Origin of the sequence: Synechococcus sp. CS-197 (assembly GCF_025128215.1) — a bacterium.
In the GTDB taxonomy this organism is placed as follows: Bacteria; Cyanobacteriota; Cyanobacteriia; order PCC-6307; family Cyanobiaceae; genus Synechococcus_C.
The window spans coordinates 1-55578 of record NZ_JAHLZC010000015.1 but is presented as its reverse complement, the minus strand read 5'-3'; the positions used below and the strand labels follow the sequence as shown (position 1 = coordinate 55578).

Annotated in this window: 60 protein-coding genes and 2 pseudogenes (1 of these 62 only partly in view); 39 read left to right on the top strand and 23 right to left on the bottom strand. The window is 62.7% G+C overall.

The features are described from left to right. Both KQ296_RS05745 and KQ296_RS05740 read right to left on the bottom strand, forming a co-directional pair. On the bottom strand, window positions 1-242 hold the start of the coding sequence (locus KQ296_RS05745; RefSeq protein ID WP_011933488.1) for a carbohydrate ABC transporter permease. Its footprint begins 616 nt before the window's first position; the window shows 242 of its 858 coding nt (coding positions 1-242); the start codon lies at window positions 240-242; the stop codon falls past the left edge of the window. Between the two features lie 4 nt (window positions 243-246). Then, window positions 247-1869 carry a 2-isopropylmalate synthase gene (locus KQ296_RS05740; RefSeq protein ID WP_011933489.1) on the bottom strand — a complete coding sequence of 541 codons (1623 nt, stop codon included), beginning with the start codon at window positions 1867-1869 and terminating at the stop codon, window positions 247-249. A gap of 124 nt (window positions 1870-1993) precedes the next feature. Between KQ296_RS05740 and KQ296_RS05735 the strand changes: the two genes are divergently transcribed. Then, on the top strand, window positions 1994-3565 hold the full coding sequence (locus tag KQ296_RS05735) for a glycoside hydrolase family 57 protein (protein WP_011933490.1): 1572 nt from the start codon (window positions 1994-1996) through the stop codon (window positions 3563-3565). Here the strand turns inward: KQ296_RS05735 and crtL are convergent. Together crtL and gyrA are read right to left on the bottom strand one after the other, a co-directional pair. After that, on the bottom strand, window positions 3532-4785 hold the full coding sequence (gene crtL, locus KQ296_RS05730; RefSeq protein ID WP_041428573.1) for a lycopene beta cyclase: 1254 nt from the start codon (window positions 4783-4785) through the stop codon (window positions 3532-3534). The genes KQ296_RS05735 and crtL overlap by 34 nt on opposite strands. A 2-nt stretch (window positions 4786-4787) precedes the next feature. Next, the gene (gyrA, locus tag KQ296_RS05725; RefSeq protein WP_041428575.1) at window positions 4788-7436 is read right to left on the bottom strand and encodes a DNA gyrase subunit A; all 2649 of its coding nucleotides are present in this window, start codon (window positions 7434-7436) and stop codon (window positions 4788-4790) included. 136 nt (window positions 7437-7572) lie between these two features. Between gyrA and KQ296_RS05720 the strand changes: the two genes are divergently transcribed. From KQ296_RS05720 to rsmD, 5 genes and pseudogenes are all read left to right on the top strand, one after another. Then, window positions 7573-8127 (top strand): CAAD domain-containing protein, encoded by a 555-nt coding sequence (locus KQ296_RS05720; protein WP_011933493.1) that lies wholly within the window; start codon window positions 7573-7575, stop codon window positions 8125-8127. Between the two features lie 58 nt (window positions 8128-8185). Further along, entirely contained in the window at window positions 8186-9349 is a 1164-nt protein-coding gene (locus KQ296_RS05715) for a GuaB3 family IMP dehydrogenase-related protein (RefSeq protein ID WP_011933494.1), read from the top strand. A gap of 219 nt (window positions 9350-9568) precedes the next feature. Further along, window positions 9569-9892 (top strand): thioredoxin, encoded by a 324-nt coding sequence (gene trxA, locus KQ296_RS05710; RefSeq protein WP_006041767.1) that lies wholly within the window; start codon window positions 9569-9571, stop codon window positions 9890-9892. A 44-nt stretch (window positions 9893-9936) separates the two neighbouring features. Continuing rightward, entirely contained in the window at window positions 9937-10545 is a 609-nt protein-coding gene (hisH, locus tag KQ296_RS05705) for an imidazole glycerol phosphate synthase subunit HisH (protein ID WP_050815887.1), read from the top strand. Between the two features lie 17 nt (window positions 10546-10562). Then, a pseudogene (rsmD, locus tag KQ296_RS05700) lies at window positions 10563-11084 on the top strand (16S rRNA (guanine(966)-N(2))-methyltransferase RsmD); the annotation flags it as partial. A 10-nt stretch (window positions 11085-11094) separates the two neighbouring features. Here the strand turns inward: rsmD and petG are convergent. Continuing rightward, complete coding sequence (petG, locus tag KQ296_RS05695) at window positions 11095-11208, bottom strand: cytochrome b6-f complex subunit V (RefSeq protein ID WP_006041770.1); 114 nt, start codon at window positions 11206-11208, stop codon at window positions 11095-11097. Window positions 11209-11255: 47 nt separating this feature from the next. Here petG and KQ296_RS05690 point away from each other — a divergent pair, with 47 nt between their 5' ends. The 14 genes from KQ296_RS05690 to KQ296_RS05625 all read left to right on the top strand — a co-directional run bounded on the left by KQ296_RS05690 (window position 11256) and on the right by KQ296_RS05625 (window position 22682). Next, on the top strand, window positions 11256-11651 hold the full coding sequence (locus tag KQ296_RS05690; RefSeq protein WP_011933497.1) for a cytochrome c: 396 nt from the start codon (window positions 11256-11258) through the stop codon (window positions 11649-11651). A gap of 5 nt (window positions 11652-11656) precedes the next feature. Beyond that, window positions 11657-12391, top strand: a complete 735-nt coding sequence (locus KQ296_RS05685; protein ID WP_041428577.1) for an RNA methyltransferase — start codon at window positions 11657-11659, stop codon at window positions 12389-12391. Window positions 12392-12415: 24 nt separating this feature from the next. Continuing rightward, window positions 12416-13561 (top strand): serine hydrolase, encoded by a 1146-nt coding sequence (locus tag KQ296_RS05680; protein WP_011933499.1) that lies wholly within the window; start codon window positions 12416-12418, stop codon window positions 13559-13561. Further along, complete coding sequence (locus KQ296_RS05675) at window positions 13558-14949, top strand: DUF3370 domain-containing protein (protein WP_011933500.1); 1392 nt, start codon at window positions 13558-13560, stop codon at window positions 14947-14949. Before KQ296_RS05680 ends, KQ296_RS05675 begins: the two co-directional genes overlap by 4 nt. Next, entirely contained in the window at window positions 14946-16034 is a 1089-nt protein-coding gene (bchI, locus tag KQ296_RS05670; protein ID WP_011933501.1) for a magnesium chelatase ATPase subunit I, read from the top strand. The genes KQ296_RS05675 and bchI overlap by 4 nt, the downstream gene beginning before the upstream one ends. Window positions 16035-16055: 21 nt before the next feature. After that, complete coding sequence (gene ruvC / locus KQ296_RS05665; protein ID WP_011933502.1) at window positions 16056-16520, top strand: crossover junction endodeoxyribonuclease RuvC; 465 nt, start codon at window positions 16056-16058, stop codon at window positions 16518-16520. A 6-nt stretch (window positions 16521-16526) separates the two neighbouring features. Then, complete coding sequence (locus KQ296_RS05660; protein WP_011933503.1) at window positions 16527-17120, top strand: 5-formyltetrahydrofolate cyclo-ligase; 594 nt, start codon at window positions 16527-16529, stop codon at window positions 17118-17120. A 17-nt stretch (window positions 17121-17137) separates the two neighbouring features. Continuing rightward, window positions 17138-17326 carry a hypothetical protein gene (locus tag KQ296_RS05655; RefSeq protein ID WP_255486118.1) on the top strand — a complete coding sequence of 63 codons (189 nt, stop codon included), beginning with the start codon at window positions 17138-17140 and terminating at the stop codon, window positions 17324-17326. A gap of 55 nt (window positions 17327-17381) precedes the next feature. Continuing rightward, window positions 17382-17855, top strand: a complete 474-nt coding sequence (locus KQ296_RS05650; protein ID WP_011933505.1) for a hypothetical protein — start codon at window positions 17382-17384, stop codon at window positions 17853-17855. Window positions 17856-17862: 7 nt separating this feature from the next. Continuing rightward, complete coding sequence (locus tag KQ296_RS05645; RefSeq protein WP_011933506.1) at window positions 17863-18324, top strand: SufE family protein; 462 nt, start codon at window positions 17863-17865, stop codon at window positions 18322-18324. A 35-nt stretch (window positions 18325-18359) separates the two neighbouring features. Continuing rightward, window positions 18360-19676 carry a homoserine dehydrogenase gene (locus tag KQ296_RS05640; protein ID WP_011933507.1) on the top strand — a complete coding sequence of 439 codons (1317 nt, stop codon included), beginning with the start codon at window positions 18360-18362 and terminating at the stop codon, window positions 19674-19676. A 90-nt stretch (window positions 19677-19766) separates the two neighbouring features. After that, entirely contained in the window at window positions 19767-20009 is a 243-nt protein-coding gene (locus tag KQ296_RS05635; protein ID WP_011933508.1) for a hypothetical protein, read from the top strand. Window positions 20010-20049: 40 nt separating this feature from the next. After that, complete coding sequence (locus KQ296_RS05630) at window positions 20050-21666, top strand: ABC transporter substrate-binding protein (protein WP_011933509.1); 1617 nt, start codon at window positions 20050-20052, stop codon at window positions 21664-21666. After that, the gene (locus tag KQ296_RS05625; protein ID WP_011933510.1) at window positions 21663-22682 is read left to right on the top strand and encodes an ABC transporter permease; all 1020 of its coding nucleotides are present in this window, start codon (window positions 21663-21665) and stop codon (window positions 22680-22682) included. The genes KQ296_RS05630 and KQ296_RS05625 overlap by 4 nt, the downstream gene beginning before the upstream one ends. 320 nt (window positions 22683-23002) lie before the next feature. On the opposite strand, the gene KQ296_RS05620 is transcribed toward KQ296_RS05625, so the two are convergent. After that, window positions 23003-24637, bottom strand: a complete 1635-nt coding sequence (locus KQ296_RS05620) for an alpha/beta hydrolase (RefSeq protein WP_083833642.1) — start codon at window positions 24635-24637, stop codon at window positions 23003-23005. A gap of 11 nt (window positions 24638-24648) precedes the next feature. Here KQ296_RS05620 and KQ296_RS05615 point away from each other — a divergent pair, with 11 nt between their 5' ends. Together KQ296_RS05615 and KQ296_RS05610 are read left to right on the top strand one after the other, a co-directional pair. Beyond that, the gene (locus tag KQ296_RS05615; RefSeq protein ID WP_083833675.1) at window positions 24649-25893 is read left to right on the top strand and encodes an MFS transporter; all 1245 of its coding nucleotides are present in this window, start codon (window positions 24649-24651) and stop codon (window positions 25891-25893) included. A 22-nt stretch (window positions 25894-25915) separates the two neighbouring features. Then, complete coding sequence (locus tag KQ296_RS05610) at window positions 25916-26536, top strand: Coq4 family protein (protein ID WP_011933513.1); 621 nt, start codon at window positions 25916-25918, stop codon at window positions 26534-26536. Here the strand turns inward: KQ296_RS05610 and KQ296_RS05605 are convergent. Further along, complete coding sequence (locus KQ296_RS05605) at window positions 26533-26802, bottom strand: SemiSWEET family sugar transporter (RefSeq protein ID WP_011933514.1); 270 nt, start codon at window positions 26800-26802, stop codon at window positions 26533-26535. The two genes, KQ296_RS05610 and KQ296_RS05605, sit on opposite strands and share 4 nt — an antisense overlap. A 51-nt stretch (window positions 26803-26853) precedes the next feature. On the opposite strand from KQ296_RS05605, the gene KQ296_RS05600 reads away from it, so the two are divergent. Continuing rightward, window positions 26854-27228, top strand: a complete 375-nt coding sequence (locus KQ296_RS05600; protein ID WP_041428588.1) for a hypothetical protein — start codon at window positions 26854-26856, stop codon at window positions 27226-27228. An 18-nt stretch (window positions 27229-27246) separates the two neighbouring features. Here KQ296_RS05600 and ychF read toward each other — a convergent pair whose 3' ends face one another. Continuing rightward, on the bottom strand, window positions 27247-28338 hold the full coding sequence (gene ychF, locus KQ296_RS05595) for a redox-regulated ATPase YchF (protein ID WP_011933516.1): 1092 nt from the start codon (window positions 28336-28338) through the stop codon (window positions 27247-27249). 85 nt (window positions 28339-28423) lie between these two features. Here ychF and KQ296_RS05590 point away from each other — a divergent pair, with 85 nt between their 5' ends. From KQ296_RS05590 to cysS, 3 genes are read left to right on the top strand one after another with little or no spacing between them, the layout of a single operon-like run. After that, on the top strand, window positions 28424-29596 hold the full coding sequence (locus KQ296_RS05590; protein WP_011933517.1) for an efflux RND transporter periplasmic adaptor subunit: 1173 nt from the start codon (window positions 28424-28426) through the stop codon (window positions 29594-29596). Window positions 29597-29620: 24 nt separating this feature from the next. Then, window positions 29621-32611, top strand: coding sequence for a DNA polymerase I (gene polA, locus KQ296_RS05585; RefSeq protein WP_011933518.1), 2991 nt, complete (start codon window positions 29621-29623; stop codon window positions 32609-32611). Between the two features lie 58 nt (window positions 32612-32669). Next, window positions 32670-34169 carry a cysteine--tRNA ligase gene (cysS, locus tag KQ296_RS05580; RefSeq protein WP_011933519.1) on the top strand — a complete coding sequence of 500 codons (1500 nt, stop codon included), beginning with the start codon at window positions 32670-32672 and terminating at the stop codon, window positions 34167-34169. A gap of 10 nt (window positions 34170-34179) precedes the next feature. Here cysS and KQ296_RS05575 read toward each other — a convergent pair whose 3' ends face one another. Continuing rightward, a complete protein-coding gene (locus KQ296_RS05575) occupies window positions 34180-34425 on the bottom strand; it encodes a hypothetical protein (RefSeq protein ID WP_011933520.1) in 246 nt (81 codons plus the stop codon). Between the two features lie 87 nt (window positions 34426-34512). On the opposite strand from KQ296_RS05575, the gene KQ296_RS05570 reads away from it, so the two are divergent. After that, on the top strand, window positions 34513-34926 hold the full coding sequence (locus KQ296_RS05570) for a DUF2721 domain-containing protein (protein ID WP_011933521.1): 414 nt from the start codon (window positions 34513-34515) through the stop codon (window positions 34924-34926). Window positions 34927-34946: 20 nt separating this feature from the next. On the opposite strand, the gene KQ296_RS05565 is transcribed toward KQ296_RS05570, so the two are convergent. Next, on the bottom strand, window positions 34947-36293 hold the full coding sequence (locus KQ296_RS05565; RefSeq protein ID WP_011933522.1) for a sodium-dependent transporter: 1347 nt from the start codon (window positions 36291-36293) through the stop codon (window positions 34947-34949). 84 nt (window positions 36294-36377) lie between these two features. Here KQ296_RS05565 and KQ296_RS05560 point away from each other — a divergent pair, with 84 nt between their 5' ends. From KQ296_RS05560 to KQ296_RS05550, 3 genes are all read left to right on the top strand, one after another. Further along, window positions 36378-37631 (top strand): 1-deoxy-D-xylulose-5-phosphate reductoisomerase, encoded by a 1254-nt coding sequence (locus tag KQ296_RS05560; RefSeq protein WP_041428877.1) that lies wholly within the window; start codon window positions 36378-36380, stop codon window positions 37629-37631. Window positions 37632-37642: 11 nt separating this feature from the next. After that, entirely contained in the window at window positions 37643-38020 is a 378-nt protein-coding gene (locus tag KQ296_RS05555) for a ferredoxin (RefSeq protein ID WP_259726405.1), read from the top strand. Between the two features lie 130 nt (window positions 38021-38150). Beyond that, window positions 38151-39323 carry a fatty acid desaturase gene (locus KQ296_RS05550; protein WP_041428593.1) on the top strand — a complete coding sequence of 391 codons (1173 nt, stop codon included), beginning with the start codon at window positions 38151-38153 and terminating at the stop codon, window positions 39321-39323. 46 nt (window positions 39324-39369) lie between these two features. Here KQ296_RS05550 and KQ296_RS05545 read toward each other — a convergent pair whose 3' ends face one another. The 4 genes from KQ296_RS05545 to KQ296_RS05530 are packed head-to-tail and all read right to left on the bottom strand — an operon-like array spanning window position 39370 to window position 43421. Then, the gene (locus KQ296_RS05545) at window positions 39370-40575 is read right to left on the bottom strand and encodes an alpha/beta hydrolase (protein ID WP_259726397.1); all 1206 of its coding nucleotides are present in this window, start codon (window positions 40573-40575) and stop codon (window positions 39370-39372) included. Then, window positions 40559-41977, bottom strand: coding sequence for an NAD(P)(+) transhydrogenase (Re/Si-specific) subunit beta (locus tag KQ296_RS05540; protein ID WP_011933528.1), 1419 nt, complete (start codon window positions 41975-41977; stop codon window positions 40559-40561). Before KQ296_RS05540 ends, KQ296_RS05545 begins: the two co-directional genes overlap by 17 nt. Continuing rightward, window positions 41977-42282: an NAD(P) transhydrogenase subunit alpha gene (locus KQ296_RS05535; protein ID WP_006041802.1), complete on the bottom strand. Its 306-nt coding sequence runs from the start codon at window positions 42280-42282 to the stop codon at window positions 41977-41979. The genes KQ296_RS05540 and KQ296_RS05535 overlap by 1 nt, the downstream gene beginning before the upstream one ends. Beyond that, window positions 42282-43421 (bottom strand): Re/Si-specific NAD(P)(+) transhydrogenase subunit alpha, encoded by a 1140-nt coding sequence (locus tag KQ296_RS05530; protein ID WP_259726396.1) that lies wholly within the window; start codon window positions 43419-43421, stop codon window positions 42282-42284. The genes KQ296_RS05535 and KQ296_RS05530 overlap by 1 nt, the downstream gene beginning before the upstream one ends. Before the next feature lie 122 nt (window positions 43422-43543). On the opposite strand from KQ296_RS05530, the gene KQ296_RS05525 reads away from it, so the two are divergent. Continuing rightward, entirely contained in the window at window positions 43544-44122 is a 579-nt protein-coding gene (locus tag KQ296_RS05525) for a hypothetical protein (RefSeq protein ID WP_011933530.1), read from the top strand. A 54-nt stretch (window positions 44123-44176) separates the two neighbouring features. On the opposite strand, the gene KQ296_RS05520 is transcribed toward KQ296_RS05525, so the two are convergent. Further along, window positions 44177-44353, bottom strand: a complete 177-nt coding sequence (locus tag KQ296_RS05520) for a hypothetical protein (RefSeq protein WP_011933531.1) — start codon at window positions 44351-44353, stop codon at window positions 44177-44179. Between the two features lie 180 nt (window positions 44354-44533). Between KQ296_RS05520 and KQ296_RS05515 the strand changes: the two genes are divergently transcribed. From KQ296_RS05515 to trxB, 3 genes are all read left to right on the top strand, one after another. After that, complete coding sequence (locus tag KQ296_RS05515) at window positions 44534-45892, top strand: DEAD/DEAH box helicase (protein ID WP_041428595.1); 1359 nt, start codon at window positions 44534-44536, stop codon at window positions 45890-45892. Window positions 45893-45988: 96 nt separating this feature from the next. Further along, window positions 45989-46237, top strand: a complete 249-nt coding sequence (locus KQ296_RS05510) for a hypothetical protein (RefSeq protein WP_011933533.1) — start codon at window positions 45989-45991, stop codon at window positions 46235-46237. A 127-nt stretch (window positions 46238-46364) separates the two neighbouring features. Further along, window positions 46365-47726 carry a thioredoxin-disulfide reductase gene (trxB, locus tag KQ296_RS05505; protein WP_011933534.1) on the top strand — a complete coding sequence of 454 codons (1362 nt, stop codon included), beginning with the start codon at window positions 46365-46367 and terminating at the stop codon, window positions 47724-47726. Between the two features lie 3 nt (window positions 47727-47729). On the opposite strand, the gene infA is transcribed toward trxB, so the two are convergent. Next, window positions 47730-47999, bottom strand: coding sequence for a translation initiation factor IF-1 (gene infA / locus KQ296_RS05500; RefSeq protein ID WP_006041809.1), 270 nt, complete (start codon window positions 47997-47999; stop codon window positions 47730-47732). 231 nt (window positions 48000-48230) lie between these two features. Between infA and KQ296_RS05495 the strand changes: the two genes are divergently transcribed. Both KQ296_RS05495 and KQ296_RS05490 read left to right on the top strand, forming a co-directional pair. Continuing rightward, complete coding sequence (locus KQ296_RS05495) at window positions 48231-48479, top strand: Nif11-like leader peptide family natural product precursor (RefSeq protein ID WP_011933535.1); 249 nt, start codon at window positions 48231-48233, stop codon at window positions 48477-48479. Next, entirely contained in the window at window positions 48437-49093 is a 657-nt protein-coding gene (locus tag KQ296_RS05490) for a pseudouridine synthase (protein ID WP_399240546.1), read from the top strand. Before KQ296_RS05495 ends, KQ296_RS05490 begins: the two co-directional genes overlap by 43 nt. On the opposite strand, the gene KQ296_RS05485 is transcribed toward KQ296_RS05490, so the two are convergent. From KQ296_RS05485 to KQ296_RS05465, 5 genes are all read right to left on the bottom strand, one after another. Continuing rightward, window positions 49068-49847, bottom strand: a complete 780-nt coding sequence (locus tag KQ296_RS05485; RefSeq protein ID WP_011933537.1) for a methyltransferase domain-containing protein — start codon at window positions 49845-49847, stop codon at window positions 49068-49070. The two genes, KQ296_RS05490 and KQ296_RS05485, sit on opposite strands and share 26 nt — an antisense overlap. Next, entirely contained in the window at window positions 49847-50062 is a 216-nt protein-coding gene (locus KQ296_RS05480) for a hypothetical protein (RefSeq protein ID WP_011933538.1), read from the bottom strand. The genes KQ296_RS05485 and KQ296_RS05480 overlap by 1 nt, the downstream gene beginning before the upstream one ends. Window positions 50063-50140: 78 nt before the next feature. Continuing rightward, entirely contained in the window at window positions 50141-51103 is a 963-nt protein-coding gene (locus tag KQ296_RS05475) for an NAD(P)H-binding protein (RefSeq protein WP_011933539.1), read from the bottom strand. A gap of 54 nt (window positions 51104-51157) precedes the next feature. Next, complete coding sequence (gene petM, locus KQ296_RS05470) at window positions 51158-51256, bottom strand: cytochrome b6-f complex subunit PetM (protein ID WP_011933540.1); 99 nt, start codon at window positions 51254-51256, stop codon at window positions 51158-51160. Between the two features lie 39 nt (window positions 51257-51295). After that, the gene (locus KQ296_RS05465; RefSeq protein ID WP_259726395.1) at window positions 51296-52474 is read right to left on the bottom strand and encodes a N2,N2-dimethylguanosine tRNA methyltransferase; all 1179 of its coding nucleotides are present in this window, start codon (window positions 52472-52474) and stop codon (window positions 51296-51298) included. On the opposite strand from KQ296_RS05465, the gene KQ296_RS05460 reads away from it, so the two are divergent. Beyond that, window positions 52461-53441, top strand: coding sequence for an alpha/beta fold hydrolase (locus KQ296_RS05460; protein WP_041428597.1), 981 nt, complete (start codon window positions 52461-52463; stop codon window positions 53439-53441). The genes KQ296_RS05465 and KQ296_RS05460 overlap by 14 nt on opposite strands. Then, window positions 53438-53968, top strand: coding sequence for an acetolactate synthase small subunit (gene ilvN / locus KQ296_RS05455; protein WP_011933543.1), 531 nt, complete (start codon window positions 53438-53440; stop codon window positions 53966-53968). Before KQ296_RS05460 ends, ilvN begins: the two co-directional genes overlap by 4 nt. A 17-nt stretch (window positions 53969-53985) precedes the next feature. On the opposite strand, the gene KQ296_RS05450 is transcribed toward ilvN, so the two are convergent. After that, window positions 53986-54675: a peptidylprolyl isomerase gene (locus tag KQ296_RS05450; RefSeq protein WP_011933544.1), complete on the bottom strand. Its 690-nt coding sequence runs from the start codon at window positions 54673-54675 to the stop codon at window positions 53986-53988. Window positions 54676-54682: 7 nt separating this feature from the next. Then, the gene (locus tag KQ296_RS05445; RefSeq protein WP_011933545.1) at window positions 54683-55219 is read right to left on the bottom strand and encodes a photosystem I assembly protein Ycf4; all 537 of its coding nucleotides are present in this window, start codon (window positions 55217-55219) and stop codon (window positions 54683-54685) included. Window positions 55220-55440: 221 nt separating this feature from the next. Between KQ296_RS05445 and KQ296_RS05440 the strand changes: the two are divergent. After that, window positions 55441-55578 (top strand): annotated as a pseudogene (locus KQ296_RS05440) (photosystem II D2 protein (photosystem q(a) protein)); the annotation flags it as partial.

Here is a 55578-nt window from a genome sequence, read left to right as displayed (position 1 = left end):
AGGTAAAGGCCCAGAGGGTTTGCCTGGAACAACCGCACGTAGGCGGCGAGGCTGGGTTGCGCGGGAAGCAACGCCGGGGGGCTTGTGAAGATGTCTTCAGCAGGGCCTTTGAGCGATGTGCTCACAAGCCAAAGCAGCGGCACCAAAACCACCAAAGCCAACAGGATCAGCAAAAGCAGCTGAAGCACTGAGCGCGGGGTGGTGCGGTCCTTCGCCAGGGCGGGGGGCTGGTGACGGGCCATCGAGTCAGAGGGTCGGGCTGGCGTCCAAAGGCGTGGCATCCCGCTGGGGATGAAGGGTTGGGTTCAAAGACCCGGCCACCAGGCGATTGAGGGCATTCACAAAGGCCTGAGCGGCGGCGACCACCACATCGGTGTCGGCAGCATGGCCGGAAAAGAGCTGACCGTCACGCCGCAGCCGGATCGTGACCTCGCCCATGGCATCGATGCCCTCGGTGACGGACTTCACCGAAAACTCCACCAGTTCGTTGGGCTCCCCGGCCAGGGCATTGAGGGCACGGCACACCGCATCCACAGGGCCTGTGCCGATCGCAGCCTCGCTCTGTTCTTGGCCCTCCTCATCGAGCAGGGTCACGGTGGCTGTGGGCTGCAGACTGCTGCCGCAGCTCACCTGCACCAACTTGAGCTGATAACGGGCATCGGGTTGTTGCACCTGCTCGCTCACGATCGCCTCAAGGTCGCGATCGGTGATGTCGCGCTTGCGATCGGCCAACTCCTTGAAGCGGGCGAAGGCATCGTCGAGGTCTTCGCGGCTGAGGTCGTAGCCGAGTTCCTCGAGACGGGCACGCACCGCGCTGCGGCCGCTCAGCTTGCCAAGGGAGATGCGGTTATCGGTGAGACCAACCGTGCGGGCATCGACGATCTCGTAGGTGAGGCGGTTTTTGAGAACGCCGTCCTGGTGAATGCCTGATTCATGGGCAAAGGCATTCGCACCCACAATCGCCTTGTTGGGCTGAACCACCATGCCGGTGAGGTTGGAAACCAGACGCGACGTTTTGGTGATCTCCTCGGTGCGCACACCTGTTAAGGGGGTGGGGGAGTCTTCCGCTCGGCCGAAAAAGGGATTGAAGTAGCGGCGGCGGACGTGCAACGCCATCACCAGCTCTTCGAGCGCTGCGTTACCGGCGCGTTCGCCGATGCCATTGATGGTGCACTCCAACTGGCGGGCCCCGTTCTTCACAGCCTCCAGGAAGTTGGCCACGGCCAGGCCTAGGTCGTTGTGGCCATGCACCGACAGCACCGCCTCACTGATGTTGGGCACGTGCTGGTCGATCCCAGCGATCAAGGCGCCGAACTCGGCCGGTGTGGTGTACCCCACCGTGTCGGGGATGTTGATCGTGCTGGCACCAGCGTTGATGGCCGCTTCGATCACGGCGTAAAGGAACTCGGGATCACTGCGACCGGCGTCCTCGCAGGAGAACTCCACGTCGTCGACCAGAGAGCGGGCGTAGGCCACCATCTCGGGCACGATCGCCAACACCTCCTGGCGGCTTTTGCGCAGTTTGTGCTCGAGGTGAATGTCGCTCGTGGCGATGAAGGTGTGAATGCGGCGGCGCGGTGCAGGGGCCACCGCATCAGCGCAGGCCTTGATATCCCCGCGGGAGGCGCGGGCCAGGCCGCAGATGATCGGCCCCTGCTCTCCACCCACCTGCTGGGCGATGCGCTGAACGGCATTGAAGTCGCCAGGGCTGGCAAAAGGAAAGCCCGCTTCGATCACGTCGACGCCAAGGCGCGCCAGCTGCTGGGCAATGGCCAGCTTTTCTTCAAGGTTGAGGCTGGCGCCCGGCGACTGCTCACCATCCCTGAGGGTGGTGTCGAAGATCAGAACGCGGCCTGGATCATGGGCCATGGCAACAGCCTCGACGCGATTTAGTCGGAATGACTATGAGTTAGTCCAGTTTAGGGGAGAGGACTAGGGCCAACCCAGGGAAATGGACCAGATGCCGGGTACATTCGACCCACTTCGCAGGGGGATGGTGGCCAACGGTGCTCTAGCGCTCGTTCTCCACGCCCACCTGCCCTACGTGCGCGGAGCTGCACCGCAGTCGCTGGAAGAGGACTGGTTCTTTCAGGCCCTGATCGAGTGCTACCTACCGCTTCTGGACACCCTGGAGGCAGCGGCTGCCGATCCTCTCCAGGAGGCCCGGCTCACCATGGGCCTGTCGCCCACCTTGCTCTCGCTCCTGGCCGACCGCACCCTGCAATCGCGGTTTCCCGCCTGGGTTGAGGCCCGGCTGACGCTGCTCAAGCAGGCACCTGACGATCGCGAGGAGGCCGCCAGCGACCTCGGACTCTCGTTTCAAAAGCACCTGCAAGCCTGGAAAGACTGCGACGGCGATCTGATCAGCCGCTTCGCGGCTTTGCAGCGGCAGGGAGTGCTGGATCTCCTCACCTGCGGCGCCACCCACGGCTACCTGCCCCTGCTGCGCGAGCATCCGGAAACCGTGCGCGCCCAACTGCGCACAGCCGTGCGCGAGCACCATCGCCTGATCGGCGAGCGACCGCTGGGGATCTGGCTGCCGGAATGCGCGTATTACGAGGGCCTCGACCGCTGGATGCGGGATGCCGGCCTGCGGTATGCGGTGCTGGATGGCCATGGCCTGCTCCATGCAGAGCCCCGTCCGCGTTACGGCGTCTACGCCCCGATCGTGAGCCAACAGGGTGTGGCCTTTTTCGGGCGCGACAGCGATGCCACCCTGCCGGTGTGGTCCGCAAGGGACGGCTATCCCGGTGATCCCCTGTACCGGGAATTCCACCGAGACCTGGGCTGGGATCTGCCCGCAAAACAAATCGAAGCCCATGGCTTGCCCACGGGGCGTCCGCTCGGCCTCAAACTGCATCGGGTGAGTGATCCAAGCGGGGGGCTTGATGGCAAGTGCCCCTATGAACCGGAGAGAGCCCGCCAGCGCACGCAGGACCATGCCAGACACTTTCTGCAGGGCCGGCGCGAACAGCTCGAGCGCTTGCAGGCGGGCATGGCGATCGAGCCTCTCCTGGTGGCACCGTTCGATGCCGAACTGTTTGGCCACTGGTGGTTTGAGGGTCCGCACTTTCTGCGGGAGCTCTTCCGTCAGGGGCCTGCTGCAGGCGTGCGCTTCACAAGCCTGCGCGGGGTGCTGGCCAGCAGCCCGAACCTGCAGCTGTGCGCTCCCTGCCCGTCCAGCTGGGGACGGGGAGGATTCCACGATTACTGGCTCAATGAAACCAATGCCTGGATCATCCCGGAGTGGAGCCGGGCCGGGCGGGCGATGGTGGAACGCTGCAGCCGCGGCGTGGGTACTGAAGCCGATTTGCGTCTGCTCCATCAGGCGGGCCGAGAGCTGCTGCTGGCCCAGTCATCCGACTGGAGTTTCATCCTGCGGGCCGGCACCACCACCGAACTCGCCAAGGAAAGGATCGAGCGTCACCTCGCGCGCTTCTGGCGGTTGATGGCGGCCATCGACCGGCGCGAAGACCTGCCCGAGCATTGGCTGGAGGACGTGGAAGCCGAAGATGCTCTGTTTCCTCTGATTCAGCCGGCCGACTGGCGGAAGATCGGAGACTGAGCGGAAGAAACGCCCAGCACCAACCCCCGCCGCAACTCCCAGGGGGACAACGCAAACAAGCGCAGCATCACCGCCATCAAGCGCGGCAAAGGAAGCGTGTTGGTGAGGAAGCCAAACCACTCCTCCCGCGGCAGCGAAAAGAAGGTGGCGAAGTGGGTGCGCAACAAGGTTTCGTTGAAACCCATCAAGCGGCCCAGGCCGAACTGATAGAGCTGATGGCGCAGCACCAACTCCATCGGCCAAAGCTCTTGCCAGCCCCGTTGCGCCAAGGCCGCTGAGCCCAGGCTTGGATTGGCAAGGGCTTCCGCTAACGCCTGAGCCAGGTCCGGCCCGCGCCGCAGCAGTGCTCCCACCATGTAGCCAGAGGCCGGATGCACCATGCTCGCGGCACCCCCAAACGCCAACACCGGCTGACGGAGATCCGGCAGCGGCAGGTTCATCGGGAAGAGGCAGAACTCCTCATGGATCACCTCGGTAATCTCCACGCCGCGCAGTTCCAAGCGCTGCTGCAGCCGTTGCTTGAGCACGTCGTAGGGCACACCCGGTGCCAAGGCGAGCGAGGTTTCTTCCACGAAGAACACGCCATCGCCCAGATCCATCGCATACAAAAACGTGGGTGGTTCGCTGCGCTGCTGCTCACTGAGGTGATCGCAGCGGTAGTCCATCAGCACAAACCGGCCTGATTCAATCGGCGGTTTGGAGAACCGACCCACCACGCCGTAGGCCGCCTGGCCCGCCACCGGCCCTTGATCCGGGCGGCGAATGTGGGGCGTGCGCGAACCGGAGGCATCAATCACCAACCGCGCTTGCAATGTGGTTCCCGACACGCAGCTGACGCTGGTGGTTGCACCGTTCAGCTCCACCCGTTCGGCCGTGTCTTGATGCCAAACCACGCCGTCGGCCCGCTCCAGCCAATACCGCTGCAACGCGGCCCGATCGAACAAGCCGTAGTCGATCCCGTGGGCATGGCTCTGATCCTGAACCGTTGAGCCGCCGTCGCCGAAATAACTAACGGTGTCACTCCAGCGGTGCTCCAGCAAGTGCTCGAGACCTACCGCTTTGAGTTCATCGGCCCAGATGCCGTAGGTGTTCGGCCAGGGATCGTTGACCGGGTCGGGAGCGATGCCGGCAACCGCCACGCCGCGTTGGTTCAGTTCCGAGGCGATGCAGAGGGCAGCAGGACCGCCTCCCAGCACCAGCACATCCACCGGCTCAACCAAGGTCAGCTGTCCTGATCAGAGCTGGGCTCAGCAGCATTGGAGTCTGCACCGACAACAGGGGCATCACTGGCCTCAGCGTCAGCCTCCTCCTCGTCGGATTCGGCTTCCGGCGGCACCAACACCACCTCTGAGAGACGATCGCCCTTGTCAAGCCGCTGCAGACGCACCCCTGTGGCCGCCCGTGACTGCTGGGGAATGGAATCGGCACTGGTGCGCACAATCACGCCCTTCTCACTCACCAGCAACACCTCTTCGCCAGCGCCAAGCACGCGCAGACCCACCAAGGCATCGGCTTCAGTACGGAACTTCATCGCCCGTAGGCCCATGCCCGCCCGCTTCTGAAGACGGAACTGGGTGACGGGCACGCGCTTGCCCAAACCGGAGGCCGAAGCCACCAGCACCCAGGGACCATCGCTGACGTCCCCGGTTTCATCCTCACCGGAGTCGTCCTCGCTGCTCTGGGCCACCCGATCAGCCAGCTCCACCGGCAACACATCCATGCTCACCAGAGCATCACCGTCGCGCAGATTCATCGAGCGCACGCCGCGGGCCGTGCGCCCGAGGGGCCGGAGCTCATCGTCGCTGAGGCGGAAGTGAATGGTCATACCGGCCCGTGAGCCGATCAGCACGCTGTCGCCTGGCACCGCCAGGCGCACCCAGGTGAGCGCATCGCCTTCCTCCAGGCCGATGGCGATCAAACCGTTGGAGCGGATGTTGCTGAAGGCGGACAGGCGCGTGCGCTTGATGAAGCCCCCTTGGGTGAGCATCAACAGATCGGTGTCGTCGTTGAACTCCGACACCGCCAGCAGCGAGGTGATCATCTCCTCGCGGGGAATCGGCAGCAGCTGCACCACCGGGGTGCCCTTGGCGGTGCGGCTGCACTGGGGCACCCGATAGGCCGGCAGGGCATAGGACACGCCCCGGTCGCTGAACAACAACAAGGTGTCGTGGTCGTTGCAGCCGATGAACAGCTTCACGGCCTCCTCCCCCTGGCTGCGGGTGCCCGCCTTGCCGCGGGTGCCGCGGCTGGTGGCTTCAAATTCGCTCACCGGCATGCGCTTGAGGTAACCGGTTTCGGTGAGCAGCACCACGGAGCGCTCATTGGCGATCAGGTCGATGTCATCCAGACCACCCCCGAGATCAAGAATTTCAGTGCGCCTGGGAATGGCATGGCGATCGCGCAACTGGCCCAGTTCGTCCTGGATGATTCCGAACACCCGCTCGCGCCGGCCAAGGATGTCCTTGTAGTCGGCAATCTTGACGACCAGATCCTCATGCTCCAGCCGGATCTTGTCGGCCTCCAGAGCCGTTAGCCGGCGCAGTTGCATCTGCAGGATCGCGTCCGCCTGCACGTCAGACAAACCATGACGCTCCTGCAGTTGTTGGCGTGCAGTCGCCGTATCGGGAGCAGCCCGGATCAAGGCAATGATCGGGTCGAGCTGATCGAGGGCCAGCAGCAAGCCCAGCAGGATGTGGTCCCGCTCTTCGGCCTTGCGCAGGAAATAGCGGGTGCGCCGTTCGATGGTCTCGACCCGGAAGTCGAGGAACACCTCGAGCATCTTGCGCAAGGTGAGCAGGATCGGCTCTCCGTTCACCAGCGCCAGCATGTGGGCGCTGAAATTGCTCTGCAGTGGGGTGAGTTTGTAGAGGTTGTTCAGCACCACCTGGGGATAGGCATCCCTTCGCAGCTCCACCACGATGCGCATGCCATCGCGGTCGCTCTCATCGCGGATGTCTGAAATCCCCTCGAGCTTCTTGTCGTTCACCATCTCGGCGATGCGCTCAATCATCGCCGCCTTGTTGGTCTGATAAGGCAGCGCTGTGATGATCACGGCATCACGGTCCGGGCGACCAGGAACCTCAAGGGTCTCGATCGCAGCCACGCCGCGCATGGTCACCGAACCGCGCCCGCTCAGGTAGGTCTCCTTGATGCCTGTGCGGCCAAGAATCTGCCCTCCCGTAGGGAAGTCCGGTCCAGGGATCAGAGCCATCAACTCCTGATCACTGAGTTCGGGGTTCTCGATCAGTGCCAGCAAGCCGGCGATCAACTCACCGAGGTTGTGCGGAGGGATGTTGGTGGCCATCCCCACGGCGATGCCCGCTGAACCATTCAGCAGCAGCTGAGGAATCCTTGACGGCAACACCGTGGGTTCCTGCTGAGAGCCATCGAAGTTGTCGACGTAATCGACCGTCTCCGCTTCGATGTCTTCCAGCAGGCTGTCGGTGGTAAGTGCCTTCAGCCGCGATTCGGTGTAACGCATGGCCGCCGGCGGATCGTTGTCCACCGATCCGAAATTGCCATGGCCGTCGATCAGCGGCATCGACATGGAAAAGTCCTGGGCCATGCGCACCAGGGCGTCGTAAACCGCCGTGTCGCCGTGGGGGTGGTACTTACCGAGCACCTCACCCACCACACGGGCGCACTTCCGGTAAGGCCGGTCGCTGGTCAGACCGAGCTCGTACATCGCGTAAAGAATGCGCCGATGCACGGGTTTGAGGCCATCGCGAGCATCGGGCAACGCCCGGCCCACGATCACGCTCATCGCGTACTCGAGGTACGAGCGCGACATTTCATTGCGCAGATCCGTCTGGATGATCCGATCGTCGGAATCTCCGGGACCACCACTGCCGGGCCCCATTGGATCCGCCATACAAGACCTAAGCGCCGTAGACCACTTTATCGCGCCCTCGGCGAGCCACAACCACGCTGGTTTTCGTTTGCTTGCGCTGGGAAATCAGCGGCCAAGACGCCCTTACCATTTCCCGATCCCATAGATCCCGCAGTCGATGGCGTCTGAGACACCCTCTGAAGCAAAGCCTTCCCAAGCCGACATCACCGTGCTGGGCCAAGAGGAGGTTCAGAACGCCACTCCGGCTCCCGATCCAGCTCCGGCTGACGTTGTCGATCCCGCTGAAGCTCCGGCTCCAGTTCCAGCTCCGGCTCCCGAGCTGACCTCGCCCTCGATCGCCGAACGCGTCAGCGTTCCGGCAACACCACCCAGCGGCGACACCTCTGAAGAAGGCGGTGAATGGGACCTGCTCAGCACCAAGGTTCGCCAGTGGTGGGGTGAGCACGATCTCGCCGATCAGTGGCAGCGGCTGCGCAGACCGCTTCTGATCACGGCAGCGCTGATCGCCTTCATTCTCGTGCTCAGAATTTACGGCGGGGTCCTCGATGCCATTGCCACGATTCCGCTCGCGCCAAGGCTTTTCGAACTGGTGGGCGTGATTTACGCCACCTGGTTTGCCGCCACCCGTCTGGTCCGAAGCGAGGAGCGCCGCAAAATCGGCAGCGGGCTCGGCGATCTCTGGAGCAGCGTTCGCGGCAAGTCATCCAGCTGACGGCGGCGATCCTCCGCGCCACCGATTGGTAGCTTGATCACACTCTGTGACGACTGCGGTGGACATTCAGCTCGGACGCTCCAAGGTTGTACGCCGGGCCTATGGCATCGATGAGATTGCCCTGGTTCCGGGCGGTCGGACCGTGGATCCCGAGGTCACCGACACCCGGTGGACGCTTGGTGGAATCGAGCGGGAAATCCCGATCATCGCCAGCGCCATGGACGGCGTGGTGGACGTTGAGATGGCAGTGAAGCTCTCCAAACTCGGCGCCCTTGGCGTGCTCAACCTCGAAGGTGTTCAAACCCGTTACGACGACCCCAACGATGCCCTCGATCGCATCGCGTCCGTCGGCAAAGACGCTTTCGTGCCGCTCATGCAGGAGCTCTACAGCGAGCCCGTGCAGGAGCGTCTCATCCGCAAGCGCATCCAAGACATCAAGGCCCAGGGAGGAATCGCCGCCGTCAGCGGCACCCCGGTTGCCGCCATGCGCTTCGGCAAAGCCATTGCCGAGGCCGGTGCCGATCTGTTTTTTGTTCAGGCCACGGTCGTGTCCACGGAGCACATCGGTCCGGAAGGACGCGAAAGCCTGAACCTTGAAGCCCTCTGCCGGGACATGGGCGTGCCGGTTGTGATTGGAAACTGCGTCACCTATGACGTGGCCCTCCAGCTGATGCGCGCTGGTGCTGCAGGCGTGATGGTGGGCATTGGCCCAGGTGCAGCCTGCACATCGCGGGGCGTTCTCGGTGTTGGCATTCCCCAGGCCACCGCGGTTGCCGATTGCGCCGCTGCTCGTGCCGACTACGAACAGGAGAGCGGCCGCTACGTGCCGATCGTTGCCGATGGCGGAATCGTCACCGGAGGCGACATCTGCAAATGCATTGCCTGTGGCGCCGATGCCGTGATGATCGGCTCGCCCATCGCCCGGGCGGAGGAAGCCCCAGGGCGCGGATTCCACTGGGGCATGGCCACACCCAGCCCAGTACTGCCGCGGGGCACCCGCATCAATGTGGGGAGCACGGGAAGCCTGGAGCGAATCCTGCGGGGGCCAGCCAAGCTCGATGACGGAACCCACAACCTGCTCGGCGCTCTGAAAACCTCCATGGGGACACTTGGTGCCCGCACCATCAAAGAAATGCAATCGGTGGAGGTGGTTGTAGCCCCGTCCCTGCTCACTGAGGGCAAGGTGTACCAGAAAGCCCAGCAACTGGGCATGGGCAAATAGTCACAAGTCTCACCACGAGACACATGACGCAAAAGCAAGACACGCGGTACTCTCAAGGTGTGCGGGCGTATGCCCACACACTCCTCACACCCCCCGGCCCGACGCGTTCGGGCTTTCTGTCTTCTTCAGTCATCCATCACAGTTCAAACGCTGAGAGATGACAATGAGCGGCAACCAAGAAAACGGTTGCTAAATTTCGCCTATCTCGACTGCCACTGAATGTCCAGCGCTGCCGCTGTTACCGACGCTTCATTCGAACAGGACGTCCTCCAAAGCGACGTTCCCGTGCTCGTTGATTTCTGGGCTCCCTGGTGTGGCCCTTGCCGGATGGTGGCTCCCATCGTTGATGAGATCTCCAAGGAATTCGAGGGCAAGATCAAGGTGTTCAAGCTGAACACCGATGAGAATCCCAACGTGGCCAGTCAGTTCGGGATCCGCAGCATCCCCACCCTGATGGTGTTCAAGGGTGGCCAGAAAGTAGACACGGTTGTGGGAGCTGTTCCCAAGGCGACCCTCTCTGGCACGATTGCCAAATATCTCTGAGTTCACCACTGGCTTCAACCACCGTTGGCCTCATCGATTACGGGATGGGGAACCTCCATTCCGTTACCAAGTGCTTTGAGCGGCTCGGACAGTCACTGACGCCAGTTCGCTGCTCAGGCGACCTTGCCAACTGTGATGCGCTCATTCTTCCAGGCGTCGGATCCTTCGACCCGGCCATGGAGCAACTGCGCAGCACAGGGTTGATTCCTCACCTCCAAGAATGGGGCCAGGCTGACCGCCCGCTCCTAGGTATCTGCCTTGGTCTGCAGCTTCTGTTCGAACGCAGCGAAGAGGGTGAGTCGCCGGGTTTGGGGCTCTTCAAGGGCAGCGTCTGCCGGCTGCCGAGCGGCCAGGGTGAACGCATCCCCCACATGGGCTGGGGGAAATTAGATCACCGCCATCCCTGCCCGCTCCTGCCTGCAGGAGCCGAGAATCCCTGGGTGTATTTCGTGCATTCCTTCGCAGCCCACCCCGCTCTGGAGCAGGATCGGGCCGCTGATGTGGGATTCGGAAACGGCGTTGCCACGGCCATGGTTTGGCATGGGAGGGTCGGCGCCTGTCAGTTCCACCCTGAAAAATCAGGGCGCGCCGGCGCTGAACTGCTGAAACGCTGGCTCCTGTGGCTTCAGGCGGGGGCGCCGTTGTCAGCGTGAGCAGCGCCCAGCTGCGGATGATCGGTGGTCGACGCCTGCGCAGTCCCCAGGGTCAGGGAACACGCCCCACCACAGCGAGGGTGAGGGAAGCCTTGATGAACATGCTCGCTGGTGTGTTGGAGGACGCGCACTGGCTTGATCTCTTCAGCGGCAGCGGCGTGATGGGCTGCGAAGCGATTCAACGGGGGGCCTCCAGAGTTTGGGCCGTTGAAAACAACGCACGCATCGCAGCGATTTGCCGCCAGAACCTGGAACTGGTCGCAGCATCGAGGAAGGAGCCAATCGAGATTCGCGTGATCCGCAAAGATCTGATGCCCTGGCTCGAGGCTGGTCGCCCTGAGAACGTCGAGCCCTTCTCGCTCGTGTATGTCGATCCTCCCTATGCAGCAGGCCAGTATCAAGCCACCCTCGAAGGTCTACGCACGAGGAACTGGCTCAGCAACGATGCCCTTGTGATTTGCGAACATGCCAGTCACGACCGCTTGGATCCACCACCCGACTGGACTGAAGTGGATCGCCGACGCTACGGAACCAGCGCGCTGCTGTTTCTCAGCCCCCGAGAGCACTGCCGCGGCGGTACTGATTCCAAGCAGCCACAAACAGGCCCAGAAGGGTGACCGGGATCAGCCCGAGAACAATGCCGCAGAGAAGGGGTTCGATCATCAGGTCGCGCCCGGTTGATTGATTCAGCACAATTGTTCCATGCACTCATGGCCTCTGTGACGGTTCCGTCATCAACTGCTGCACCAGCAGATCGCAAACGCGGCTTGGTTTCGGCACTCGTTGCCGTAGCCGGGGTCACCGCTCTGGTGATGCTGGTGTGGTTGTTCGGGGTCAACCGTCTCGACCCCTACAGCAAGGCAACCCTGTCCCTGAGTGGTGAGGTATCCCATGGAGGTCAACTCTTCCGCATCAACTGCGCCGGTTGTCACGGCATTGCAGGCCAGGGTCTGGTGGGGCCAAACCTTCAGGGGGTCTCGGCGAAGCGATCGGATCGTTCGATCATTCATCAGATCGTGAGCGGAGAAACGCCACCGATGCCTCGCTTCGAGATCGAACCCCAGGGCATGGCCGATCTGCTCAGCTATCTCAAGACCGTTACCTAGAACTCTTGGGTCTTACCGTTGTTTTGGTAGAGCCAGCGGGCCCTCTCAACGTGGGCAGCGTGGCCAGGTTGTGCGCCAATTTCGGAATCAACGACCTAAGGCTTGTCGCCCCGCGCTGCAACCCCAACGATGCGCAAGCCCTGCGCATGGCCGTGCATGGGCAAACGGTGCTGCACCAGGCCAGCACCTTCACAACGCTCCTTGAGGCCCTCAGCGATTGCCAGCGCGTGGTGGCCAGCTGCGGGCGCATCGACCATGGCGACATCCCCCTGCAAACAACGGATCAGGTGATGCCCTGGGTTGGAGAAGGCCTGAAGAGCGGCGCTCAGGTGGCCCTGGTGTTCGGTCGTGAAGATCGCGGCTTGAGCAATGAGGAGTTACTGCTCAGCCATCGCGTGGTGCGCCTGCACACAGTCGATCACTACCCGTCGCTGAATCTCTCCCATGCTGTGGCGATCGTGCTGCACGACCTCCAGCGCAGCAGGATCGGTGCTGCAGCGGACGATCAACAGGCGCTGCAGGCATCAGAAGCAGCGGCACCACCCCAGCTGGAGGCTTGCCTGAGGGACGCCGAGGCGCTGCTTCTGGACGTGGGGTTTCTGCTGCCTCATACCGCCAAAGCGCGCATGGCGAAGATCAAAGGCCTCCTGCGGCGAGCCAGCATTCAGGCCCAGGAACTCGCCATGCTCCGCGGCATGGTGCGTCAACTGCGCTGGGCGATCCGTTGCCACCGCCCGTAATCTCTGGTTTTCCAGCGCAGCCCCTTGTCCTCCAGTCGATCCAGTCGCCAGTCCTCGGGCTGGGGTCGCCCGCTGCGGTTGCTGCTCAGACTCATCCTGATGGGCGTCGGACTCGGCGTGATCACTGGCTCTCTGCTCAAACTGGCGGGCCCGGCGGTGCAGAGGGGGGAGCTCACCCTGCCGACGTGGATCAGCCTTCCAGGGTCCCCGCGCAGCGCTGAAACGAAAGCCGGATCGCCAACCCCAGCGCCCAAGCAAGCCAAGCGCACCCAATCGCTCGGACGATTTCAGACCAACAATGAGCTCAAGGCCCTGAGTGATCGCTGGAAACAACTGGCGGCAGGCCAGCCGGATCTCACGGTGAGCGCCTTCATGCTGGTGCTCGATGACGGCCGCTATGCCCAGCTGGCTCCTGACACGGCCTTGCCAGCAGCCAGCTCCATCAAGACACCGATCCTGCTGGTGACCCTTGAGGAACTGGATGCCGGAAAGCTCAGCTGGAACGAACCGCTGCAACTCAGCAAAGCCGTGGTGGGCGGCGGTGCGGGATGGATGGCCTCCAAGCCCCTCGGCACCCGCTTCCCAACCCATGAGGTGGCCACGGAAATGATCCGAGTGAGCGACAACACGGCCACCAACCTCCTGATTGAACGGCTTGGGGGCAAAGAGGCCCTCAACGCCCGCTTCAATGCCCTGGGCTTGAGTGCCACTGCAGTGAACAACTGGTTGCCCGACCTCAAGGGAACCAACACCACCAGCGCAAGGGATCTGGCACGCTCCATCGCCCTGGTCGACACCGGCGAAGCCCTGTCGATCCGCAGCCGCGATCTCTTCCGTGAGGTGATGGGCACCTCGGTGACCAACACGCTGCTGCCCAAGGGCCTGCTGCGAGGACTCGGCGGTCAACAGGGTGCACCCGACGACAGCCTGATGATCAAGGGATACCGGGTGCTCAACAAGACCGGCGACATCGGCATCGCCTACGCCGACGCGGGGCTGATTGAACTTCCTGATGGCAGCAGGGCCGTGGCCGCGTTTCTGGTGAAAGGCCCCTTCAATGATCCCCGTTCCACCGAACTGATCCGCAAGCTGGCTGCCGCCATGGCGCCGGTTCTCAAACCCAAACCCGCGGTGACCCGTAACACCGCCGCCGCCAGCATCAACCCATGACCTGTTTTCACTCCCGGCGCGCTCTGACGGCCCTCACCCTGCTGGTGTTGCCCTGGCTCGGCGCACCGGCCGTGGCCGATGCCCCCCAGGCGGTGATCCGCAGCCAGCAGGTGCGGGCCCTGCCTGGCCAGCTGGATGAGGTGCTGGTGGTGAACGACAACAACCCGGAACTGATCACCGGTGAGGGCATCCTCGTGTCCACATTCCGCCAACCACCTGGCCTCGATCTGGCGTTGAACGGTCGCTTCGACCTCTTCAGCCATCACGTGTTTGCAGGCAAAGACGACGAAGAGACGTCCACCCTCTGGCTTGCAGTGCTGGCGCAACCGATCGGTGATGCAGCGGTCACCCTGGAGCTGCTGGGGGGCAGCACCTCCCTGTCGCAGGCCACCCGCAAGGGCCAAACGGCAGCTCCCTTCCTGCCCCTGCCTGCGCTGATGAGCGAAAGCGGAACCCCCATCGCTGCCGGGCCTGGAAGCCGCGTTGCGGGCGACATCCTGCGCGGTGAGAGCGCGCCGGAATTGCCGGAGTCTTGGCGCATCGCCCCTGGGTCGGCCAGTGCCCTCGTGGTGCTGCCGATCCCGGTGGCAGGGCTTGACCCGCTTCTGAACGGCCGCAACCTGCAAATGCGCCTGCAGAGTTCCGGCCCCGTGCATCTGGCCACGGTGGCCGCCTATGGCGAAGGGGAGCGGGCACCAACGCTCAGCCGTTTGCAGAACCTGCTGGCCTCAGGCCAACAGAGCCCGAAGGAGCACAGCCCCACCCCTCGCGGCAGCAAGGGAAACATCATCTACTCACGGGTGAGCGGCGTTCAGATCGGCTCCACCTGGACGGCCACGCTCACCGATCCAGGATCCACGGATCTGGCCTTGAGCGGCAAGCCAGTGTCCTGGCCGATCAGCAGCCTGGAGAAGGGCGACCTGCAAACGGGCCAGGTGCAAACCGCCGAACTCAAGGTGTTTGATGACGGCACCGCTTGGGCCGCCCATGGCAACTACGGAGTGGAATACGACCTCACCCTTCCCCTGAAGAATCGAGGCGCCACACCCCGCACGGTGGCTTTAGCCCTGGAATCACCCGATAAGAACGGAAGCAACAGCAAGCAGCTGCGTTTTGGTGGCGGCAACAGCAGCCCAGTGATGTTCCGCGGACCGATTGAAGTGCGCGGCCTGGACGATGCGCAGGGGCAGGCGCAAGGCAGGCGGCGATTCCACCTGGTGTTGCGCCGCGGTCAGCAGGGCCCGGAACTCGGTCGGGTCACCCTGGCGCCTGGCGAACGACGCCAGGTGCGAATCCGGCTGGTGTACCCAGCGGATGCAACCCCACCACAGGTCTTGACCCTCCTGCCTGTGAAACAATCCTCAACAGCTTTAAACAGTCGTCCGTGAGTTCACCGCGCAAGCGCAGAGTCTTCCCGTTCACCGCCGTGATCGGCCAGGAGGAGATGAAGCTTGCTCTGCTCCTCAATGTGATCGATCCCCGCATCGGCGGCGTGATGATCATGGGCGACCGTGGCACGGGAAAATCCACCACGATCCGAGCCCTGGCCGATCTTTTGCCGGGCATCGAGGTGGTCGCCGGCGACCCTTACAACAGCTCCCCCAGCGATCCCGATCTGCAAAGCAGTGATGTGCGCCAGCGCCTGGAACATGGTGAAGCCCTCAGCACCGAGGAGCGTCAGGTGCCCATGGTGGATCTGCCTTTGGGCGCCACCGAAGACAGGCTCTGCGGCACGATCGACATTGAGAAAGCGCTCAGTGAAGGGGTTCGCGCTTTTGAACCCGGTCTGCTGGCCAAAGCGAACCGAGGCCTGCTGTACGTCGATGAGGTGAATCTCCTCGATGATCATCTGGTGGACGTGCTGCTCGATTCAGCGGCCTCGGGCTGGAACACCGTGGAACGGGAAGGGGTTTCGGTACGTCACCCGGCCCGCTTTGTTCTGATCGGATCCGGCAACCCCGAAGAAGGTGAACTGCGCCCCCAGCTGCTCGACCGCTTCGGCATGAGCGTGGAGGTGCGCACCGTTCGCGATCCTGAGCTGCGTGTTCAGGTGGTCGACCAACGAACGGCATTCGACACGGATCCCGACGGGTTCTCCACCGCCGTCGAGGAAGGACAGCAAGCCCTGCAGCAAAGCGTTGTCGAGGCGCAGCAGCGCCTCGACCAGGTCGAGATCGACGACGACCTGCGGCTGCGGATCTCCGCCGTTTGCGGCGAGCTGGATGTGGATGGCCTGCGCGGCGACATTGTCACCAACCGCGCCGCCCGAGCCCTTGCCGCCTTCGAAGGCCGCACGGAAGTCAGCGAAGACGATGTGGCCCGCGTGGCGTCCTGCTGCCTGCGTCACCGTTTGCGCAAGGACCCCCTCGAGCAGATCGATTCTGGCGATCGGGTGGTGAAGGTGTTCTGCAAGGTGTTCGAGCGCAGCGAAAGCGACGATCGCAACGCGTTCGAGCTGGCTCTGGCAGCCTGAGCCCACCGGAGAGCTGTCCCCGTGCGCATTCTCGGCATCGACCCCGGGCTCGCACGGGTGGGCTACGGCGTGATCGAGACCGCAGGGAGGGAGCAAACCATGCTCGATTGCGGAATCATCCGAACCGATTCAGGGCGTCCGGAGGGTGAGCGCATGGTGGAAATCGCCAGGGATCTGCGCCAGCTCATCCGAGCCTGGAAGCCGGAGCTGGCCGCTGTGGAGAAATTCTTCTTCTATCGCTCCAGCAACACGATTGCCGTTGTTCAGGCCCGCGGCGTGGTGATCATGACCCTCAGCCGATTCGGGCTGCCGATCGTGGAATTTCCGCCGATGCAGATCAAGCAAGCCCTGACGGGCCACGGGCATGCAGACAAAGATGAGGTGCTCGAGGCGGTGATGCGCGAACTGTCGCTGGAGACCCCGCCAAGACCGGATGATGCGGCTGACGCCCTGGCCGTTGCCCTCACGGGTTGGTTTCAACGCTGACCGGTGATGCCGATGAACACCTGCAAGCGGGAGTTGCGCCGCCTGTACCGGCAGCGGCGCTCGCAGGCTCTGCGCGACAACCCCAATCTGCAGGCAGGGGTCGCCCAACAGGTTCTTGGAGCAATCCGCGCCCGGCATGCCCTCAGTTCACTCCAGGGATACATCGGTCTGTACTGGCCTCTGCCGGGGGAGGTGGACTTAACGGTGCTGCGGCCCTGCTTGGTGGAGGAGCTGAGGCTGACCCTGGCCCTGCCGGCTGCCGATGGCCAGGGGCATCTCAGCTACCACCCCTGGGGTACTGAACCCTTGATCGACGACGGATGTGGCATTCCGGCTCCTCTGAATCAGCCTCCTCTGACGGCGGATCAACTGGATCTGCTGCTGGTTCCGGCCCTGGCTGTGGATCGCGATGGTGTTCGTCTCGGCTACGGCGGGGGGTACTACGACCGCCTCAGAGCCCAACCTCTCTGGTGCGAGGTGCCAGCCCTGGTGGTGCTTCCCGACGCCTGCATCAGCCCAGAGCGGTTGCCACGCGATCCCTGGGATCGCCCATTCGATGGATGGGCCAGTGAGCGGGGCGTTTGTAAGGTCGAAGAGTGAGATCCCAAGGCAATCCGGTGAATCCAAACCCTTCGGTCAGCCCGGCATTGCGCCAGCAGAACTGCTCGGATCCGCATCAGCTCACCCTTGCCCAGAGAGTGATTGCCCGTGAACTGAGCGAGCGAGGCCAGAGTCAGCCGCAGGCGGTGGAACTGATGCTGAATGCCATGGGGCGCATGTTCCGCGCCGTGGCGCGCCAATCCTGAGGCCCCCTCTTGCCTGAGGCCCTGATCAGCCGCAGGATGGGGACTCCAGACCCGGATGCCCATGCCCCTGTGGCCCCGCCTTTGCGCCCTGTCTGCCGTTGCCGTGATCTCCGGACTGGTTCAGCCGCCATCGGCTGATGCCCACGGCGTGGAAAGCAGTTTGCGCTACCTCGATGGACAGCTCGAGCTGACCAGCAGCTTCTCAACAGGTGAGCCTGTGGAAGGGGCTGTTGTGAGGCTCCTTCAAGCGGACGGCAGCGCTGGCGAAGAGCTCGGCACGATCAACGCCGACGGACGCCTCCAGCTGCAGCTCCCGGCCGTGGAGGATGGGCTGGTGGACCTTCAGGTGGACGGGGGCCCTGGCCACCGCGACTACCTCACGCTTCCGCTTCAGCGAGGGGTGGTGAACCTCGACGAGGTGGTAGAGAGCCCACAGCCTCTGCCCTGGATCGCCTGGCTGTCCGCGCCGGCCCTGGTCGGCGTGGTGTGCACGATCGCTAAGGTTCGAGGCCACGACCGCCACCACTGAATCGGCTATGGCAGACCAAGGCAACGCGTCGACCCGCTATGGCAGCGCTGCCCTGGATCAGCTCACCGATCGCCTAAGTGGCACGCCAGACCCACGCAAACGTTACGAATACGTGCTGTGGCTGGCCAAAAAACTGCCGGCGATGCCCGTTGAGCTTCAAACCGAAGAGCGCAAGGTGAAGGGATGTGTGTCCCAGGTGTTCATCGCCTCCGACCTGGTGGATGGACGCCTGCGCTGGCAAGGAGACTCGGACGCCCTGATCACCAAAGGACTGCTGGCGCTTCTGATCAAAGGATTGACAGATCTCACTCCAGCGGAGGTGATGGCTGTGGACCCAGGGGTGATCGCTGCGACCGGCCTGCAGGCCAGCCTGACGCCGTCACGCGCCAACGGTTTTCTGAACATCCTGCGCACCATGCAGGCCCAGGCCGAAGCGCTCACGTCCAACCCTGGATCCACCGCTGCCTAAAGTCGGGAGTTCACCGCAGTTAACGGACCCGCCCCATGGCGACAAGGATCGGCATTGGCCTGCTCGGCCTCGGAACCGTCGGCGCCGGTGTCGCCACCATTCTCACGAGTCCTGAGGGTCGTCACCCCCTGATCGCCGAGCTGGACCTCGTGCGTGTCGCCGTGCGCGACCTCAACCGTTCCCGTCCGGTCGCCATCCCCCAGGAGAAGCTCACCACCGACCCGGAGGCCGTGGTGGACGACCCCGAGGTTCAGGTGGTGGTGGAGGTGATGGGCGGGATTGAGCCGGCTCGCACCCTGATCATGCGCGCGATCGCTGCCGGCAAGTCGGTGGTGACCGCCAATAAAGCAGTGATCGCCCGCCATGGCGAGGAGATCGCCTCGGCCGCCGCTGCTGCCGGGGTGTATGTGCTGATCGAAGCCGCCGTTGGCGGCGGCATTCCCATCATCGAACCGCTCAAGCAGTCTCTGGGCAGCAACAGGATCAACCGCGTGAGCGGGATCATCAACGGCACAACCAATTACATCCTCAGCCGCATGGCGGATGAGGGGGCTGACTACTTCGCCGTTCTCAAGGACGCTCAGGACCTGGGCTACGCCGAAGCCGATCCCGCTGCGGACGTTGAGGGGCATGACGCCGCAGACAAAATCGCCATCCTTTCGGGCCTGGCCTTTGGTGGCCCCATCGATCGTGACGCCATTCCCACCAGCGGGATCAGCAACCTGCAGAGCAAGGATGTGGACTACGCCACCCAGCTCGGATACGGCGTCAAGCTGCTGGCGATTGCAGAGCGGATTGAAAGCAGCAGCGACGCCTCTCCAGCACTGCCCCTGGCCGTGCGCGTGCAACCCACCCTGGTCCCGAAAGAGCACCCCCTGGCTGGGGTTCACGGCGTGAACAACGCCATCCTCGTGGAGGGGGATCCGGTGGGACGGGTGATGTTCTACGGACCTGGCGCTGGATCGGGGCCCACCGCCTCCGCGGTGGTGGCCGACATCCTCAACATCGCTGGAATCCGTCAGCTCAATGCCGCGCCTGGCGGCCTCGATCCTCTCCTGGCAGCCAGCAGCTGGCGCGCCTGCCGCTTGGTGCAAGGGGGAGAGATCCGGCAGCGCAATTATGTGCGTTTCAACACAGATGACGCCCCCGGAGTGATCGGCCGAATCGGCAGCTGCTTTGGCGATCAACAGGTTTCCATCCAGTCGATCGTGCAGTTCGATGCCAGCGACGAAGGCGCCGAAATCGTTGTGATCACCCACGAAGTGAGCAGCGGAGCGATGCAGAAAGCGTTGAGCGCGATCACAGCCCTACCGGAAGTGCGCCTCCTGGCCTCCCACCTGGGCTGCCTCTGACCCCTGGCGGACAACCCCCGACATAGGGCAAAGTCGTAAGAACCATCACAGAGCGGGTCTGCATTCGCAGATCTGTGCTGCAAACCGTTCATGCCGAACGAAACCACCGTCCTGATCGGGCAACGCTGCGAGCAGCTCGAATCAAGACCCCTCATGAGCCTTCACCAGGGCGACTGCATCCGGCTTCACAGCAACAACGGGGTGTTCCAAGTGATTGGCATCGATGGCGATCACGATCGCTGCTGGGTGCGCCAATGGCCTCTGGAGCCCAAGGGGTCGCCCGTGTTCGAGGTGCCTCTCGATCAGATCCACAGCGAATCCGGCATCGATTGAGGCCTTAAGGCCTTTGAATGGCCGGGTCTGCCTCCCAGGCGTGAGCGAATCCAGCACGACAGGCCGCGGCCCCACCGCGTTTCCTTGGATCAAGGGCTCGTTGACCCTCCTGGGGACCCTGGCGCTCTGTATCGGCCAGACGGCCTGTCAGCCCAGCCGCACCAGCGACCGCCTCATCGTGGCCAGCGCAGGGCGGATCAGCGCCCTCGATCCGGCACGCGCCAACACCTTCGGAGCCCTGCAGCTGCTGAGTGCCATCGGAGACACCCTCTACAAGCGCTCAGCCAATGGAGACCTGCAACCCTCCCTGGCTTCCGCGCTGCCTGAGATCAGCGCCGACGGACGCACCATCACGATTCCGCTGCGTGAGGATGTTCTCTTCCACGACGGCACCCGCTTCGACGCGGAAGCGATGGCCTTCAGCCTGCGCCGATTTCTGCGCATCGGACGCCTGAATTACATCGTGGGCGGTCGCATCACCGCAGTCGAGACCCCGAAACCCTTCCAACTCCGCCTTCAGCTCAGCCGCCCGTCCACCTCCCTGGTGAACCTGCTGACCTCCACCAATCTCACGCCGGTGTCCCCCACCGCCTATAGCGATTACGCCAATCGCGCTCTCAACGATCGCTTCGTGGGCACTGGGCCCTACCGCCTGACCCATTTCAGAGCGGTTGAGCAGCGCCTGGAGCCGTTCGACCAATACTGGGGAGAGCCACCGCGCAACGCGGGGCTCGAAATGATCTACCTGAGCAATTCCACGGCTCTCTTCGGCGCCATGCGCAGCGGCGAAGTGGACGTGCTGCTCTCGGATGCCATCGACGAAGATCAGCGCCTGGCCTTGAATCGCCTCGCCGACAAGGGGACGCTGCGTGAGGGCAAAGGGCCGGCGTTGGTGATCGGTTACATCACCCTGCTGAGCAACGCCCCTCCGTTCCAGGACCCAAGGGTGCGCAGGGCCATGGCCCTCAGCCTCGACCGCGACCTCATCAGCCAAAGGGTGAGCCACGGGCTGCGGCCGCCCTTGCGCTCGCTTGTTCCACCGGGTTTGGCGGGGGGAGAGGGTGACCCCTGGCCCAGCCTCAACATCGCCAAGGCGCGAACCCTGCTTCAGGACGCCGGGTACTGCAACGGTCGGGTGCTCTCAGTTCCCTTCACCTATCGCTCCAATGTGCCGGCGGACCGTTTGATGGCCCTGATCTGGCAGACGCAGCTGCAGCGCGACCTGCCCGACTGCCTGGCGCTCGACCTCGATGGTGTGGAATCGACCACCGTGTATCGCCAGCTTGGTGATGGAGCCTTTGCTGCCGTGATGCTGGATTGGCGGGGGCCCTATCCCGATCCCGAGGCCTACCTGTCCCCGTTGCTGAGCTGCGATGTGTCCAGAGGGTTCATCTGCGAACGCGGTGAAGCCGCGAAGAGCGGCAGCTTCTGGACCGCACCGGGGCTCGATCAAGCCCTGCAGCAATCCGATCGCAGCCGCGGCCGCAAGCGCCTTCAAGACCTCGATGTCATCGAAACGCAGGCCGCTCAGGGAGCGGCTTACATCCCCGTTTGGCTGGTCACAGCCCGGGCCTGGAGCCAACGCGGGGTGGCCACGCCGGAATTCGACGGCAACGGACAGGTCAAGCTGGCCCAACTTGAGGAGGTGCCTCAATGAGTCGCGGACGCGAACTGCTGCGCTACGCCAGCACGCGCCTGGCCCTGGCGCCGGTGATGCTCTGGCTGATCTCCACCCTGGTGTTTCTGCTCCTGCGGGTCGCTCCTGGCGATCCTGTGGATGCGGTGCTGGGAAGCCGCGCACCGGAGGACGTGAAAGCTGAACTGCGCGCCCAGCTTGGCCTCGATCAGTCCCTGGGCAAGCAATACCTCGATTTCCTCCGGGACCTCCTGCATGGCGATCTGGGCCGATCGCTGATCGATGAAAACCCCGTCACCGCAATCATCGGCAGGGCCCTACCCGCCAGCTTGGAGCTCAGTGTCACCGCCTTGTTGGTCGCGGCAGTGGTGGGACTCGCCGTGGGTTTCACCGCCATTGCCCGATCGGAAGGACGCCTGGATCTTGCCGGCCGTTTCTACGGGATCGGCACCTACGCCTTACCGCCTTTCTGGGTGGCGATGCTGGCCCAGCTTCTGTTCGCCGTGGTGCTCGGCTGGTTGCCGGTGGGCGGGCGTTTTCCCCCGGGGATGGTGCCGCCCGAGGGAAGCGGCTTTCTGATTGCCGACAGCCTGTTCAGCGCTGATTGGCGCGCGTTGCAGGGAAGCCTGCGCCACCTGGTGCTCCCAGCCTGCACGTTGGGGCTGCTGTTGAGCGGTGTGTTCACCAATGCCTTGCGCCTGAATCTCAATCGCAGCCTGCGTTCCGATTACGTGGAAGCGGCCCGCAGCCGCGGACTGACGGAGACCCAGGTGGTGCTTCGGCACGCCCTGCCCAATGCCCTGCTCCCGGTGCTGACCATCGCCGGCATCACCGTGGCGTCGCTGATCGGTGGCGCGCTGTTGATCGAAGTGACGTTCTCCTGGCCGGGGATCGCCTTGCGTCTGCAGGAAAGCATCAACCAACGCGACTACCCCGTTGTGCAGGGAATCGTGGTGGTGGTGGCCTCTTTGGTGGTGTTGGTGAGTGTGGCGGTGGATCTGTTGGTGGCCCTTCTGGATCCTCGGGTGCGGTACTGAGGCAGCCAGCACTGCGGCCCATCCATCAGCAAAATCTCAGCGAAGCTTCAGCACCAGCTTGCGTCAGGGGGGAGGCATCCCCTGCACCATTCCGGCAGAACCACCCGGTCAACGATGCAACGCCCCCGACTGTCGGAAGCCGAAGCGTTCGCCATGGCATGCCTGATTTATGAAGACCTGAAGGGTCCTGCACCACACCTGACACCTGATGCTCAACAGTCAGATCTGAGTCCTCTGGGGATTTACAGATTGCGGGATGGGCAGTCCCTGCCAATCCTGGAAATGAAGCTGGCCCAGCTGCAAGCCAGATGCTCAAGGCTTCAATCCAGCAAGCGTGCTGCTCCCGCTTGATTCAGGCGATAGAGATGCAGGGCCCCCACCTGAAGATGTTCGGCGTCTGCTTCTGCACGCTTCACCCGACGACCGCTTTCCAAAGCTTCGAGAAAGCGCAGAATTTCCTGTTTCAGCAGAGCCTGCACCTGAAGCGGTTGCACACCGACGAACTCCTCCCCGAGCTGGAAGAGATCGTCGCCCTGGCCACCGCTTTGCCCCTCCACGCGCACCGGCGAAAAATGGCTGGCGCCCTCCACCAGCACAGCGCGCGTGCCGGGATTGGCCGGCAATGCCCGCAGGAGCCCGAGCTGTTCGCTGAGGGGAGGTGTGATCAAATCCAGAGAGCCACCGCTGAGCAACACGGGAACATCGCTGGCAACAGGCACGCGCCGCGGCCAGAGCAGGCTTCCGAAGCTGTTGAGGCCCACCACCCCCGCCAGTGACGCTGGCGGCGGAAAGCCTGGCAGCGCCACATCCTGGATCTGGCACTGCAACAGCCGGGAGAGATTGCTGAGCGGCAGGTCATCCATCACCGTTCGGCAGCGTCGTCCCAGCCCTTGCTCAGGCTGGGCTCCACTGGCGAGAAAAGCCGTCAATGCACCGAGGGAGTGCCCCACAAGCACCAGTTGATCCCCCGAAAGCGGCAGATCTCCCCTCCCCTGCGCCGACAGCACCTCCTGCAAATCGCGCAAACGCTCTGGAAGCACTTCCGCTCCCGGCGGCGGACGCCTGCCCTCCAGAAGGGCCTTCACCGCCACCGCATCACTGCCCGGGTGTTCCAGCACAACCACAGGCCAGCCGTTGCGGCTGAGCGCTCGCCCCAACCAAGCGAAGTGGTCAGGGCTTCCGCCCAGCCCCGGCATCAGCACCAGCCAGGAGCGGCGTTGGCCTTCCAGCGCTGCATCGGGAAGCCAGAGCTGCAGTTGAAGATCACGCTCGCGATGGGGCACCGGCAGAGCCAAGCGTTCGAGCCGGCCATCAGCGGCCGCCGGCCATTCCCTGGCTTGCGGCAGGGATTGCGGGGACAGCGGCTGGCGTCCCAGACGCTCCACCAACAGCTGCTGACGCTCGAGCTGCAGCCGCCAACTGGCCGCCACCTCCAGCAGCGCATCAAGATCGAGGCGCACCTTCTTGGCTGGGAGTGCCTCCAGCAACTCGAGCGTGGTCACCTCCGGACGCTGCGCAAGAAGCTCTTCGAGCGTGGTCTGAACCGTCAGGCCCGTGGTTTCGTCATCCACCTGCACCAGATCACCCACCTGATCCAACAACTGCCGCCCCGCCCAGCTGTTGAGGATCTGCCTGGCCATGCTGCTGTCGTTGATCAAGGGCGCCTGCAGCAGATCGATCACCCCTTTCCTGCTTTCGGCCTCAAGCAGGTTGAACCAAACGCCCAACTCAGACGAACGGGCCCCACCACTGCGCACCCAGGCACCGAGATCGTCGATGGAAATCGGCAACGCCATTCCATCCAGCCGAACCTCCAGCTCACCAGCTGCCTGGACGGGTCGCGGAGAGGCAGCCCAGAGCAGCAGACTGCTGAACAGTCCAACAGCCATCCTTCGTCCTGTTAAGCGTCCTCCCAAGGCCAAGGCCAGTGCACTGGTGGAACCAGTTTCCCGCATCTCTGCAGGAAGTGGCATCCATCCGTTTGCTGGCATCCCTCGGCGCAGGGGGAGTCATCTACATGACGCCGATGGTTTTTCATCAGGCCAGCTTCACCGCCATTCAAGTCGGCCAGGGACTTGCGGCTTCTGCGCTGATCGGTACTGCGGCAAGGCTGATGAGTGGGGTGCTGCTCGATCGGGGCCTGTCTTGTTCCTGGCCAGTACGCGCCGCCGCCATTCTCGCGTTTCTGGCTGATCTGGTGCTGTTCCAAGCCCAGGGTTTCAACGGCTACCTCGCGGGCCAGTTGCTGATTGGCATTGCCGCTGGGTTGTATTTCCCAGCGATTGAACTGGCCGTTCCCCTCAGCTGCACAGGGTTCAACTCCAGCCGCGGCTATGCCCTTGCACGCAGTGCCGACGCCCTCGGCGTCGCCGTCGGAGCCTTGATTGGTGCGCTGGTCACCGCCTTGGGGCTCATCCGTGCGGTGTATCTGGTGGAGGCGGCAGCTGTGGTTCTGATGTTGGTGGTGCTCAGCCTGCGCCCCCTTCCAGATGGCCGTGCCGCTCTGCTGCATCCCGCCGAAGAAGACCCAGCCGACAGGGATGCCGCTTCAGATGGCTGGCAATGGCTGCCTCCTTTGATGCCGGTGCTTGCGGTGAGCATTGTGGCAACCGGGATCATTGCGCTCATGCAGAGCGCCCTTCCCCTCGATCTGGTGCGCGGCGGCATGGCCAGAGCACCCCTGAGCGAAGCCTGGAGCGGCGCACTGATCGCGCTGCAGCTGGCACTGCTTGTGACGCTGCAATGGCCCGTTGGCAACTGGGTGGCCCGTCGCAGCCTGCGTTTTGGGCTTGGAATGGGGCTTGGTGGGTTTGTGCTGGGGTGCCTTTTGTTGGCCGCTTCCGCTCTCTGGAGTGGCGGCATCGCCCTCATTGCATTGGCGATGCTGCCGATTGCCTTCGGGGAAGCTGCCTTCCTTCCCACCGCCGCCGAAGCGATGGTGGAAGAAACGCCCCTTCAACATCGCGGGCTGGCCATGGCGCTGTTTTCCCAGTGTTTTGCCATTAGTGCCACTGGAGCTCCACTGATGGCAGGGTTCCTGCTCGATCGCCAGGGCCATGGCTTGCTGCTCTGGGTCCTGATGGCGTCGGTGTGCCTGCTGATGGTGCCGCTGCTCAAAACCGTGAGGCCCCGCTATACACCAGGGTTGAGCGCCATCCCCCTGGAGAAGTCCAACGATGTCTCGAGCCCGAGAACTGCTTCGCTCCGTTAGGAATCTTTCAATCATCCGTGAGATGGCCGCCAGTGAAGGTGGCCTTCAGAGCGTCGGTGATTTGGTCGACAACTTCATCGACAGCGAGGCGATGGTGGTGTGCGTGGAGCGCTTCAAGGCTTTGCCGGGAGGTGCGGAGATGATCGAGCAGCGCTATCCACCCTTCCAGCCCGATCTTGCTGCGCTGGAAGCGCTCCCAGAGGGAAGCCTGGGCCGGGCCTACGCGGGCATGATCCGCAAGCTTAACTACGACCCCGACTTTTTTCGCCCTCGGGACACCAGCAGTGAAGCGCTCTGGCTGACCCAGCGGATCGCCACCACCCACGACCTCCATCACGTGATCGGCGGCTTCAACACGCAAAGCGCTGGTGAGTCGGGCGTGTTGGCGATCACAGCGACGCAGATCGGCTTTCCCGCCTACGTGCTCATCAATACCCTGGCGTGCTTCCGCGCCTTCCGCTTCGCCCCAGCCAACCTGGCCGGCGTGAGCCGGAGCATTGCCTTCGGCAACCGCATCGGACTGGAAGCCAAGCCCCTGGTGCTGCAGCGCTGGGAAGAAGCCTGGGAGAAGCCTCTGCACCAGTGGCGGCAGGAGCTGGGTGTTCACAGCGCAGAAGGGGAAGCCTTCGGGGCGGTGTACTAACGCTCGCCGCGCAGGAGGCGATGGCGGATCTTCTTCTGCAGCACGAAGGCTGCCGGAATGAAGGTGAGGCCATTGGCCACGATCAAAGGACCATTCCCCGTGAGGCAGCCGAACACCCCCCAGATCGCCACACCGGTGGTGAACAGGCCGTACATCGAGAGCGAAATCGAGCGCGTGTCATCCAGTCGCAGGGTTTTGATCGCCTGAGGGAAGAAACTGATGGTGGTGAGGGCTGCAGCGGTGTAACCGATCGCATCCACGTCCATGGCATGAGGGATCGGCGAGATCCATAAACTGCCGCCAGTCTTGCCGCAGCCATGGCGTTCTCTCGCTCAACAGTGCAAATCCTGGCGGGGGCTTCGAGCGCACTCGCGCTGCTGGCCAGCAGCATCGGGGAGCTTGCTCAACCCGTTCAGGCTGCCGACAGCGACACCCGCCAGGCTCTGGTGGGACTGGCTGCCTATGCCGAATGCAAGGTGCTGCACGCTGGCTACAGCCGGGAGAGGGCGCAGGCGATCGTGCAGAGCGGCATCCAAAGCAACGGTTGGCAGCAGCAGGCTGACTGGTTGAAATCGCCGCAAGCCATCCGGGTGGTGGCCCTCACCAGCGAAGCCATGAACAAAACCTGCGACGACTTCGATCAGAACAGCCCTGACTTCATCCCAGCGATGAAAGCCCTCGATGCGCTGTGACGGAAGGATTGAACGTGATCACACGTTGAAGAGGAATTCCATCACATCCCCCTCCTCCACCACGTACTCCTTCCCTTCACTGCGCAGCCAACCCTTATTGCGCGCTTCAACGAGAGAACCGGCCTCCAGCAGTTTGTCGGTGCTGATCGTCTGCGCTCGGATGAAGCCCCTTTCAAAATCGGTATGAATCACACCTGCAGCCTGCGGTGCGGTCATGCCGGCCTTGAAGGTCCAGGCGCGGGTTTCCTTCTCCCCGGTGGTGAAGTAGGTGCGCAGCCCCAGAAGCTGATAGGTCGCCCGGATCAGGCTTTGCAATCCCCCCTCGTTCACCCCCAGGCCATCGAGGTAGTCCTGACGCTCCTCATCCCCGAGCTCGATCAGTTCTGCTTCCACCTGGGCTGAGATGCGCACGGTTTCGGCGCCCTCCTTGGCCGCCAACGCCACGATCTCCTCACAGAACCCATTGCCGCCCGCCAGATCGTCTTCGCTCACGTTGGTGGCATAGATGATCGGCTTGGCCGTGAGCAAGCCCAGGGGTTTCAGCATCAGCGCCTCCTCCTCGCTGAGTTCCACACTGCGGGCGGCACCACCTTGCTCAAGCACCGCTTGGATGCGCTCGAGAGCCGCATCTTCAATCTGGGCTTCCTTGCTGGTGCGCATCTGTTTCTTGAGGCGCTCCCGCCGCTTCTCAAGCTGCGCCAGGTCGGCCAGGCCCAATTCAAGGTTGATCACTTCCGCATCCCGGGCTGGGCCAACCGCCCCGGACACATGAATGACGTCGTCGTCTTCAAAACAGCGGATCACGTGCACGATCGCGTCCACCTCGCGGATGTTGGCGAGGAATTTGTTACCGAGTCCCTCGCCCTGGCTGGCGCCCTTCACGAGCCCAGCGATGTCCACGAACTCCATCCGCGTGGGGATGGTCTCCGCACTGCTGCTGAGATCAGACAGCAACTCCAACCTGGAATCCGGGACGGCCACCGTGCCGACATTGGGCTCGATGGTGCAGAACGGAAAGTTGGCCGCCTGCGCCTGCGCGTTGGCCACCAAGGCATTGAACAGAGTGGATTTGCCCACGTTGGGCAGTCCGACGATTCCGGCTTTAAGCATGCCGGCGAATCTATCGGCAGGGCTGCGGCTTACACGGTTGCGCCGCCTACGCGCGAGACTGCGTTACGAAACATGTTCAGGGGCCATGGGCAGCCAGAAGAGCGAGACCTCCGCCGGGGCCACGCACGCAGCCCTCAGGCCGCTCACCCGCCTCAGCGGCATCAAACGGCGACGACAACGCCTGATCGCTGCTGCAGCTGTCGTTCTGGTTGTCGGTGGCGGGGCCCTGATCTGGAGCCGTGGAGCCGGCACAGGACGGCGCCAACTGGCGGACTACACCGCCACCGCAAAACGGGGGACCCTTCCGGGCGTGATTACTGCCAGTGGTGAATTGGAGCCCATCCGGCGCGTGAATGTGAGCCCCAAGCGTCAAGGCCTATTGGATGCCCTGTATGTGGATGAAGGCGATGCGGTCACCAAGGGGCAGGTGCTGGCCCGCATGGACAGCGGAGACTTCACCGATCGCATGGATGAGCTCTCGGCCCTCGAACGTCAGGCCAGGGCGGACTTCGAGGCGAAACGGGCCGACTACATCCGTTATCAAAAACTCGAAAACAGCGGAGCCATCAGTGCCTCGGATCTGGATGGCTACCGCGCAGCCTTCCTGAGCAGCAAGGAAGCGCTCACGGCCGCCAGGGAACGCATTCAGCAGCGCGATGTGGAAGGGAACGAACTCCTGATCCGAGCCCCCTTCAGCGGTGTGATCACCGAACGGTTCGCTGAACCAGGTGCCTTCGTGACTCCCACCACCACGGCATCAGCGAATGCCGGAGCCACCAGTTCCTCCATCGTTGAGCTCTCCGAAGGTTTGGAAGTGGCAGCGAAAGTGCCTGAAAGCGACATCGGTCGCATCCGGATCGGCCAAGACGCCACGGTGCGTGTGGATGCCTTCCCCGATCAGCGCTTCCCTGCCCGGGTGAGGGATATCGCTCCGCGGGCCGAGAAAACCGACAACGTGATTTCCTTTGAGGTGGAATTGACCCTGATCGATCCACCCCCAACCCTGCGCATCGGCATGACGGTGGACGTGGATTTCCAGACGGGTCGGACCGCTGAGAGCACCCTGGTTCCCAACGTGGCGATCGTGACCGAAAACGGCCAACCCGGCGTTCTGCTCGTTGGCAAGGATGACCAGCCCCGCTTCCAAGCGGTGGAACTGGGCTCCAGCAGCGGCGGCCAGAGTGCGATTCTCTCGGGGGTGAAACCTGGCTCCAAGGTGTTCATCGACCTTCCGCCCTGGGCGAAGAAGCGCGACTGATCGAGATCCGACCTGCCCGAATCCATGCCTGAAACCCTCGAGAAACCCCTGCTGTTGCTTGTGGATGGCCACTCCTTGGCCTTTCGCAGTTTCTATGCCTTCAGCAAAGGCGGTGAGGGTGGACTGGCCACAAAAGATGGCCGGCCCACCAGCGTGACCTACGGCTTTCTCAAAGCCCTGCTCGACAACAGCAAGGGACTGAAACCGGAAGGGGTGGCGATCGCCTTCGACACCGCTGAACCCACCTTTCGCCACCAAGCCGATGCCAACTACAAAGCCCATCGCGATGTGGCCCCCGAGGTGTTCTTCCAAGACTTGGATCAACTGCAGACGATCCTGCGCGAACGTCTGAAACTTCCCCTCTGCCTGGCGCCTGGCTACGAGGCCGATGACGTGCTGGGAACCCTGGCCAACCGGGCTGCCGGCTCAGGCTGGCGCGTGCGCATTCTCAGCGGGGATCGGGATCTTTTCCAGCTGGTGGATGACCAGCGGGACATTGCCGTGCTCTACATGGGTGGCGGTCCGTATGCCAAGAGCAGCGGGCCCACCCTGATCAACGAAGCCGGCGTGGTGGCCAAGCTGGGCGTGATGCCCAACAAGGTGGTGGACCTCAAAGCCCTCACCGGCGACAGCTCCGACAACATCCCTGGTGTGAAGGGGGTCGGCCCCAAGACCGCCATCAATCTGCTCAAGGAAAACAACGACCTCGACGGCGTGTATCGCGTGCTGGAGGAAGTGGAAGCCGAGGGGCCCAAGGCCAGCCGCGGTGCCGTGAAAGGTGCACTCAAGGGAAAGCTCAGCGCCGACCGCGACAACGCCTATCTCTCCCGCCATCTCGCTGAAATCCTCGTCGACATTCCCCTGCCTGAGGAGCCTGTCCTGGAGCTGGGACCGGTGGATGGTGAAGGTCTGGAGGAGCAGCTTCAAGACCTGGAGCTCAACAGCCTGGTCCGTCAGATCCCGAGCTTCGTGGCCACCTTCTCCAGCGGCGGACTGACGGCGAACGCCCATCTGCTGGAGGAAGCAACCGCCAAAAAAGCAAAAGGAGCACCATCCAAGGCTGGCGTTGCGGAATCTGGAGAAGCGGGCACGGATCCAGCCGCAACTGGGGTGACCAGCCCCTCCACCCGACCCGAGCTCGCGCCGCAGGTGGTGAGCACCCGGGAGCAACTGCAGAGCTTGATGCAGCAGCTGATGGGATGCACCAACCCCTCGGAGCCGGTGGCTGTGGACACCGAAACCACGGATCTGAACCCCTTCAAAGCCCAACTGGTGGGCATCGGCGTGTGCTGGGGAGCCGGCCTCAGCGATCTGGCCTACATCCCCGTGGGACACACAGATCCCGCGCTAACCCAGCTGCCGCTGGAGGTGGTGTTGGAGCAACTCGCCCCCTGGTTGAGCAGCCCCAGCCATCCCAAAGCGCTGCAGAACGCCAAATACGACCGCCTGATCCTGCTGCGTCACGGCCTGGTTCTCGGCGGCGTGGTGATGGACACGCTGCTGGCGGATTACCTGCGCGATGCCGCGGCCAAACACAGCCTCGATGGGATGGCCGAGCGGGATTACGGCATCACGCCCACCCTCTTCAGTGACCTGGTGGGCAAGGCCAAAGACGGCAAGGCCAGCTGCTTTGCCGAGGTTCCCAGCGATCAGGCAGCGCTCTACTGCGCCATGGATGTGCACCTCACCCGCAGGCTGGCGATTGATCTGCGCCAGCAGCTCCAGGCCAGCGGCGAGCAGCTCACCAACTTGCTCGATCAGGTGGAACTGCCGTTGGAGCCGGTGTTGGCCTTGATGGAGGCCACCGGCATCCGCATTGATCTCTCCTATCTCGACACCCTCTCCAAGGAGATGGGCGAGACCCTGACGCGGCTTGAGGCCGATGCCAAGCAAGCGGCCGGCGTGGACTTCAACCTGGCATCTCCCAAACAACTGGGAGAGCTGCTCTTCGAGACGCTGGGGCTTGACCGCAAGAAATCACGCCGCACCAAAACGGGCTACAGCACCGATGCCACGGTGCTGGACAAGCTTGCGGACGACCATCCGGTGGTGCCTCTGGTGTTGGAGCACCGGGTGCTGAGCAAGCTGAAAAGCACCTACGTGGATGCGCTGCCCCAATTGGTGGAGGCCGAAACCGGCCGCGTGCATACGGATTTCAACCAGGCCGTGACGGCCACAGGCCGGCTCAGCAGCAGCAATCCCAACCTCCAGAACATTCCCGTTCGCACCGAGTACAGCCGCCGGATCCGCAAAGCCTTCCTGCCCCAGGAGCACTGGACCCTGCTCAGTGCGGACTACTCCCAGATCGAGCTGCGCATCCTCACCCACCTCTCCGGGGAGGAGGTGCTGCAGCAGGCCTACCGCGATGGCGACGACGTGCATGCCCTCACTGCACGGCTCCTGCTTGAGAAAGACGACGTGAGCGCCGATGAGCGCCGGCTGGGCAAGACGATCAATTTCGGGGTGATCTACGGCATGGGCGCCCAGCGCTTCGCGCGCGAAACCGGGGTGAGCCAAACAGACGCCAAGGAGTTCCTCAGCAAATACCGGGAGCGGTATCCCAAGGTGTTCGCCTTTCTGGAACTGCAGGAACGCCTGGCCTTGAGCCGTGGCTATGTGGAGACAATCATGGGCCGGCGCCGACCCTTCCACTTCGACCGCAACGGTCTTGGCCGTCTTCTTGGCAAGGATCCGTTCGAGATTGATCTCGATGTGGCTCGCCGCGGCGGCATGGAAGCCCAGCAGCTGCGCGCCGCGGCCAACGCACCGATTCAAGGCTCGAGTGCCGACATCATCAAGCTGGCGATGATTCAGCTGCAGGCTGCTCTTCAACAACACTCCCTACCCGCACGCCTGCTGCTGCAGGTGCACGATGAACTGGTGCTGGAGGTGGAGCCTTCGGCTTTGGACGACGTGAAAGCTCTGGTGGTCTCCACCATGGAGAAGGCCGTGGAGCTGAGCGTGCCCTTGGTGGCTGAAACCGGCGTCGGCAGCAATTGGATGGAAGCGAAATAGCGGTCCTGCAACGGGTCCCGGGCTCCCGTTAGGCCGTAGCCTCGCCCTCAGATCCCGAATGCCTGTGTCCCTGCGGTTCACCAACACGCTCACCCGCCGCACGGAACCGTTTCAGCCCTTGAAGGATGGGCAGGTGAGCATCTACTGCTGCGGCGTAACGGTCTACGACCTGTGCCACCTGGGCCATGCCCGCAGCTACATCAACTGGGACGTGCTGCGCCGGTATCTGATCTGGAGTGGCTACGCCGTCACCTTCGTGCAGAACTTCACCGACATCGACGACAAAATCCTCAAGCGTGCGGCGGAGGAGGGTTCGTCGATGGAGGCCGTGAGTGAGCGCAATATCGACGCGTTCCATGCGGACATGGATGCCCTGGGCATCCTTCGTCCCGATCGCATGCCCCGAGCCACCCGCTGCCTTGAGGGGATCCGCACCCTAATCGCTGAGCTCGAGGCCAAGGGTGCGGCCTACTCCGCCGATGGCGATGTGTATTTCGCAGTGATGAAACACGCCGGCTACGGCAAGCTCAGCGGCCGCGACCTCGCCGACCAGCAGACCAACGCGGACGGACGCGTGGCTGATGCCGAAGAAGCACGCAAGCAACACCCCTTCGACTTCGCCCTCTGGAAGGGAGCCAAGGCCGGTGAACCCAGCTTCCCCTCACCTTGGGGCAATGGCCGGCCTGGCTGGCATATCGAGTGCTCCGCCATGGTGCGCGAGGAGCTCGGCGACACCATTGACATCCACCTCGGGGGTGCCGATCTCGTGTTCCCCCATCACGAAAATGAAATCGCCCAATCCGAGGCCGCAACCGGCCAGGAGCTGGCGCGCGTGTGGCTGCATAACGGCATGGTGAATGTGGGCGGGGAAAAAATGAGCAAATCACTCGGCAACTTCACCACCATCCGCGCCCTGCTGGAGAGTGGCCTATCGGCCATGACCCTGCGGCTCTTTGTGCTCCAAGCCCATTACCGCAAGCCGCTCGATTTCACCGCCGAGGCCCTGGAGGCCGCAACGACCGGTTGGAAAGGGCTGAACGCAGCACTCAGCCTTGGGGATCTTCACGCCGAAGCGCTGGGATGGACGCCTGCAGAGCCGATGGGCAACGACGCCGTTGTCGCCTCGGAGTCCTCTGCCATCGACACGCTGCTCAGCGCCCGGCAGCGCTTCAGCGCGGCCATGGACGATGACCTCAACAGCTCCGGTGCGCTTGCGGTGCTTTTTGAGCTGGCCCGTCCTTTGAGGGCACTGGCCAATCGCCTCGACCGCGGCGACGCTCCGAACCACAACGACGATGACGGCCAGGAGCTTCTGCAGCGCTGGTTGCTGCTCAGGGAGCTTGCAGCTGTTCTAGGGCTAAGGCTGGAGCACCCCTCAGCCCCCGAAGAAGAGTCCGACCTCGACAGCCAGTCCATCGAAGCCGCGATTGATGCGCGCCGGCTGGCCAAACAGTCGAAGGACTTTGCGGAAGCGGATCGGATCAGAGCGGAGCTCAGCGCCCAGGGCATCGAACTGATCGACAAACCCGGCGGCATCACCGAATGGCGACGGGGCTGACGGGCAGAGCTCAGGACTTGCGCTGCTGATTGGCCATCATCGCTTCGATCTTGCGGATTCTCGTGAGAGTGGTGGTCCAAACCTCAAGCCGAAAGCGTTGATCGCCAAGCGTGGGATCAGCGGGATCGGCAGCCTCGATCCAAGCCTGCAGTGCCTTGATCTTGGCTTCCGGGTTTTCCCTGGCTTCGAAGGCATCCCACAACTCCCGTTCCAGCCGAGCGCGCTCGATGAAGTTCCAGCGTTTGAGCCAGAGCATGGGAAAACCTGCATCAGGGCACCTGTCTACCGGATTCAAGCCACGATCAGACTTAGGTTCTGGGGAAAGGAAGGTTGTTGATCGCCCATGCAGCCGGAAAGTCTCTCCAAAGCAATCCAGCTGTCTGTTGCCCCGGTGTTCCTGCTGGCGGGAATTGGAGCACTCATGAATGTTCTCTCCGGACGCTTGGCGAGGATCGTTGATAACGCCAAGCAGTTGCGCCTCACCGCCGATGCCGGAGGTGACGTGGATGAACTGGAGCGACGACTGGCCAGGCGCCGCATGCAACTGGTGATCCGCTCGATCGAGCTGCTCACCGCCGCCACGCTGCTGATCGCCGCCATGGTGGCCGCCATGTTCCTGAGTGTGATTTCCAGGGTGAACCTCACCTTGGTGGTGGTGCCTCTGTTCATCGCCTCGATGGGGCTGGTGATGCTTGCAGCGATGTTCTTTCTCAGGGAGGTGCGCCTGGCCTCTGCGCTGCTCAACCGGCTGCTTTAAACCCGCGGATTGCCCACCGCTCAGGCTGCGTAGGACCAGTTGCGCAGCAGATCCACCGTGCTGATCAGCAAGCCGGCGGCGATCACCACCGGTGAGATCCATCGCAAGCAGAACATCAGCACCCGTCTGAGCAGAGGTGAAGCGGCGGCGCTCTGCTGGAGATCCTCCAGAAAGAGATTGGGCACGACCCAGCCCATCAGCACAGCAATCAGCAAGCCACCAGCGATCAACAGCACACCGCCGAAGAGGGCATCCATTGTTTCCAGTACTTCCAGGCTCATGCTGGCCGGGATGCCAACGACAAAAATCACAGCGGCACTCACCCAGGTGGCCTTGCCGCGGCTCCAGCTCAAGCGATCCATCAGGGACGACACCGGCACCTCCAGCAGGGACACCGCGGAGGTGATCGCCGCCAGATAGGCCAAGGCAAAAAACAGCACAGCCACCACCCGGCCTGTCTCCCCGATCGATGACAGTCCCGTGGGTAAAGCGATGAAGATGGCTCCAATCGTGGAGTCGCTCACCACTTCGCCGAGGTTGAAGCTGATCACCACAGGGAAGGTGAGCATGCCGGCCAGCAACCCCACGGCTGTGTCCAGACCCACCACAGCCACGGCTTCCTGAGGCAGGGGCGCCTTGCGATTGAGATAAACCGAATAAGCAAGAATCGAACCAATGCCCGTACCGATCGAGAAGAAGGCCTGACTGAAGGCATTGCGGATGGTGCTGATGTTCATCAGCTCCTCCCCATCCCAGCGCAGCAGAAAGGTGCGGTAGCCCTCACCAGCACCTGGAAGCGTGCTGGCCCAGATCGCCAGACCGATCAGCAGAAGCAAAAGCAGCGGCAGGGCCCAACGCGAGAGCCGTTCGATACCCGCCTGAACACCGGCTGCCACCACAAGAGCCGTGAGCAAGAGGCTGATGCCCTGACCGGCCAGCGCACTGTTGCCCCCGCTGATGGAGTCGAAGAACGCATCAGCAGCCTGCTTGTTCTCAGGCAGACCAACCTGAAGCGCATGCACGAGGGTGTGCCCCGTCCATCCCATCAAGACGGCATAGAAGGCCAGGATTCCGCAGGAGGCTGCGATAAACATCCAGCCCATCGGCCACCAAGCCTTGCCAGCCGCTTTGCTGGGAGCCAGCAAAGGACTGCTGCCTGTCGTGCGGCCCAACACCATTTCGGCCACCAGCACAGGCAAGCAGATCAGCCCCACGATCAGCAGATAGAGCAGCACGAAGCTGCCTCCACCACCCTGGGATGCGCGGTAGGCGAACCCCCAAAGGTTGCCCAGGCCCACGGCACTGCCGGCAGCCGCCAGCACGAACCCGAAACCAGACTTCCACTGCTCCTTTCTCACCGCCGCCATGAACGTGCTGTCCAGCCCTCTCGGCGGAAGTTTGCCAGCATCCGGAATCAAAGTGGGAGGATGTCACCACTTGCCGGGATCCGTGTGAAAGCCATCAGCGTGCTGGGCTCCACCGGCTCAATCGGTACCCAGACCCTCGACATCGTCGAAGACTTCCCTGAGCAGTTCAGGGTTGTGGCCCTCTCAGCCGGCCGCAATCTCTCCCTGCTCGTGGAGCAGATCCAACGCCACAGCCCCGAGCTGGTCGCTCTGGCTGACGAAGCCTTGCTCCCTGAATTGGAGCAGCGCCTCCGGGCCCTGCCAGCTGAACACCAGCCGCGGTGCAAGCCTCAGCTCGTGGGAGGTCCCAGCGGGCTGAACGTGGCGGCCTCCTGGGACACAGCCGACCTTGTGGTGACTGGGATTGTGGGCTGCGCAGGGTTGTTGCCCACCCTGGCCGCCATCCGCGCTGGCAAGGATCTGGCCCTGGCCAACAAGGAAACCCTGATCGCAGCAGGCCCGGTGGTGCTGCCGGAGCTCAAAAAGAGCGGCAGCAGGCTGCTGCCTGCGGATTCCGAACATTCGGCCATCTTCCAGTGCCTGCAGGGAACCCCCTGGGCTGAAAACGCCCGCCTCTCCACCGGTGTGCCCACGCCAGGCCTGCGGCGCATCCAGCTCACGGCCTCCGGTGGTGCCTTCCGCGACTGGGCCGCAGCCGACCTTGAGAACGCCACTGTGGCCGATGCCACCTCCCATCCCAACTGGAGCATGGGCCGCAAGATCACCGTGGACTCCGCCTCCTTGATGAACAAGGGACTGGAGGTGATCGAAGCCCATTACCTTTTCGGGCTGGATTACGACCACATCGAAATCGTGATCCACCCCCAGAGCATCATCCACTCGATGATCGAGCTGGCGGATTCTTCAGTGCTGGCCCAGTTGGGCTGGCCCGATATGAAGCTGCCGATTCTTTACTGCATGAGCTGGCCATCCAGGCTGGAAACCCCGTGGAAACGCCTCGATCTCACCCAGGTGGGACAGCTCACGTTCCGAAGCCCCGATCCCGCCAAATATCCCTGCATGGAACTGGCCTACGCGGCGGGCCGTGCCGGTGGCACCATGCCAGCCGTGCTGAATGCGGCCAATGAGGAGGCAGTGGCTCAGTTCCTCGAGGAACGCATCCATTTCCTCGACATTCCCGATCTGATCGAAGCAGCCTGCGAGCGCCACAAGGTCGATCGCATCGACCACCCCCAGCTCGACGATGTGCTGGCCGTGGATCAATGGGCGCGCCTGGCCGTGCGTGAGCAGGTGGCCCGGGGCACCCAGCGGATGTCGATGGCGGCGGTGGCTGCTTGATCAGCCATCACCTGCTGCTCTGCGCCACAGCCTCCAAAGCGAAGTGCTGCGATCCAGCCACAGGACTCGAAACCTGGAATGCGCTGAAGCGCCTCGTGCGGGAGATGGGGCTCGATGATCAACAGCGCCCAGAAGGAATCGTTCTACGCAGCAAAGTTGACTGTCTGAGGGTGTGCGAACGCGGGCCAATTCTGGTGGTTTGGCCTGAAGGCATTTGGTACGCAGACGTCACCGCAGACAAGATGGAGGCGATTCTTCACAGGCACATCATTAACAATCAACCCATTGAGGAGTGGATTTATAAAACCACCCCATTCCAAAACCATTCACTTCAATCTGCTTCACAAGTAAGCACAACAAACATCGCGACCGTCAACACAGAACACTAACGATTAATCCGCCCGGACAATCAATCCGTACCAGCACACGAATCAACGACTCCCAAACCCGAAACCACGGAACAGCTCGCCCAACCACTAGAGTCTTAAGCAAATCTAAAGCACCTTCTTCCGGTGCTTTTTGGCAGGCATTCTTTTGGCATCTGCATCCAGCGCGACCTTCACCACGCGCCCATCAACACCTTCTTTCAATCGCATTACCTCAAGAACGGCCTACCCAAGCAAGGCCGAGCTCCTCAATGCCTTGCCAGCAGAGCTGACTCAATTCAACCCCATCAAAGCGTGGGGGAGCCTCATCATGTCGGTAGGCCTGTCTCTCGCTGCTTTGGGGATCGGCAGCCAAATCCCCCTCACCCTCCTGGCCACTCCGCTGTGGGTGCTTTACGGCATTGGCTGCGGCACCATCGCCATGGGCTGTTGGGTTTTAGCGCACGAATGTGGCCACAATGCGTTCCACCCAAACCGACGCATTGAGGGAGTCGTTGGTTTCCTGCTTCACAGCGCACTGCTGGTGCCTTATTACAGCTGGGCGCGGAGCCACAGCGTTCACCACGCTCACTGCAATCACCTTGAGCAAGGAGAAACCCACGTCCCTCCGCGGGCCTCATCGACTCTTGGGCAAATCACAGAACAACTCAAAAAAATGCTGAACCCAACCTTGTTTGGGATCATTTCCCTGTTTAATCATCTGGTGATCGGTTGGCCGCTCTACCTCCTTTTTGGAGCGACAGGTGGAGAGGATTACGGTTTTCCCACGTCTCATTTCTGGACCGGTCATCCATTCGCGAACGGCCAACGAAACCTGTTCCCCGAAGCATTTCGCAAGTTGATGGTTCGCTCCAACATCGGCTGCCTGGTGATGCTCATCTTTCTGATCATCGCCGCAATGCACTCATCTGCACTACGTGTGATGTGCGTGTATGGGTTACCTTATCTTGTGATCAATCTTTGGCTCACCACATACACCTGGTTGCAGCACACTGACCAGAACATTCCTCACTTTTCCAATACAACGTGGTGTTGGGCAATGGGAGCACTGCAAACGATTGACCGCCCCTATGGCCCCGTACTCAATCTGCTGCACCATGGCATCGGTTCAACCCATGTTTGCCACCATGTGAACTCCGCCATTCCTCACTACAACGCCTGGAGGGGTACCGCTTTACTCAGACAACGATTCCCTGAGCTGGTGCTCTACGACGCCACGCCAATCCCCGAAGCTCTCTGGAGAATCGCAACGAAATGCGGCGGGGCTGTGTATGAAAACCCTCAGGACAAAGCCTATTACTATTAAAAAAAATTTGATTCGAAATACTTTAAGGAAGCGAATCAAATGGAGCTCATTCAAGCCCTGCGGGATTAATCCCATGCTTGAACCAGGCACAAGCCAAGCGATCAGACCAACAGCCTTTGCGAACACTGTCACCAGGTGCGTGAAAACCGTTGTGTCCGCCCTTGGCCGTCAACAACACCTCAAGCTGTCCACGACGTGACGACAGGCCATCAGTGGCCAAAGCGGTTTGGAGTTGAATCGCAGCGCTCGCCGGCACCCAAGGATCATCCAGGGCCTGCAAGATCAACGTTGGCGGGAGTGGCACCGACGCCGAGAGAAGACGCGGCAAGGGTGAAGCACCCGCGTAGTAATCATCAACTGACGCGAAGCCCCAACGCGGTGCGGTGACCGCCTCGTCAAAGGCACGGATCGACTGGGGCGGCTCAACGGTGAGTCGCTGCTGCTCTTGGGCACTGACGCCAAAGGGATCCGCCAACGTTTGGCGCACAAGGCGCTTCAGAAGCCAACGCTGATACACCCGATTGCGCGGACGTTCGATCGAGGCACTGCAGGCGGAAAGATCCAGGGGACTGCTGGCGCAGAACAGACCATCCAGCAGCAGGGCATGACCGTCCCAGCCATGGGTGGCTCTCTCCTCCAGGCTGGCCATGCAGGCATTGAGAAGCATGGTGCCCCCCAGGGACACTCCAGCACCCAACAGGGGCAAAGGCCTGGCTGATGGGGCCAGCGCAGCACACAACTGGCGCGCGCGTTGAATCACTGGCAGAAGATCACTGTTGCAGCGAGCTGCGTAGGTGCCTCCAGCAAGATGGCGGCCGGGATCGGCTCCGCGCAGATTCAACCTGAGCACCGCGAAGCCGCTGTTCTGCAGCGTGATGCCAAGACGCCTCAACCCCTCACGGCGACTGGAGCCGCCAAGACCATGCAACAGCAGCACCAGCCCTCGAGGAGGTGCGCCCTGCAGGTCGACGCTGGGATCAGGGCGATCCAGGAACGCCAGCACTTCACCAGCGGCTGCGGCACCACTGGCCAAAGCAGGGACAGCGATCGCAATCGGTTCCCCACAGTCGGAGGGAAGCGCGACCGGGCGAAGCGTATCGCGCAGGGTCTGAAGGTCTCCACCGATCCAGGGAAAACGCTGCTGATAGGGAACAACCCCCAGCTGCCGCAGCAGCTGGGGGTTGTTTGGATGATTCGCGTGCGCTGCCTTCAAAAGCCGAATGGGGTCGCGCTGATCACTTCTTGCCGACACCGAGCTCCTTGAGCTCGCCCAGCAAATCGCCCAGCACCTTCTTGGCATCACCAAACACCATGGAGGTGTTGCCCAGGTCGAACAGGTCGTTCTTGATGCCGGAGTAACCGGCGCTCATCCCCCGCTTGACAACAAACACGGTGCGGGCCTGCTGCACATCAAGCACGGGCATGCCGTAGAGCGGCGAATTGGGATCGTTCTTCGCCTGGGGATTGACCACATCATTGGCACCCAGCACCAACACCACATCGGTGGCGGGGAACTCGGGATTGATCACATCCATCTCCTTGAGCTGCTCATAGGGCACATCGGCCTCAGCAAGCAGCACATTCATGTGACCCGGCATGCGACCAGCCACTGGGTGAATGGCGTAATCCACCTGGATACCGGCAGCCTCCAGTGAGCGCGTGACCTCCCGCAGGGTGTGCTGGGCCTGAGCCACGGCAAGGCCGTAACCGGGCACGATCACCACCCGCTCAGCAGCCTCCAGGGTGAGCGCACATTCCTCCACGCTGCAGCTGGTGATGTTGGTGTATTCACCACCACCGCCACCAGACGCCGCACTGGCACCCAGCGCACCGCCGAAGAGCACCGACACGAGCGAGCGGTTCATGCCGTTGCACATCACCTGGGTGAGGATCAGGCCAGCGGCACCAACCATGGCGCCCGCCACGATCAGCAACTGGCTGCCCACCACGAAACCGGCAGCGGCAGCGGCCACACCGGAATAGCTGTTCAGCAGCGAAATCACCACGGGCATATCGGCACCGCCGATGGGCAGGGTGACGCCAATGCCCAGCAAACCGGAGGCCACCACCAGAAGCCACAGCCCCTGGGTGCCATTTCCATCCGTGATCAGCTTGATAGCGGCCACAAGAGAGGCCACAGCAAGAGCGATGTTGACCACGTGACGGGCCTTGCTCTGCATCCAGGCTGGCGTCGACAGCCAGCCCTGGAGCTTGGCCATGGCCACGATCGAGCCCGTGAAGGTGATCGCACCCACGAACACGGAAATCACGATGGACACCACGGCCACCAGTCCCGCGGCCTCGAGCTGCAGCGGGAAGAAGGCGGCGGCGAGGGCCACCAGCAGCGACGACATGCCGCCGCAGCCGTTGAACAGCGCCACGGTTTCCGGCATGGACGTCATCGGAACCCGCTGCGCCGTGATGGCACCGAGAACGCCACCGATCAGCGTGCCGATGATGATCCACGTCCAGGCAGCAGCAGAAATCCCTGATGTGCCCAGGTAGTTGATCAGAAGGCCAAGAACAGCCAGGGCCATCGCCACAGCGGCCAGCTGGTTGGCACTGCGGGCCGAGCGCACTTTCGACAGGCCCTTAATGCCCAGGGCGAGCAGCAGAACGGCAACCAGTTCAACGGCGTACTTGAGAAAATCCATCAGCGGTTCTCCTTGCGGGCGGGCTTACGGCTGAACATGGCCAGCATGCGATCGGTGACCAGGAAGCCCCCGATGACATTGAAAAGGGCAAAACCCAAGGACACGGCGCCGAGGATCAGCAGCACCAGGTTGTCCCCGGAGCGGATGATCGCCGTGAGGGCGGCCAGCACGGTGATGCCTGAAATGGCATTGGCCCCACTCATCAGCGGGGTGTGCAGGGTGGGTGGCACCTTGCCGATCAGTTCCAATCCCAGAAGGCTGCCGAGCAGCAGCACCCAGAGGAACTCCACAAAGCTTGTTTCCATCAGTTGGCTCCTGGGGTGAGAACGTCGCTGCGGCGGATGGTGCCGTCCTGACTGATCAGGCAGCCGGCAATGAGCTCATCCTCGAGGTCGAGGTTGAGCTGACCATCCTTGAGGGTTGGCTGGAGCAGCGCCAGCAGATTTTTGGAGTAAAGGAAGCTGGCGTGGTTGGGTACAGAGCAGGGGAGGTCATTGGCACCGATCAACTTCACGCCCTTGCGATCCACGGTTTGAGAGGGCAGGGTGTCGGCGCAATTGCCGCCCTGGGCAACAGCCAGATCCACCACCACAGCCCCAGGACGCATGCGATCGAGCATGTCTTCACTGATCAGCCGTGGTGCACGCCGACCAGGGACCTGGGCGGTGCAGATGGCCACATCGGCCTCGGAGAGTTGGTCGGACAGCTGCTGACGCTGGGCCGCGAGAAAGGCATCGGAGGCCTGTTTCGCATAACCACCCGACTCGGCAGGTTTGTCCTCCATCTCGGGAGGATCGATAAAGCGGGCGCCGAGAGATTCCACCTGCTCCTTCACCGCAGGACGGATATCGCTGACGTAGACCACAGCGCCCAGGCGGCGCGCTGTGGCGACGGCCTGAAGGCCGGCCACCCCTGCACCAAGCACCACAACGCGGGCGGGCTGAACCGTGCCCGCTGCGGTCATCAGCATCGGGAAATAGCGATCCAGCGCTGCAGACGCGAGCAACACCGACTTGTAACCAGCGATGTTGGCCTGTGAAGACAAGGCATCGGCAGACTGAGCACGGCTGATGCGCGGCAACAGCTCAAGGGCCATGGCCGAGAGACCACAACGCTTCAGCGCTGCGTCGAGCTCGATATTGGCGTAAGGAGCCAGCAAGCCCACCACCAGCGCGCCGCGGCGCAAGCGGCCGAGATCGACAGGGGAAGGGGACTGGACGCACAGCAGCACATCGGCTTCTCCCCAGGCCTGACTGTCTCCTGGAGTCACCAACTGTGCGCCGGCCTCGGCGTAGGCCTCATCGAGAAAGCCGGACGTCTGTCCAGCTCCTCGCTCGAGCACCACCCGACAACCGAGAGCGATGAACTTCTTGACGGTTTCCGGTGAGGCCGCGACGCGGGTTTCCCCCACCGCTGTCTCCACCGGGATCAAAAGTATGGGCAAGATCGTGATGCCGCCGACCCAGGCGAGGTTAGGCCGTCGCCGGATTCCGCCTGGATCTTTTCTGAAGATGCTGATCAGCAGGGTCTGAGGATGGCTATGGAGAGGATCCTGTTTGCAACACCATGGGACTCACCGCGATCGAATGCCCAGACGGCGTCTGTCACAGCCATCACGGCGGGCATGCTGTTGAGCGCAACACCATGGAGAGGCTGCTGGCCGAGCATGGCCGTGAATGGTGCGAACGGCTGGCTGAACGCATCTACGAGATGTCTGTAGACACCTTTTCCCAGACCGTGATGCCCAGCCTGCATGCCGCCGGCTGGCAGCGACGCCACCTGGACTGGGAATTCAAGCTGAGCGAGCAGGATTCAGAACCTGACCGCACCCTCGTGGACGGGATCATCAACGCCACGGAAAGCTTTTTGCGCAGCAGTGAGGTGCACCGCCTGTTCATCCAGGAGCTGGTTCAGGGCACGTTTGATGAAGCCTCCGACGACCACCTGCGCAGCCAGGCCGTGCGCCAGCTGATCGATGAAGAGATTCTTGGCCTGCTGGAATCGCAACGAGAGCAGCTTCTTCAACGGCTGACCAGCCGTTTGCTGGAGCCCGCAGGAGGACGGACAGACCGTGCCCAACAAGCCGCAGAAGAAGGGCTTGTGGAAGTGGAGCGGCTGCTCTGCAACCACACCGAATCGCTCTGAATCCAGAGGAATCGCACGAACGAGCGACAACGCAGGATCAGGAACTGAATGCCGTCAGAACAACGGCATCAGTTCCTGCTCAACCGACTGCGCCATGGGACGGCGGCCCTGGTGATGCAGCAGCCGGGCGCGAAGGATCAGTGGATCCAGATCGCAATCAAGGGGCCAGCAGCGCTCGAGAGTGCGCCTGGATTCAGGACCGGACATGGGCTTGTAGCGACGTCGGGCCATAGCGGAGAAGGGCGAAAACCCGAGGGCTGATGGTCGGAAGGTAAGGGTGGCGAAAGCGATTGGAATGGTTAGAAAGACCTATCTTTCAAATCCGCCATCACGACGCCGTCCTTTGCTCTCGGTGGCCTTGCACCCGGCCCCACGATCCGGCCCCGCCAGTGGCAGCAGCAACTGATCCAGCTGCTGCGCCGACGCCTGGATCCGGTTGCTTCAGGATCGCGTGATGTACTGATCCATGCGGGGCCGGGTGCGGGGAAGACCCTCGGCGCCCTGCTGGCCTTCCAGGCGATGCAGGGGGAGGAACGTCTGCGCCGGGTGCTCGTGTTCTGTCACCGCACCTCAATCCTTGAGCAATGGCAACGAGCCGCGCAACGCCTGGGACTGCGTCTGGAGCCCTGGAACGGCCCTGGCAGCGCCCCGCTCGAGGCCGATGGTTGGCTGGTGAGCTATCAGGGCGCTGGGCGGCAGGCTGAAGCACTCAAGGCCGAGCTGGCCCTTTGGAGCGAAGGCGCCTATCTGGCGATCGCCGACGAAGCCCACCATCTCGGTGTGGAGCCGGAAGAACCGGATGGGCCGGTGTGGGGGCGCACATTTCTGGGCCTGAGCCAGAGCGCACGGCTGCGGCTGGGGCTGACTGGAACCCCCTTCCGGGCCGACAACCTGGCGTTCTGCGCCGCCCGGAAAGTGCAAGTGGAAGAAGCCGGTGAGCGGATGGAGCAGATCCAACCGGATCTGAGTGTGGAGCCGCGGGAACTGATCGCTGCCGGCGATGTGCGACCGCTTGAATTTCGCTTCCAGGACGGCTGGGTGGAACACAGCCAGGAGGGCCAACCCGATCGCGAGGTGTCGCCCTTGTCGTCTGAGCAGCGGGAGAGCTGGCGGGCACGCAACCTGCGCCGGGCCATCCGCCTGGCAGACAGCAGCAGCATCGCTTTGCAGCTGCTGCTGCGCGCCCGAACCCAGCTCGAGCGGGTTCGCCAGCACCATCCCCGGGCAGCGGGCCTTGTGATCGCTCGGGACATCGACCATGCCCGAACCATCACCACCCTTCTCGAGGAGCAGGGTGATCGGGTGGATCTGGTGCATTCCCAGGATCCAAGCGCCTCGGATCGACTCAACGGCTTTGAACGCGGGACTGCGGATTGGCTGGTGAGCATCGACATGTGCGCCGAAGGATTTGATGCTCCCCGCCTGCGGGTCGTGGCCTATCTGACGACCGTGGCCACCCGCAGCCGTTTCATCCAGGGCATCACCAGGGCCGTACGCCTCTGCGGGGAACGGGCCAGCCAAGAAGCGATTCCCCGCGACCCCTCGTTCGTCTTCGCGCCTGCTGACCCCCTGTTGATGCAGTACGCACGCAACTGGTCGCTGTCTGAGCCCTATCGCATTGCGGCACCCACCCAATCAGATGCTTCTGAAGAGTGCGCGACCGGAGGGGCGTGGCGAGGGCCGAGCCTGCCCCTGGAAGCCGTTGGCGACGGCGCTGGTGCGGTGATCCGAATGCGAACTCCGGAATTGCCGAAGTTTTTGCAGCGCTGAAAACATCTTCTCGTAAAAAAAAATGCGACGGTCTGCAAATTCAGGCCTGATGGAGCCCCATCAGCATTCAGCCTGGGCACCATCTGGGAGACAGTTATGGACGCAGCTCTTGAACGTCGCGTCAGCGTTGCCACCTGCTGGGCAACAACCCGGATCGCAGTACTCGACGGCGCTGAGCGCTACGAAGACAGCTATTCATTGACCCAGGAATTCCGGGAATGGATCCTCTGCATCGGCGAGCATCCGGAATTGCTTGAAGACTCGGTGATGAGCCTGAAGCAAACCAATGGAAAGCGTCGACTCCGGCGCGAAGACAACCCCGCAGAAGACACGCTCGAAATCTGAAGAAATCCTTAAATTGATGGCTTGCGCATCAACGGATTCCACCAATTACTGCTCCCATTGTTGAAACCACAGCCCAGGGGCACCCTCCAAGCGCGTACACTTAACTCATAGTCATTCCGCATTAGCCATGGCGGTCGAAAACCTGGTGATCGTGGGGTCAGGCCCTGCTGGGTACACCGCAGCGATTTATGCCGCTCGCGCCAACCTCAATCCGCTGCTGATCACGGGATTCCAGCGCGGTGGCATTCCCGGTGGACAGTTGATGACCACCACCCATGTGGAGAATTTCCCCGGGTTTCCCGATGGTGTGCTGGGCCCTGATCTGATGGACCTAATGAAGGCCCAGGCCGAACGCTGGGGAACGCGTCTGCTTGAGGCTGACGCAGACCAAATCGATCTGAGCCAGAGGCCTTACCGAATCGAAGCCGACGGCGACACGATCGAAACCCAGGCTCTGATCATCGCCACCGGCGCGAGTGCCAACCGCCTGAGTCTCCCCAACGAAGAACGCTTCTGGAGCCAGGGAATCAGCGCCTGCGCCATCTGCGATGGCGCCACCCCCCAGTTCCGCAACGAACAGTTGGCTGTGGTAGGCGGCGGTGATTCCGCCTGCGAAGAAGCTGTTTATCTCACGAAGTACGGCAGCCACGTGCACCTGCTCGTGCGCTCCGACCGTTTGCGCGCCAGCGCGGCCATGGCCGACCGAGTGCAGGCCAACCCCCAAATCACCGTGCACTGGAACACCCAGGTGGCCGACGCTGAGGGCGACGAATGGCTCAGTGGACTGCGGCTCCATCGCCGGGACAGCGGCCTGGAAGAGCACCTTCCGGTGCGAGGACTGTTCTACGCCATCGGTCACACGCCGAACACCGAGTTGGTGCGTGATCAGCTGCAGTGCGATGGCACCGGTTACTTGATCACCCAACCCGGGCGCCCGGAAACGTCAAAAGAGGGTGTGTTCGCGGCAGGGGATGTGGCGGATGCGGAGTGGCGCCAAGGCATCACCGCTGCCGGCAGCGGTTGCCAGGCGGCCCTGGCTGCCGAGCGCTGGCTCAGCCACAACGATCTGGCCCAGTTGGTGAAGCGTGATCAAGCCGAGCCGGCCAAGGCGGACACACCCACAGCCACAGCCGAAACAACGGAAACCAGCTACGACCCCAATGCGCTCTGGCAGAAGGGAAGTTTCGCCCTCAGAAAGCTTTACCACGACAGCGAGCGACCGCTTCTGGTGGTCTACACATCCCCGAGCTGCGGCCCCTGCCACGTGCTGAAGCCCCAGCTCAAGCGTGTGCTCAACGAACTGGGAGGCCGCGCCCAGGGCATTGAAATCGACATCGAAGCCGACCAGGCCATTGCCGAGCAAGCCGGCGTTAATGGCACGCCAACCGTGCAGCTCTTCTACAACAAAGAGCTCAAACAGCAATGGCGAGGAGTGAAACAGCGCAGCGAGTTCATGGCCTCGATCCGCTCACTGCTGCCTGAGAGCTGAGGCTCAACGGCGGCGAGGGCCCCCGGGGCGATTGCCACCGGGACGACCACCAGGTGCACCGGCGTTGCGTTCCCGGTAAGTGATCCGACCTCGGGTGAGGTCGTAGGGACTGATCTCCACCAACACCTTGTCACCGGCAAGCAGTTTGATTCTGAATTTGGTGAGCTTGCCGGCTGCACGGCAGAGGCATTGGTGACCTGCGGGCTGCTCGAGGGTGACCAGGTAGAACCCGTTGCCCTGCTCTTTTTCAATCACACCCGAGGTTTCAATCATGCGCCGGACTAAACCTGAATCAAGAATGACTGCATTTTAGAAGGCCATCGGCGCTGGCTTCAGTCGCAGCAGCAGACCCCCGTCCCTAGGGTCAGCCTCTTCGAATCAAGGCCGATGATCCTGCCCCCGCTGACGATGGACCTGGGCCTGCTGATGATTTCGATCGGCGCTGTCAATTTGTGGCGGGCACGACAAAAATCCACCTAACCTTCGAAAAAAGCGCCCAAGTCCGTGTCTGAGTCAGCCCTGATTGCCTTTGCATCCCTGGTGCAGTCTGATTCCCAGGTGAGAGAGCAGGTGAGACAAGCCCCAAGCCCTCAGCACGTGGTGGATCTGGCCAAGGAGCAGGGTCACGAGTTCACCCAGGCCACCATGATGAAAATGCAGGCTGAAAAGATGAAGCACCTGCACGACGACCATCTGAACGACGCGTCCAGCTGGGGAGAGGCCCTGCTTCTCTGCTTTGGAGGTCATTCCTGACCCTGCTGCTGCACAAGCCGTTCGGAGTTCTCAGCCAATTCACCCGGGAGCCGGGAAGCCGCTGGGGCTGTCTGGCCGACTGGGTTGACGTGCCGAATGTGTACGCAGCCGGCCGGCTGGATGCCGACAGTGAAGGGTTGCTGATCCTCACCGAGAACGGGCGCCTGCAACAACGGCTGACCGATCCCCGTTTCGGCCACTGGCGAACCTATTGGGTGCAAGTGGAAGGACTTGCGGACCACGGTCACCTGGCTGCGCTGGAACAGGGGGTGGTGATCAAAGGCCAACGCACCCGGCCGGCCCGTGCGACCAGCCTTGATTCCAGCTTCTGGTTTGATCTACCGGAGCGGACACCCCCCATCCGCGAGCGACGCACCATCCCCACCTCCTGGCTGAGCATCAGCCTCCGCGAGGGCCGCAACCGTCAAATCAGACGGATGACGGCGGCCGTGGGCCTGCCGACCCTGCGTTTGATACGCCGCAGTATCGATTTAATGGACGGGGGCCCGCCTCTCAGTCTTGAGGGCCTGGCTCCCGGTCAATGGAGACCCGTCAACTCCGCGGAAGAGGAGCGGCTGAAGGCTCTGCTCAAGACCCAGGGAGCACGCCGGTGAGGGTGACCGCCCGGAACTCAATCCCCTCCACCACCCGCCAGGGCGTGTCGGATCGATCGGCGTAGCCAACCTGCTCAAAACCGAGGGCACGGAAGTCGGCCAGGAAAGCTTCTTCCAGCCAGGCACCACTGATGCAACCGCTCCAGAGCTCAGGATCCTGCTGAAGGCGCAGCGGCACAGGGCGGTCACACACGATGTCACTGATGGCCACACGCCCCCCCGGACGCAACACCCGGCGAATGTTGTCCAGCAGCGTGACCCGGGCCGAGGGGTTCACCAGATTGAGCACACAGTTGCTCAACACCACATCCACACTGGCGGATGCAATCAAAGGTGAGCCTGATGCCGTTGCAGCATCCAAGGCTTCGATCGCACCTTTCACAAAGCGCACGTTCGCGAATCCGATGCGGTTGGCCACCACCGGCGCTGCCGCACGGGAGAGGGCCAGCATGTCGTCGTTGCGATCCACGCCGATCACCGAGCCGTTTTCACCCACCACCTGGGAGCAGATGAACGCGTTCTTGCCGCTGCCGCTTCCAAGATCGAGCACATCGTCGCCGATCTGCACCCATCGGGTGGGGTCGCCGCAGCCATAGTCGCGCTCCACGACATCGGCAGGGATCACCTTCAACAGCGAAGCATCAAAGGCGACCGGGGTGCAGAGGCAGGCTTCCTGTTGATGGGCTGCGGCTCCGTAGCGCGATTCAACAGCCTGGGTCTGATCCAAAGACGGTCCACAACATTGGTCAGCCATCAACCCAGGACCTCCTGCAGCTCTCGTGCGGTCATCCATTGACCGTAGTAGTAATTGGCGCTGGCTCGGCGGTCGCTGTCTTCCAGGCCATCAAAGGCATCGAAGCCCAAGGTGCGCCAGAGCTCATGACCGCACGTGCGCGTGAGCTCGGTTTCTGCCTCACGGCAGAGATTGTCGAGCCGTCGCTGCAGATTCTTGACTTGGGCAACCGACATAAAACAAAAACAGATCGGGCGGGACCCGACATTAACGAAAACCAGTACAAATCAACCACTCGCCAGCGGCGGTGAGCATCAGAACGGCAGCTTTTTCTTGGCGTCTTTATCGAGATCTGCCTCCATGGCACGCAAACGCTTGAGGATCGTGTCGTAGTACTCCCGGATGTACGCCTCCAGACCGGTGACCTCCGAGGCGTCGATGCCGAAATGGGAATAGGTGGACTCCATTGGTGCGTCGAGGGCTCCGCCGCCACCGGTGACTTCAGCAAACGCCAAACGCTCTGCCACGTTCACCGCAGGCTCGAAGAAGGAACAGGCACCTTCGGTCAATCGCATCAACACGGGGGGCACCCGAAACACCCGGGCCGACTTCCCTGAAGCAAGCTCGCAGAGCTGAACCACCTCGCCTGTATTCCAGGCTTTCGGACCGACCACCGGAAAACTGCCGCGCACCGTTTCCGGATGATCCAGAGCAGCAACCGCAAAGCGGGCCATGTCCTGGGTGTTCATGTAGGCAATCGGTGTGGGACTACCGCTCACCCAAACGGTCTGGCTTTCCAGCACCGGAATGGCGAACTGGCTGATCACCCCCTGCATGAAGGCAGCACCCTGGAGGATGGTGTAGTCGAGGTCTGATTCCTTCAGCAGCGTCTCGGTGCAGTACTTGATGTCCATCAAGGGAACATCACGATGCTTCTCCGCGCCCAGCAGGGAGAGGAAAACAAACCGCTTCACACCTGCACGTTCGCAAGCTCTGAGCAGGTTGAGCTTGCCCTCCCAGTCGGTGACGTAGATGCTCTGGGGATCGTTGGGGCGGCTGGTGGCCGCATCGATCACCGCATCGACGCCTTCGAGGGCGTAATCGAGGCTGGCCGGCTCGAGCAGATCACCGCGGGTGAGCTCACACCCCCACTCCTGCAGAAACGGGGCCTTGCGCGGCGATCGCACCATGCAGCGCACATCGTGCCCTTCATCCAAGGCCCGACGGGCAATCTGCCTGCCCAGGGTTCCCGTTCCACCAACCACCAGAACCTGCATGGGGCTCGCTCTTCCAAGGCAGGAGCCTAAGGGGCGTCCAACCTTGTTTGAGGATCAGTCCTTCTGAAGCTTCAAGAGCAGGGCACCACCGGCCAGTCCTACAGGAATCAGCACCCAGAACACCGCTGCAATACCGAAGATCTCCGAAGCCATGGGGGTGTGTTCACGATCAGCACCCATTAAAAGCTGCTCTCAGGCCAGATCGGCACACCGTTGTAACAACACCTTCCATGGCGCATCGGTGCGCAGCTGCCCGGCCATCACGCCACTGGCAACGGCGCTGTAGCCATCCCCCCGCAACGCCTGCACAAGCCTGCGCAAGGACGGGGGGCCGGCGAGACCCAGGCGTTGCGCCAGCTCATCGGTGGACCAACAACACACTGGCAGTCCAGGATCCGCCTGCAAGCGCTCAAGCAATCGCCGGCCTTGGGGCGCCAGGGTTTGCGGCATGGACGCACTCAACGTGAGCAGCTCCTGCACGAGCGAGGGCGACTGCAATGGACCCAGCCAGAGTGGCCCCGACACCGCCCAGCGCCCGTCCTGTGGATTGCAGGCACAGGCGCGCCAACCGCTGAGCTTCAGCAGAGGTTGAACCGCTTGATCACCGCACTGCTCACAGCGAGCAAGGAGGCCGAGTTGCGCTTCTGCATCAGCGCCAACGCGCCGCTGCAGGCGCACGGCCAAGCGGAAGGTTCGCCCATCGCTGAAGCAAGCCAGTGGTTCAAGCCCGCGGCCCAACATCCAGGCCTCCCGGGCCAACGCTGCCAGTTGCAGCCGCAACGCCAGCTCCCAGCTGGATGGATGGGCCCGAGCCGCCGCGGCAAACCGGCGCACTGCGGCCGCCCGGTCATGACCAGTGGGCGAGCGGCCATCGGTGCTTGCCAGGATCAAAACCCCGCCGAAGCGCAGCACCGCCAGCGCCGACTGCAGCAATCCGTTCGGACAACCAAAGGCATCGAGGTCGATCAGATCGAAGCGGCGCTGATCGAGGTAGGCCTGTAGCAACAAGCGTTCGGCAGGCTGCTGGGTGAGCGTGAGGTCCACCCCGTCATGGCCAGAGAGCGGATTGAGATTGGCCTGGAGGGAGACCCTGCGCTCGGGATCGGCGTCATTCATCCAGAGCGCAAGGGGATGCGGCGACTGGGGCGCGCTTTCCAGCCCCCAGCGCAGGCCACGGATGCCGCAACCGGCCATGAGGTCGAGCCAGTGCTGGGGCCCCTGAGCATGGGTGGCCTGATGGGCAGCCAGCAACACGGACAGGTCTCTGGATGGACGGGACTGCGCCCGGAAGAAGCCCGACCCCGTCTGCACACAGGCCGCACCTTCGCGATAGTGAGGATCCAGGGAGTCCAGCCGCGTGCCTGCAACCACCCACCAGCCTGCCTCCACCGGTGCTGACTGGGGCGACGCCGGCACCTGGACATGGCAGGGATTTCGGTGCCACTGGCGCGTTCTTGGTGCCAGCAGCGCCCCTGCGCTTGTGCTGCTGCATGGCTTTGGCGCCAGCAGCAGCCACTGGCGCCACAACGCCGGCCCACTGGCCAACGCTGGGTACCGCGTGTATGGCTTGGATCTGATCGGTTTCGGCCGCTCCGACCAGCCCGGTCTTCAGCGCCGGATGGCCCTCGACAACCGCTTGTGGGGCCGGCAACTGGCCGCTTTTCTCGAACAGGTGGTGCAGTCACCGGCGGTGCTGGTGGGCAACTCCCTGGGCGGTCTGACCGCTCTCACCACCGCCGTGCTGGCCCCCCGACTGGTGGCGGCTGTGGCCGCCGCCCCCCTGCCGGACCCAGCCCTGATCAAGCCGATTGCCCTGCGCCAGAAGCGAAGGACGAGGCAGCTCAGGCGCGCCACCGTGACGGTGCTGTGCAGGTTGCTGCCGCTGGAGCTGGTGGTGCCGCTGATCAGTCGCACGCCACTGCTGAAGGCAGGACTGCAGGGGGCTTACCGGCGGCCCATCGGCATGGACAAGGAACTGCTGCGCCTGATTGCGCGGCCGGCGCGCAGGATCACAGCAGCGCGCGCGCTGCGGGCGATGAGCGTGGGCATGGCCCTGCGCCCGAGAGGCGCCACAGCACCGGCTCTACTGCAGCGGCTGCGCCAGAGCCCGCAACCCCCGCCCATGTTGTTGCTCTGGGGCCGTGACGATCACTTCGTGCCCTTGCTCCTCGGTGAGCGTGTGCAGAGCGAACACCCTTGGATTGAGCTCAAAGTGGTGGAGAACAGCGGCCATTGCCCCCACGACGAAACCCCCGAACGGTTTCATCAGGAGCTGCTGCACTGGCTGGACCGTAATTTGGGACACGAACACGCATCCGGGATCGAGCACCAGGCATGAAGCACACCCTGTCGGTTCTGGTGGAAGACGAATCCGGTGCCCTCAGCCGCATTGCCGGTTTGTTTGCCCGGCGAGGCTTCAATATCGACAGCCTGGCCGTTGGGCCAGCGGAAGCCGATGGTCGTTCACGTTTGACGATGGTGGTGGAGGGTGATCAGCAGACGCTCCAGCAGATGACCAAACAGCTGGACAAGTTGGTGAATGTTCTGCAGGTGCTCGATTTGTCTCAACGCCCCGCAGTGGAACGGGAACTGATGCTGATGAAGGTGTCGGCACCCGCCAGTCAGCGCAGCGCCATTCTCGAGCTGGTGCAGGTCTTCCGGGCCAAGGTGGTGGATGTGGCCGACGACGCCCTCACCCTGGAGGTTGTGGGCGATCCAGGAAAATTGGTGGCGCTTGAACGCTTGATGGCTCCCTATGGCATTCAGGAAATCGCGCGCACAGGCAAGGTCGCTCTGGAGCGGGCCTCAGGTGTGAACACCGAATTGCTCAAAGCCTCGATCTCAGGCGGGCGTGTTCCCGCCTGAGATACCCAGGATTTGGGTCAAAGCCCAGGGGTGAGCAGGGTGGCTTTGATGATCTTGTCGTCCATACGGATGGCATCCACCACGTCCATGCCTTCGGAGACACGGCCGAAGACGGCATAGCGACCGTCCAGTTCCGGCAGGGGCTTCAAGGCGATGTAAAACTGCGCGCTAGCGGAATCCGGTGACTGGGATCGGGCCATGGCCAAGGCGCCGCGGGCGTGGCTGAGCTTCAACTGCAGCAATTCGCTGGGATTGCTCACCACGCGGCCGTAACGGGGTTGATCCTCACCTTCAAAGGCCACCTCCAGAGGGATGAAGCGGGCCTGGCCGCTCTCAGGATCGATGAAGCTGCCGGTGCCGTATTGGGCCTTGGGCGTTTGGGGATTACTCGAAGCCGGATCGCCTCCCTGCACCACAAAGGGAACAGGCTCCCTCACAACGCGGTGAAACACGGTGCCGTTGTAAGTGCCGCGCTTCACCAGATCCACGAAATTGCCGGCCGTGACCGGAGCCGCATCGCCATCCAGCTCGAGGGTGATCGTGCCGCGGCTGGTTTCCATAGCCACGCTGGCCTTGCCCTGAAGGCAAGGGCTCGAGGCCTGATCACAGCCATCCGGAACGGAGGCGGTGGTGGTGGTGGCACAGCTCACCAGCAGTGGAACGCAGAGCGCCAGGGTGACCAGGGCTCGCAATGAACGGTTGAGCATGGTGCGATCAGAGTCCCTCGAGATTCACGCCCAGAAACCGGGCGAGTTCAGCTCCATCCTGCTCCAGCTGGGCGAGGGGAAGAGGTTCACCCACGCGGGTCAGCGGCATGTCGCGCCGGCCCTGCACGCGCAGGGACACGCGCCGGCGCGTGTTGAAGCCATCGCGCACTTCCACCTTCACAGCCTGTACATCCTTTAAAGGGATCTCAACGCTGATCGGCTTGCGGAATCCACGGCGAGAGATCGTGATCACCCCGGCCTGCTTGTCGAAGCGGTTGGAGCCCGATCCCACATCGATGGCGATCACCGCCCAGAGGTACGTGGCCAGAAGGGCTGCAGCAATGCTGTAGAGGCCCATCACCAGCCCTTGCGGGACAAACACCAACCCGGCCGGATGTCCCAGGGGTAGCAGGTCCCGGCCGAGATAACTGGACAGGGAGGCGAACAGAAAACCCACGCCGCCGATGGTGACCATGGCAGCAACCAGGATGTTGGACAGACGGCGCGATCCCAGCACCGGCTGTTCGAGCAGTTCAGCGGCCATCGAAGCCTGGAAACAGCGCTCATTGTGAACGCTGATGCCGTGGCGCGGACGGCACGTGCATGACCTGCCACAAAAGGGCCTGAAAAAACGAAAGAAAGAGCGAAGAAACACTCCGATACAACGGATTTCAGCTGAGAGCGATCAGCCCCGCAGTGCCCGTTGAGATTGTTAAGGTCCCCAGGTATCCCACAGCCTGCGGGTAACCGCACCGTTCTCCTCTCATGACGATCGCTGTAGGACGCGCGCCTCAGCGGGGATGGTTTGACGTCCTCGATGACTGGCTCAAGCGCGACCGCTTCGTTTTTGTCGGCTGGTCCGGCATTCTTCTCTTTCCAACGGCCTACTTGGCCATCGGTGGC

Bases quoted from the DNA above. Each gene is read 5' to 3' on its own strand.
- ilvN (WP_011933543.1), top strand. From the start codon at position 53,438: ATGAAGCACACCCTGTCGGTTCTGGTGGAAGACGAATCCGGTGCCCTC.
- petM (WP_011933540.1), bottom strand. From the start codon at position 51,256: ATGGCTTCGGAGATCTTCGGTATTGCAGCGGTGTTCTGGGTGCTGATT.
- KQ296_RS05625 (WP_011933510.1), top strand. From the start codon at position 21,663: ATGAGTCGCGGACGCGAACTGCTGCGCTACGCCAGCACGCGCCTGGCC.
- KQ296_RS05510 (WP_011933533.1), top strand. From the start codon at position 45,989: ATGGACGCAGCTCTTGAACGTCGCGTCAGCGTTGCCACCTGCTGGGCA.
- trxB (WP_011933534.1), top strand. From the start codon at position 46,365: ATGGCGGTCGAAAACCTGGTGATCGTGGGGTCAGGCCCTGCTGGGTAC.
- KQ296_RS05600 (WP_041428588.1), top strand. From the start codon at position 26,854: ATGGCGTTCTCTCGCTCAACAGTGCAAATCCTGGCGGGGGCTTCGAGC.
- KQ296_RS05650 (WP_011933505.1), top strand. From the start codon at position 17,382: ATGCCCATGCCCCTGTGGCCCCGCCTTTGCGCCCTGTCTGCCGTTGCC.
- KQ296_RS05635 (WP_011933508.1), top strand. From the start codon at position 19,767: ATGCCGAACGAAACCACCGTCCTGATCGGGCAACGCTGCGAGCAGCTC.
- gyrA (WP_041428575.1), bottom strand. From the start codon at position 7,436: ATGGCGGATCCAATGGGGCCCGGCAGTGGTGGTCCCGGAGATTCCGAC.
- KQ296_RS05660 (WP_011933503.1), top strand. From the start codon at position 16,527: ATGCCGATGAACACCTGCAAGCGGGAGTTGCGCCGCCTGTACCGGCAG.
- KQ296_RS05605 (WP_011933514.1), bottom strand. From the start codon at position 26,802: ATGGACGTGGATGCGATCGGTTACACCGCTGCAGCCCTCACCACCATC.
- cysS (WP_011933519.1), top strand. From the start codon at position 32,670: ATGCCTGTGTCCCTGCGGTTCACCAACACGCTCACCCGCCGCACGGAA.
- ychF (WP_011933516.1), bottom strand. From the start codon at position 28,338: ATGCTTAAAGCCGGAATCGTCGGACTGCCCAACGTGGGCAAATCCACT.
- KQ296_RS05575 (WP_011933520.1), bottom strand. From the start codon at position 34,425: ATGCTCTGGCTCAAACGCTGGAACTTCATCGAGCGCGCTCGGCTGGAA.
- petG (WP_006041770.1), bottom strand. From the start codon at position 11,208: ATGATCGAACCCCTTCTCTGCGGCATTGTTCTCGGGCTGATCCCGGTC.
- hisH (WP_050815887.1), top strand. From the start codon at position 9,937: ATGGGGAACCTCCATTCCGTTACCAAGTGCTTTGAGCGGCTCGGACAG.
- KQ296_RS05475 (WP_011933539.1), bottom strand. From the start codon at position 51,103: ATGCAGGTTCTGGTGGTTGGTGGAACGGGAACCCTGGGCAGGCAGATT.
- KQ296_RS05565 (WP_011933522.1), bottom strand. From the start codon at position 36,293: ATGGCGGCGGTGAGAAAGGAGCAGTGGAAGTCTGGTTTCGGGTTCGTG.
- KQ296_RS05720 (WP_011933493.1), top strand. From the start codon at position 7,573: ATGGCGTCTGAGACACCCTCTGAAGCAAAGCCTTCCCAAGCCGACATC.
- KQ296_RS05525 (WP_011933530.1), top strand. From the start codon at position 43,544: ATGGGACTCACCGCGATCGAATGCCCAGACGGCGTCTGTCACAGCCAT.
- KQ296_RS05620 (WP_083833642.1), bottom strand. From the start codon at position 24,637: ATGCGGGAAACTGGTTCCACCAGTGCACTGGCCTTGGCCTTGGGAGGA.
- KQ296_RS05450 (WP_011933544.1), bottom strand. From the start codon at position 54,675: ATGCTCAACCGTTCATTGCGAGCCCTGGTCACCCTGGCGCTCTGCGTT.
- KQ296_RS05445 (WP_011933545.1), bottom strand. From the start codon at position 55,219: ATGGCCGCTGAACTGCTCGAACAGCCGGTGCTGGGATCGCGCCGTCTG.
- KQ296_RS05590 (WP_011933517.1), top strand. From the start codon at position 28,424: ATGGGCAGCCAGAAGAGCGAGACCTCCGCCGGGGCCACGCACGCAGCC.
- KQ296_RS05535 (WP_006041802.1), bottom strand. From the start codon at position 42,282: ATGGAAACAAGCTTTGTGGAGTTCCTCTGGGTGCTGCTGCTCGGCAGC.
- KQ296_RS05690 (WP_011933497.1), top strand. From the start codon at position 11,256: ATGGCCTCTGTGACGGTTCCGTCATCAACTGCTGCACCAGCAGATCGC.
- trxA (WP_006041767.1), top strand. From the start codon at position 9,569: ATGTCCAGCGCTGCCGCTGTTACCGACGCTTCATTCGAACAGGACGTC.
- KQ296_RS05540 (WP_011933528.1), bottom strand. From the start codon at position 41,977: ATGGATTTTCTCAAGTACGCCGTTGAACTGGTTGCCGTTCTGCTGCTC.
- KQ296_RS05740 (WP_011933489.1), bottom strand. From the start codon at position 1,869: ATGGCCCATGATCCAGGCCGCGTTCTGATCTTCGACACCACCCTCAGG.
- KQ296_RS05640 (WP_011933507.1), top strand. From the start codon at position 18,360: ATGGCGACAAGGATCGGCATTGGCCTGCTCGGCCTCGGAACCGTCGGC.
- KQ296_RS05675 (WP_011933500.1), top strand. From the start codon at position 13,558: ATGACCTGTTTTCACTCCCGGCGCGCTCTGACGGCCCTCACCCTGCTG.
- KQ296_RS05520 (WP_011933531.1), bottom strand. From the start codon at position 44,353: ATGGCCCGACGTCGCTACAAGCCCATGTCCGGTCCTGAATCCAGGCGC.
- KQ296_RS05485 (WP_011933537.1), bottom strand. From the start codon at position 49,847: ATGGCTGACCAATGTTGTGGACCGTCTTTGGATCAGACCCAGGCTGTT.
- KQ296_RS05610 (WP_011933513.1), top strand. From the start codon at position 25,916: ATGGCCGCCAGTGAAGGTGGCCTTCAGAGCGTCGGTGATTTGGTCGAC.
- KQ296_RS05645 (WP_011933506.1), top strand. From the start codon at position 17,863: ATGGCAGACCAAGGCAACGCGTCGACCCGCTATGGCAGCGCTGCCCTG.
- KQ296_RS05735 (WP_011933490.1), top strand. From the start codon at position 1,994: ATGGTGGCCAACGGTGCTCTAGCGCTCGTTCTCCACGCCCACCTGCCC.
- KQ296_RS05570 (WP_011933521.1), top strand. From the start codon at position 34,513: ATGCAGCCGGAAAGTCTCTCCAAAGCAATCCAGCTGTCTGTTGCCCCG.
- KQ296_RS05480 (WP_011933538.1), bottom strand. From the start codon at position 50,062: ATGTCGGTTGCCCAAGTCAAGAATCTGCAGCGACGGCTCGACAATCTC.
- polA (WP_011933518.1), top strand. From the start codon at position 29,621: ATGCCTGAAACCCTCGAGAAACCCCTGCTGTTGCTTGTGGATGGCCAC.
- infA (WP_006041809.1), bottom strand. From the start codon at position 47,999: ATGATTGAAACCTCGGGTGTGATTGAAAAAGAGCAGGGCAACGGGTTC.